Origin of the sequence: Acinetobacter sp. MYb10 (assembly GCF_002980175.2) — a bacterium.
Lineage (GTDB): Bacteria > Pseudomonadota > Gammaproteobacteria > Pseudomonadales > Moraxellaceae > Acinetobacter > Acinetobacter guillouiae.
In genome coordinates, this window is the sequence record NZ_CP058272.1 from 2,421,229 (window position 1) to 2,478,899 (window position 57,671).

Here is a 57,671-nt window from a genome sequence, read left to right on the forward strand (position 1 = left end):
AGACGAGCAAAATAAAGTTTTTGATTGGTACGGTCTGCATGAAAGCGAGCTACACGTGACATGGAAGTTCCCTAAGATTTTGGCATTCTTTACAGTCTTAGCTTAATCTTTATTGAACAAAAATCACAATGAATTTTATCCATGTTGTATGTCAATAAAATAGATAGCGCTCGTTTTTGCAAGAATATCAATTTAAGTTTTTATTTTTATCATGGTTTGACGAGATTATTTAAATACTAAAATAAAAAAAAGGAGCAATAAATGCTCCTTAGACTATCTGCCAATTATGCTTCTGGCTTATCTTCCGCTGCTTTTACACGAATTCCATGACCATGTAAGCGCAAGGTATTTAAACCTTTAATCGCTTTAACTGCTTCTCTACCATGTGGCATTTCAACAAAAGCAAAACCTTTCGATTTACCTGTTGCCGCATCAAGTACTAGAGTACAAGTATCTACTGTACCGTATTGCTTAAATAACTCTAACAATTCAGCTTCAGTTACAGTACGTTCTAAATTACGAACTAAAATTTTCATCTCACAACCTTAAAATATAAACGAGGCAAAAAACATCAAAAAGCACTCGCCTACCTACTTTTTGAATGAAAAACGATTGCTATAGTTTAATCTAGATCTATACCAAAATCTAAATTAATCGCCCGACGCTCGATTAGGGCACTTTTTACAGTTTGCTCTCGCTGTCTATAGTGGGTTTCTGTGCTACATAAATTTCGAGTTAAATCATTGAGAAAATAACTTTCAATCTTACGACCTTGTTCATCTGTTTGCGTATGTGCCCAAAAACTTAAATTTTGTTTGGTTAGAATAAGTTCATTTTGAGCACGTGTTAAAGCCACATAAAGTACACGGCGCTCTTCTTCAACTTCATCGAAATTCCCTTGCGCACGTGCATTTGGGTACTGTCCAGCAGAGACATTTGCCACATAGCAAACCTTTTGTTCTGTACCTTTAGCAGAATGGATGGTAATTAAAGTCACCACATCATCTTGCGACTGACGCTCAATTTCACTGATTGAAACAGGGTCAAGTACATATTCTTCTAAAAACTCGCTCAGTTGGGTATGTTTAGACGCCAGTTGCTTGACCAGATCAAAATCACCCACTCGTTTATGCCAATCTTTTTTGGCATAGTTTTCTTCAAGTTGGTTGAGAATAGCCTCTACACCGAGTTTTACACAGGCTTCAACTTCGGTTTTTAATACACTCATTTGCTTCATGATCAGCAATGTATTGTCAGGAATGCGCCCAAACTTCTCTAATTTTTCTGTAATTTTCTCAATATCTGCATCCAGTAAGAGCTGTTGCGCCAGCTTACTCGCACCGACGTCGCCCACGCCATTCCATAAGGTTAAAAACCGCATCCACGCAATATCATCCAATGGATTGGCAATAACACGCAATAAACTCAATAAGTCTTTGACATGCGCTGTTTCAAGCAACTTCATCCCTCCAATAAATCGGTAGGGAACATTAGCTTGGATAAAAGCAGCCTCGATATGCCTTGCAGCAAAGGCTGAACGCACCAACACCATGTGGTCATGCCAAGCTGAACCTTCCAATAAATGCCGTTCTTTGATGTCGATCGCGATCCATTTAGCTTCATCAAACTCATTTGGAAAAACATGCATTCGCGGTTTAATGCCATCACCACGATAAGCTTCAAGTTTTTTATCGTAATGAATCGAACTTTGATCGAGTAACCAGTTTGAAAAATCTAAAATTTCTTGAGTAGAACGATAATTTTTTTCTAATTTGAAAATCTCTGCATCTGGCACACGCTCTTTAAAATGGTGGATATTTTCAAAATCCGCACCACGAAAACCATAAATCGACTGTGCATCGTCCCCCACGCAGAACAGTGATGTTTTATCTTTTAATGGTTCAAGAATTGCCCACTGCAAAGGATTGGTATCTTGCATTTCATCAACTAGCATGTACTGGCATAAGCCCGCAACATAATCCGCTAAACCATCGGACTGTGCCAAAGCAGAAGCAACCACGGCGAGAATATCATCGTAATCTAGAAAACTACGTGCCCGCTTACGGGTTTCGTACTCTTTCATGATTTCAGCAATTTGCTCTTTATCGTCTAAAAACTCAGGCAGTTGCTTTTCTAAAGCCAAACTTAGTTTTTGCCGGGTATTGCGTGCAAAGGAATATAAATCACAAAGCTGTTGTGGTTTGGGTAAGGCGTTGGGATTCTTTTTATCATCCTTTCCACGAATCAAACGGAACAACATCAATTGATCATCACGATCTATGATCGAAAATTGATCCAATCCAAAAGCTTTTGGCACACGTCTAAGTAAATACATGCAAAAGGTATGAAATGTAGATGCGCGTAACCCTTTGGCCTGATCACCTAAAGCAAGCTCTACCCGCGCCACAATCTCGCTGGCAGAACGGCGGGTAAATGTCAAAATTTGGATTTGATTGGCAGGAATGCCTTGATCAATGAGATATGCAGCTCGTGCCACAATGGTTTTGGTTTTGCCACAACCTGCCCCAGCAAGAACTAGACTATGTTTTGTTTCAGTCGTAGCAGCTTGTTTTTGTTGAGGGTTTAATTCATTAATCAGGTTGGCTAAACTCATTTTCACTCATCATTTTATGGATGGCTGCTAGTTTAGCAGAGCTATAGTGAAATTATGCATTTTAACCCAAGAATCAAGTCGTGAATTGACGCTTAAATCAGGACATACCAATGAAGAAAAATTCAAGACAATAAAATTTATTGTCCCTAGCAGAGATTAAAGGAGGACTTTTACAATAAAAACCGCCTTATAGTCTTAACAACCGTGCCACACTCTCACAACAGCGTTCTAAATTTTGCTCACCATGCTTTAATGCTGTTGCTAAATCACATGCACCATCAACAATACCAAAAATTGCACTAAAGCCTTCTGCATAAAGCTCATCGACGCCTTCACCGATATGCCCTGCAAAAGCAATCACAGGTTTATTCAACTGCTTGGCAACTTGCGCCACCCCAAAAGGCGTTTTGCCAAACTTAGTTTGAAAATCAATACCGCCCTCACCAGTAAACACATAATCCGCTTGTGCAATTTTTTCCTCAAGTTGGGTTTCTTTAATCACAATTTCTACACCAGAGCGTATTTTTGCTCCTGTAAAAGCCATAAGTCCGAAACCCAAACCGCCTGCAGCACCAGCACCCTGTACATTTGCAACATCAACATTCAACTGTTGTTTCACCAACGCAGCAAAATGATCAAGATTTTGATCTAAGATCCCAACCATCTCAGCAGTTGCTCCTTTCTGTGGCGCAAAAATAAAAGAAGCACCATTTGGACCACATAATGGATTGTTTACATCACTGGCAATAATAATTTCAGTTGCTTTTAAACGCGCATCGAGTTGTGAAAGATCAATGCTTTTGATCTGCTGAAGCTGCCCACCACCCACGTCTACAGAATGGTTATTCTCATCTAAAAATTTTGCCCCTAAAGCCTGTGCCATCCCGGCACCAGCATCATTGGTGACACTACCACCCAGGCCAATAATGATTTTACCAACACCCAAATCCAAAGCGGCTTTGATCATTTCGCCTGTACCCAGAGTTGACGTCACTAAAGGATTGCGTTGAGACTTTTCGATCAGGTGAATACCATTTGCCAGCGCCATTTCTATAACAGCCGTCTGACCACCATCAATTAATCCCCAATAGGTCGATATTCGTTGCTGAGCCAATGGACCAGTGACCTCAACATATACTTTACGACCACTTCGTGCAGCGACCAAAGCATCGACTGTTCCCTCACCACCATCTGCCATAGGTACATGAATAAACTGTGCATCAGCAATGACTTTTTCAATACCACGTTGCATTGCAAAACAAGCTTGTTCGGCTGTCATGCTTTCTTTAAATGAGTCAGGCGCGAGAACAAAAACTTTAGACATGAGCAAATGCATTTCGATGAGATTCAAAAAATAACATAACGATTTTTCGAGTATAGATAAACTAATAAATTCATAATTAAGACTAAAGAAATGACAACTATGCAACGTGTAAACCTTGGTAAAACCGCCCCAGAACTATATAAAACGGTCATCGAACTTGAAAATTTATCTATGCAAAAAGTTCAGCAAGCTGGGCTTGATGTTGGATTCTCTCATTTGCTCAAATTAAGAGCCTCGCAAATTAACCAATGTGCTTTCTGTGTTCGTATGCATACCCAAGATGCAATTAAAGCGGGCGAGTCAACTGATCGTATTGCGTTGATTAGTGCTTGGCGTGAAAGTGAATACTTTACTGAAAAAGAACGTGCGGCTTTAATTTTAATTGAAGAGATTACTTTAATTGCCAATCAACATTTTCCAGATAGCGCTTATGAACAAGCTGCACAGCATTTATCCAGTGATGAAATCACGGCGATTGAATGGGTTGCGATTGTGATCAACACATGGAACCGTATCGCCATTTCCAGCCAGTATAAAGTCGCGAAATAAGCTGAGTTTCAACACTTAAATCATTTATCTAGGTAACACCTCGCTTTTCAGAAATGTTAATTGAGATAAGATTTAACTGAATACTGCTCTAGTTGCATAAATATTTACGCCAAAATGCAAAACGCCTGATCTCATTGATCAGGCGTTTTGTTAAATGCACATATGATTTCAAACATTAAGTAAAACCTTAATGGCTCGCGGGTGGGATTTGTTTAATTGCTACAGCAAAGGTGAGATAGTTGACCCCTTGGAATAAAATATCCACACCTAAAAATAATCCGAGTACCCAAAAAGGAGAATCTGGTGATGCCAGAATAATTGCACCTGTTGCCAAGGTTAAAAGCCCTGAAAATAATGTCCACCCCCATCCAGACATTGGTTTCAACATAAATGCATTAAAAATACGAATAAAACCGCCAATCAATAAAGCAATTGCCAGTAAATTGGTTAATACCACTGCAGTGGTAATCGGAGATTTAAATGCATAATAACCCGCTGCGATATACAACACACCAAACAACGCCCAAAGCCAGCGGAAGCCACCATCAAAAATTTTAAATGCTGCAATCAGGTGTAAAACCCCACCGATCATCATTAAAGCACCAAACAATGCAACAACCGTCAATGTTGCCATACCCAGTGAAGCCAATAGCACTAATCCAAAGATCACCAATAAAGCTCCAAGCAGAAGATACCATTTACGGTTTTCATGGAGTTGATGACGAACTAAATCATTTCCTACAGTACGCATAATTCTTCTCTTGGTTGTTATTCATTCATTTTATTGTTGATCTAATTCAGGTATTTGTCTGTATAAAATCTGCATCTATACCAGAATAAAGCTTTGTTTGAGCAGAATCTAAGCGATAAAACAGCACAGCTCTATATGCTACTTCACCCAACCCATTTCTTGTGCAGTGAGTCGACTGATCATGGTATCCTCTAGATTTTCAGGTGTTTTGCTTTTACTTTCTGAAAGCGCAATATAGCCGCCCATAATTTCTGCACGCTGCTGCGGATAACGTGGTTGTTGCTCAGGATTGGCATAGCCCATCGGATAGAGTGGCTGCCCTGTTGTAAAATCATATTTGTCTTTTGCACCAAAGGTATGCAATAACTCATGTACAAGAACGACTTTATTGCTCGAACTTTGCTTCCGTGATGCAAATAGATTTACAGAGCCAATACGCCCACGCTCCAATGCAGTGGAGTGCTTCAATATTTTCTGCAACTTGGGATCATAATAATTTAAATACAGGGTCACCGATGGTGAGCCATCTTCGCCTTGATGCTGTTTCCATGCATAAAATCTAAATTTTAAACTCCACAAAACTGTATCCAAGATACGGCCTGATTCTGGAAACTTAGGTGGCAAGGTATTTAACTCACGTCCAAGCTGAAAATGAAATGAAATCGGTTGCCCACGAAATACTTGAGACTGTAAACCTAAATAATGTTCAATTTCCTCAAGATCATCTGTTGAAATTTGCTGAATATAGGCTGCTGTGGAGCGTTGACCATCTGCATTGATAGGATGTAATAAAACAACGATTGGCTTGCTCCAATCTTGGTTCATATCACGCCATGCGTTCACTGCAACAATCAGCAGAATGACCAGTAAAATACCAACTCGAATCTTTTTCCACATTGAATATATTCTCAATTTTTAATCGCAATAAAAATGCTGACCTAGGCCAGCATTTTTAAATATTTATGGATTAAGCTTCTACCCATTTCCCATCTTGGTAGACCAAAGACCATTTGGTTTGTTTACCTTCTGGGGTTTCTGAACCAATATATTGCGCTTGGTTTTTACGGCTAAACTTAACCAATGTTGGATTACCATCTGGATCTTGATCAGGTGCTTGCAAGATAAACTGATACTTAGGATCAAGTTGATCTGCAACTGAACGTAACTCCGCAACCTTCGGTGCACGTGTTTCGCGTACTTTAGGGAATTTGCTTGCCGCCAAGAATAAACCCGCTGCTCCATCACGTAGAACAAAGTAATCATCATGTTTGACTGAACGTAAATGTTCCATTTTGATTGGGTCGACACGAGGTGGCGCTGGCTGACCATTTTTCAAAACTTTACGGGTATTGTCACAACTCATACAAGCGAAATATGGACCAAAACGACCCGTTTTCAACTGCATCTCGCCATCACATTTATCACATGGAATGGTTGGACCATCATAACCCTTGATTTTGAACTCGCCTTCTTCCAGCTCGTAACCATCACAATCCGGGTTATTTCCACAAATATGTAACTTGCGACCACCATCAATCACATAGCTGTCCATTGCAGTACCACATACTGGACAACGTTTTTTCGACATTAAGTCAGCAGTTTCAGCACTGTCATCATCAGAAAGTATAGCCAACGACTCAACTGGTGTTAAATTCAATGTCCCTTTACAGCGTTCTTTTGGTGGCAAATTATAACCAGAACAACCAAGGAAGACACCCGTCGTCCCTGTACGAATCTGCATCGGGCGTTCACATTCTTTACAGTGAACAGCTTCAACTTCTACAGGTTGATTACGACGCATGCCGTTTTCGCCCTGTGCTGTGGTTAAACGCTTTTTAAAATCACCGTAGAAACTATCTAACAGCTCTTTCCAATTACGTTCACCATCTGCAACTTTATCCAATTGACCTTCCAAATCTGCAGTAAATGCATAATTCATCAGGTTATTAAAATTCTCGTCTAGACGATCGGTAACAATTTCACCCATCTTCTCTGCAAAAAGACGGCGATTGTCGAGTTTGACATAACCACGATCTTGAATCGTCGAAATAATCGCTGCATAAGTCGATGGACGACCGATTCCACGTTTTTCCAATTCTTTTACTAAAGATGCTTCAGTAAAACGTGCAGGTGGTTTAGTAAAGTGTTGAGAAGGATCAAGTTTCTCAAGTTTGAGAATTTCACCCACTTTGACTGCAGGTAATAAAACATCATCATCAGACTTGTTCTGACCACGCACTTTGGTAAAACCATCAAAAACTAAAGTACGACCTTTGGCTTTGAGTTCTACACCATTCGCATCAACCAAAATCGTTGAGGATAAATACTCTGCTGGAGTCATTTGACATGCAACAAATTGACGCCAGATCAAATCATATAAACGTTGTGCATCACGCTCAACACCCGCCAAACTATCGCCTTTTAAGGCAACATTGGAAGGACGAATCGCTTCATGGGCTTCTTGCGCATTGGCTTTATTCCCATAACGATTTGCTTTAGCAGGTAAGTAATTTGCACCAAATTCAGTTTCAATATGATTACGCACCATACTGACAGCATCATCACTCAAGAATGTTGAGTCAGTACGCATATAAGTAATAAAACCAGCTTCATATAAACGCTGTGCAAGCATCATGGTTTTCTTTACAGAGAAACCTAAACGAGTACTTGCAGCTTGTTGCAAGGTTGAAGTGATATAAGGCGCACTTGGATTGACCTTCGTTGGCTTATCTTCACGTGTTGCAACTTTATATTCAGCATCTTTTAAAATGTTCAATAAAGCATCTGTTTGCGCTTTATTTTGTAATTTTAATGTTTTGCCGCCTTGTTTGACTGCTTCTAAACGGATTTCATCTTTTGCAGAATGAGTGTCTGCAAAAACTTGCCAGTATTCTTCAGGAATAAAGGCACGAATCTCACGCTCACGCTCGACCACCAATTTTACTGCAACCGACTGTACACGCCCTGCAGAGAGGCCACGCGCAATCTTTTCCCACAGCAGTGGTGAAACCATGAAGCCCACCACGCGGTCGAGAAAACGACGAGCCTGTTGCGCATTCACACGGTTTAAATCTAGACGTGTAGGTTGTTTAAATGCTTCTTGAATGGCATTTTTGGTAATCTCGTTAAAGACCACACGATGGTAACGGCTATCATCACCACCAATCACTTCTCTTAAATGCCACGCAATCGCTTCTCCTTCTCTATCCAAATCCGTTGCGAGATAGATTTCATCTGCATCTTTGGCTAGTTTTTTGAGTTCAGCGACCACATGTTCTTTGCCTGGAAGCACTTCATACTTGGCTTTCCAGCCATGCTCAGGATCGACACCCATACGATTGACTAAAGCGGATTGTGCTTTTTCAGCCTTCTGTTCATCCGTCAACTTGGTACGCGTTGCAGGCTTTTTTTCTGTCGATTTACTTGAACCACCTGTAGGTAAATCACGAACATGACCTACCGAAGACTTCACAATGTAATTTGAGCCTAAATATTTATTAATCGTTTTCGCTTTTGCAGGCGACTCCACAATCACTAATGCACGTTTTTTCCCAGCATCAGGAGAATTTGCTGTTGTGCTTTTGGATGTGGACCGAGGAGCGTTCGCCATAATAAACCACTGTTCCTATTATTAAGTTAAATTTCAGCCAATTTAAGTAAATATGCCTTCATATCATCAAGCTGTGTTGCTCTGAGGTCAGATTCTTCATCCCAATAAAGCCCTACACAGTTGGCCTGCATATCAATAGCATAAATCCCTTTTAATGCAATGGGAAAATCTTTAAATTTCTCATCACCGAGGACCACTTGAAGCTTTTGCTCTTCTACACGGGCGCGCATCAAAGCTAAGCGTGCATCTGGAATCAGTACACTATAATAAGCCACCATACTCGCACGAGACTCTGTTGCCATCGGGATTTTCGTCCACTCTGGTGCAGCCACTAAACGCGGGTGTAAGCCCATCTTGCGTGCTTTCTCTCGCATTAAACCTAATGCTTTTTCTCTAGGGCTTACGCGTAAGCCAAAAATTGAGCCCAATACAAAAACAATAATAACGAGCGCAACCCAAAGACCAGTGTGTTCCATAGTTCACCTTTTAATTCCTATATTAGAGTTGCATAAGCTGAATATAAAACGCAAGTTTAAAATTAAAATTACCGCCAATTACTGATTTTGAGGTCAGTTTAATTTCTTATTTTTCATTTATATTTTTTTCATAAAGCTCCATCCAGCTTCCCAATGACTGAATAGCGCTTTGCAGCGTTTGTCCTAATTCGGTAATTTGATATTCCACTCTAGGCGGTACTTCTGGGTAAATCTGCTTGGTTATAAGTTGGTGTTGCTCCAGCAGTTTTAAATGTTTCGACAACTCTTTTTGTGGAATCGGCGCTAAAGCCTTTTGTAATTGGCTAAATCGAACAGGATGTTTTGCTTCAATAAGATGATAGACAATTGGCAATACCCATTTTCCCGAAAATAATCCAACAAATCGCATAATCGAACAATTTTGCTCATATTGCAGTGTTGTCATTTTCCCACCTTACATAAAGCTACATTTTATAGCCTTTGAGTTTAGCCTATTTCAAACCAAACAACGACTAAGTCACCAATTGGTAAGTACTTACTTTGACAAATAAATTTTCACAATATAAGAGTTTGTAGACATTTTAGTGAAAAACATGCGATTAAAGAATAAAACGGTTTTAATTACTGGCGCAACCAGTGGAATCGGTTTTGCAGCAGCACAACGTGCAATAGAAGAAGGTGCTTTTGTTGTGTTTACTGGCCGAAATTCAGATCAAATTGTACAAACGCAAGTGCAATTCGGCACCCAAAGTTTGGGCATCCAATGTGATCACTCAAGCTTAGTATCACAAGATCATTTCATTGAGAAAATGCAAGAATTATCCATTAAATTCGATGTGATTTATATCAATGCAGGCAATGTTAGCCATGAAGCATTTGGACAATGGACCGTTGAACAATTCGATGCGATTTTCGATACCAATGTAAAAGGTCCATTTTTTCTGATACAAAGCTTACTTCCAATGATCAAGCCCCATGCTTCAGTGATTTTATGTGGTTCGACCAGTATTCATATTGCCTTAGAGAAAAGTAGCGTTTATGCTGCCTCAAAAATCGCCTTGCGTTCTTTGGTTAAGACCTTATCTAGAGAACTTTTAGCCCAGCAAATACGATTTAACTTACTTTCACCGGGACCAACCTTAACCCCTGCCCTCAACAAAGTTGCGAGTACACCCGCTGAAGTTGAACAGCTCAAAGCCAGTATTGAAAATCTTGTGCCAATTCAAAGGTTGGCGGATCCAGTCGAAATTGCCAATGCCTTTATTTATCTTGCATCTGATGAAGCTAAATTTATTGTCGGTAGCGAACTCTTGGTGGATGGTGGCGTAGCAAATTTATAAGCATAAGCAAAGTGATAAAAATACAATGTATGGTTTAATAAAAAAGCGCTAAATATTCAAATCTAAGCGCTTTTTTATATTGCTCTGGGCAGCTTAAAAATCGCCCTAATTTAAATACATTTCATGACTATAAACAACTTCATGACCATTCCAATAAATATAGCCTTTTTCAATCAACTCTTTAAGCAATAAACGGATATCTGATTTTGGAAACATTTGCTCCAATAAATCACGCAACTCATAAATATCTTTAGGTTTATCGGTTTTTAAATTATTCAATTTATGAATAACTTCAATTTGCACTGGATCTATTTTTGCAAAGTTTTTAAACAAAACCTGATGTACTGCACCCACAGAGTCTTGCTGATCCATTTCCTGTAACACCTGATCTGAATCGATACGTAATTTTTCTAAAATTTGATCAATTTTTTCAAGTTTGATACTGGATTGTGCTGCGGATTCAGTCTCAGTTGGAAGTGCTAAAACAGGTTTATCGATATCGAGACTTGTCCATTGTTTCAAGACTTTTTTACGATAAGCCACCTGATCATCAAAACGTTTGACAATTTTTAAATTAATTAACATGCCAACCAGATGCTGAGCTTTTTCTGGCACAACTTGCAAAATATTCACAATAGAATTCTTTAATTTTTCAATGGTATTCGGTTTGCCTGTCATCTCTCCCAAAGCATCGCAATACTTTTTAACCATTTGCAAATACGGCTTATTTTGAATGGTTTGTAGACTAGGTATCGAGTACTTGTTGCGTTGACGTTCCAACGTGGATTGGACTTGAATAAACCTACACGCTAGATCAGCGCTACGCATCAGATCTAACAATAAGGAACAACTTGGCATCGCAGAAATGACTTCAATCTGCATCTCTGGCTCTAATAATGCCAATAATTGTCCCACCACAACTGCATATTCATATTCTTTTTCAGATGCATTCGGTACTTCTAAAATCACCACCTGACCACTGCTCACCCAGCCTGAAAATTCAGTTAAATCTTCCAGTGAGTACTGGAATTTCCCCGTACAATTGAAAAGATAAAGTGTTGGGTAATGTTCAATAATCTCCCGCAGCATTTTGGCTGTAGGCATATTATTTTCAAGATCGAGAAGAACAGCTTTATTCGGCATGGTCAAAAAGTTTGCAACTGAACAGTGGCAAGCATTACAACCAGCTTTCAATAAAAGGTCAAATAAAATTGGAAATTTAATCCTAAATTCCCAATTTCACCTGACTTAAATGTATAAGTTTTAGATTTTAAAGATAAATATTATTGGATGGTTGCAATCACTTGATCAGCCTGACACGTGCTCCCGACTTCTTTCAGCAATTCAATTTGACCACTTTGATGTGCCAAAACTTGAACTTCCATTTTCATGGCTTCCATAATTGCCACAACTTGCCCTGCACGAACTTGCTCTCCGGTTTGGACTTTCCAAGCAATAATGGCCCCATTAATAGGCGCTTGTAAGTGCTCAGGTTGAAGTGCGAACTCTGTGCTTTGCGCTGGTTGTTGCTCCACCTGAACTGCACCTTGAGCAAACATTCCTGCAGGTAAGCCTAGACGGTGTAATTTCCCATCAATTTCGATATAGCTTAAAACCATCGCTTGTTGATGCTGAGGAATCGCGCGTCGAGTTGATTTTAAGTCTTGTTTAAAATCATTTTCAATCCAACGCGTATGTAGTTTAAATTCGTCGGTAAAATCAGGCTCATTCAGCACGGCACGATGAAAATCTAAAACTGAAGCCACCCCCTCAATTTTAAACTGCTTTAAAGCGCGTTTTGCGCGGCGTATTGCGATTTCACGCGTTTCCCCCGTCACAATCAGCTTTGCCATTAAAGAATCGAAATGGCTGGAAACCAGAGAGCCTGTACGCACGCCAGTATCGACACGCACACCATGACCAAAAGGTGCTTCAAATAAACTTAGTGTACCAAATGCTGGAATAAAACCACGGCTAGGGTCTTCTGCATTGATACGAAACTCAATGGCATGGCCTTGTGCTTTAGGGGTTTCTTTGATCGATAATTCTTCGCCCAAAGCCACCTGAATTTGCTCAACCACCAAATCAACTCGCGCTGTTTCTTCGGTCACGGGATGTTCAACTTGCAACCGCGTATTGACTTCTAAAAATGATAGCGTCCCGTTTTGGCTCAATAAATACTCGACTGTCCCTGCTCCAACATACTGAGCAGCCTGACAAATATTTTTTGCTGAAGTTAAAATCTCTTGGTAAATCTCATCACTGATAAATGGTGCTGGAGATTCCTCAACTAATTTTTGATTGCGGCGCTGTAAAGAACAATCGCGCGTACCTAAGACCACCACATTCCCATGCAGGTCGGCAATCACTTGCGCTTCCACATGACGAGGATTGTCTAAGTACTGCTCAACAAAGCATTCGCCACGACCAAAGGCGGCTTTTGCTTCACGGACAGCAGAGTCATAGAGTTCTTTCACTTCTTCAAGCTTCCAAACCACTTTTAAACCACGACCACCACCACCAAATGCCGCTTTAATTGCAATAGGCAAGCCATATTGTTTTGCAAAGGCTAAAGCCTCATCCGCATTATTCAATGGGTCTTGTGTGCCCTGTACCAAAGGTGCACCCACTGAAGCGGCGATTTTACGTGCTTCAATTTTATCACCCAACTTGGTAATGGCTTCAGGAGATGGGCCTACCCACTTCAAGCCTGCATCAATCACAGCTTGTGCAAATTCAGCCCGTTCCGATAAAAAACCATAACCAGGATGTACCATGGTGGCTTTTGATTTTTTAGCAATATCAATAATGGCATCAATATTTAAATAGGTTTCTTTTGCGGTTGCGCCAACCAAACCCCATGCTTCATCTGCAAGTTCGACATGTAAACTGCCGATATCGTCATCTGCATACATTGCCACAGAAGCAATGCCCATATCACGACAAGCATGGATAATACGCACAGCAATTTCACCACGATTGGCAATCAATAATTTTTCATTTACATATTTTTGCTGGTTCATCTTAGTTCTCGATATCTACAAATTCGGCGATTTTTCTAAATTTGATATGGCAATCCGCAGGTATTTGTGCCACCAAATCCCAATGATGCTTGGCAACCGAAGCAATCACAGGATAACCACCAGTTAATGGGTGATCATTCATAAACAATACAGGTTGACCATTGGGTGGAATCTGCAAAGCACCAATACATGTACCTTCACTTTCCAATTCATGATGAATATTACGTGTTAAGGGCGCTTTCCCAGATAAACGTAATCCCACTCGATTACTTTCATTGGTGACTAACCATGCTTGATTGCACAGTTTTTCAATACTGCTTTGCTCAAACCAATCCGTTCGAGGTCCCATCACAATATCAAGTTCAATCGTATCGCCAAGGGACGGGAGATTGGATTTTGGCACTTCGTTGATGCTGATATTGGATGGGACGACTTGACCTTGGTAAATGACATCACCCGTTTTTAAAGGGGCTGGACCAAGAATGGCTAAACTGTCAAAAGAACAGCTATTTAAAACGGGTTGAATATCCAAACCACCACGAACCGCAAGGTAATTGCGTAACCCTGCGCTCGGCGTTTGAATTTGAAATTCATCTCCCTCATCCAGTGCAATCGCCTGATAGCTGTCAAAATCTGCTTTTTGACCATCTGCAAATTTCACATGGATATTGGAAATTGCACCTGCCACGCTAATGACAGCTGAATTTTGCATGACTGCTTTTAAACCGCCATTTAGCACCTCAATCACAGGCGTATCCGTTGGATTCCCCACGATTCGATTGGCACAATGCATCGAAGCGATATCCATCGCCCCTGCTGTACCCACACCGATATTGCTGTGCTGAAAACGGCCTTCATCTTGAATCGAAACTTGCAAGCCAGATGCCGTGATTTTGAATAGGGGGTGTTTTAAAATTAAATCTTGTCGTGGCGTGATTTGCTTGGGCACATCCACAGATACAGGATGATGGGTTACATCCTCAAAATGCACCCGCATTCCTGGTCGTAAAAGCGCAGGATTTTGACGCTCCAAATCCCACATTTTTTCTGACGTTGTTCCAATCAATTGCCAACCACCCGGACTATCTTTTGGATAAATTCCCGAGTATTGCCCAGCAAGTCCAAGTGAGCCTGATGGAATTTTTTTACGCGGTGTTTTTAGACGAGGAACGTCTGTAAAGGGCAGATCAAGACTACTCATATAAGCAAAACCTGGAGCAAAGCCAATAAACGCAACGTCCCAAGTGCTTTGATGATGTTTTAAAATCAGATCGGCTATAGAGAGGCCTTGCAGTTCCGCCACTTGTGCTAAATCTTCACCATCGTAACGAATCGGAATAATCACTTCCTGCGTATTGCGATCAAAGCCTGAATCAAGGTTTAAAGTACCAATCAAAACACTCAAGGTTTTAAAGTCAGTCTTGATTTCGTTAAAACAAATTAAAATTGTTTTTGCAGCAGGAATTAAATCTTTGATTCCATTCAAGTGTAAATTTTGCAATTTACTGTATAACGCCAAAGTTTCTTCTAAACTGGAAAGTTCAATCAAGAAACTGTCGGAATTTACCGATAAAAATCGCATTTACTGATCCTTTCTTGTCTTAACGCAGCCACGCACGATCAGGTATGTCTGTAATCAACATATGTCCTGGTGCATGGCTAATGGCAAATGGGATTTTCGAATTCATGATTGCAGCTTGAGGCGTTACACCACATGCCCAAAATACTGGAATTTCACCCTGTTCAATACGTGAGGCATCACCAAAATCTGGCTGATTGATGTCACGTATGCCCAGACTTTCAGGATGCCCAATATGTACGGGAGCACCATGAACACTCGGCATACGCGCCGTAATTTTCACAGCCTCAGCTATTTGATGGGCAGGAATGGGGCGCATAGAAACCACCATATTTCCTGAAATACGTCCAGCAGAAAGGCATTCGATATTACTCAAATACATCGGTACATTGGTCTTGTCATGGATATGACGCACTTCAATCCCCGCTTCTTGCAAAGCTGTTTCAAAGGAGAAACTACAGCCAATTAAAAAGGTCACTAAATCAGGATGCGCGTTATAAAGCTCACTCGCATCAGTGAGCTCATCAACCATTTCACCGTCTTTCCAAACACGATATCGTGGAAAGTCAGTGCGAATGTCTGAGTCAGCAGCCAATCGAGAGTGATATACGCCTTCTTCCAAAACGTCTAATACAGGACAGCTTTGCGGATTACGCTGTGCGTACAACAAGAAATCATATGCCCAGTCTTTAGGTACAGAAATCATGTTCACTTGGGTCATTCCAGCAGCCATTCCTGCAGTGGGTTGATCAAAACCCGCACGAATTTGTTGTCGCGCATCCAATGCAGCTTTGAGTTGAACTGGATCGACTTTAATCTCTTTAAACATGTGTCTTGTCCTTATTGTTTTATGCACAAAATGAACGAACTTGAATGTCGTTTTTTAACAGCTCAGCTTTAATCGCTGCGGACATTTCTAGTGCACCTGCGGTATCACCATGCAAACAAATCGTATCGGCTTGAATTGGGGTAAATACGCCATCAATTGACTCAACCCCACCATTTTTCAACATCGCAACCACACGTTTTGCCACAAACTCAGCATCATGCAAAACAGCACCTTCCAAACGGCGTGAAACCAGTGAGCCATCGCGGTTATAAGCACGATCAGCAAAGGCTTCTGAAACCACTTTTAGACCTGCCTGACGTGCTTGTGCAACCAAATTTGACCCAGCCAAAGCAACCAGTACCAATGCAGGGTTATACATTTTAATAGCTTCAATCACGGCTTCGGCTTGTACAGAATCTTTGGCAATGGTGTTATACAACGCCCCATGCGGCTTGACATATTGCACTTTTGAACCAGCAACTTTTGCCAAACCGTCAAGCGCCGAAATTTGATAGAGCACATCCGCGATCAGCTCGTCTTGAGACAAATCCATATTACGGCGACCAAAACCAACCAAATCTGGGTAGGAAACATGCGCACCAATCGTGACATCTAATTTCACTGCTTGTTGAAGCGTCTTCAATATTCCCAACGGGTCACCTGCATGAAAGCCACAGGCAATATTGGCGCTACTGACAACAGGTAAAATTTGCTCATCATTGCCCATTTTCCACGAGCCAAAACTTTCACCCAAGTCACTATTTAAATCGACATACATTGTGATCATTCCTTTTCAATTGAGTGTGAAGTTGATTAGAGCTTGGTGAGGTAATTAAATACTGTCGTAAATGACATATAACCCATCCACCATGTGAGTAAGCAGGTTAATACACCCAAAACCAGTAACCATTTTGGATAATTATAATTGCCCATCATGTCTTTACGACATGCCGCAACATAGACAAAAATCGTCAAACCAATTGGTAATACCAAACCATTAAAACCACCCACAAAGATCAGTAAGCCCGCTGGTGTTGCACCTAGAATCACGTAAAGCAACAGGGCTAAAGAAATAAAGCTAATGGTGAGGTAGTTGGTATGTTTAGTGGTTAAGTTCTGTTTAAATGCGGACATAAATGAAACAGAGGTATAGGCTGCACCAATCGTGCTACTGATTCCCGCTGCCCAAAAAATCAAGCCAAATAGTTTAAAACCAAATGTACCCGCAGCATATTGGAATGCTTGCGCAGCTGGGTTGGCATCGTGACTTGCTAAATCAATATTTGCACCACTAACCACAACCCCTAAGAATGCTAAGAACAATACATAACGCATGATCCCAACCACCACAATACCTTTGGTTGCGGCTCTGGCCACTTCATCAATATTCTCTGGTCCAACCGCACCTTTGTCCAATAAACGATGCGCGCCTGCATAGCAGATATAACCACCTACGGTACCGCCAACAATAGTTGTAATGATGGCGAAATCAATTTGATCAGGTGCAAAAGTTTGTTGAACGGCTTGCCCCACAGGTGGCATGACAATAAATGCAACGATCACGATCAAAACGATTTTGAGCAACCCCAAAATAATCATGCTCTTGTCCATCGCCAGTGTGGCTTTTCTAGAGGCAAAAATCAGAATTGCCAAAGCACCACTCAGCACGCCGCCGACCTTGGTATCCAACCCAAAGAGTGCATTTAAGCCCAGTGCAGCACCTGCAATGTTACCGATACTAAAGAAAAACCCACCTAAAATGACCAGAAATGCGAGTAAGTAACCACTCCCCGGTAAGGCTTTATTGGCAATATCAGAAGCGCGCATTTGCGTTAAGGTGACCACACGCCAAATGTTTTGCTGAACAACATAATCAATAATGATCGAAACTAGGATTGCAAAGCCAAATGCAGCACCTAATTTCACTGTAAATACAGCAGTTTGAGTTAGAAAACCTGGCCCCATCGCAGACGTTGCCATCATAAAGATAGATGCAACAATTGCCCATTGACGGTCAGATAAAAAAGAAGATTTCAATAAAGACATGTAGGCGTTCCTCATCCATTTGAGCTTAATCAACGCTATTTCAAGTGAAACAAAGAACATCTATTTTTCTAAAATACGAGATTCTTTAATCCTTTAAACTTTTAAGATTTTCTGGTTATGCTGAACCAAATCTGTATTTCAAATAAAAGCATAGGCGAAGGTCAGTCACAATAAGACTTTATCCAAAATTCATTAAACATAAGATATTGAATTTATATGTTTTTATTATTTTTAAAATCATTTAATAATGAATATTTATCAGTTTCTATAAGTTCTCATTATCAATATTTCATATTTTTGCAATTTTTAAATCAAAACCAAAGCTGCATAAAATGCCGTTTTATTGTTCATTATCTAATTTTATTATTCAGTTTTTTCATGGCATTTTCCGAAGTTAAAACCGCTAAATCCGTCAACTTTTCTTTTAATGCGGTGTTATTACCTTGTGTATAGATTGCGGTAAAGTGGAATGTCTTTAATTGGATTGGCGTATCCAAAATTTCCAATCGCCCATCTAATATTTCTTTGATTGCCGTTAGTTTAGGTACCACTGCAATCCCTAAACCTTGTTCAGCTAAACGTAATAATGTGACCAACGAATAACTTGTGATGGATAGCGGTTCATCGATCTTCTGTTCTTTCATTTTGGCTTTGAGCTCTTTATAAGGATAGGTAATTCTTGGATAGGTTAAAATGGTATGCGACATCAATGTCCGCAATGACATCTGCCCGATTCCACCTTTAAATGAAGGTGATGCCAGAAAGCTTAATTCAAAATCACACAATGAACGTTCTATACATTCAAAAGGCAAAGTTGGCCCCAGTAAAAACGCCATATCCAAATCACCGATGCGTACACCTTCTTGTAAATCTGGAGTTAAATTCACCACGATTTCGATGGAAACTTTGGGAAACTCTTGCTGGACTTGCTCCATATACTCCACTAGCCAAGTATGGACAATCGTTTCGGAAACCCCCAAACGAATCGTTCCTGTTAAATACTGACTTTCTGTAAGTTCAGCCACCAAGTCTGTTTCCAGTCGCATAAACTTTTCAGCATATTTAAATAAGGTCATGCCCTTATGCGTGGCTTTGATTTGACGAGAACTGCGATCAAGCACTTTAAAACCGAGATCATTTTCAATCGCAGTAATTTTTTGAGAAATTGCAGGCTGTGTCGTGTGAAGCTTTGTTGCGGCTTTATTAAAACTGTTTAAGGTCACCACCCAATAAAATGCTTCGAGGTTTTTTAAGTTCATAATCCATTTTAACCCACAAATTTAGCGCTTGCGTTATGCAAATCCTTTGCCAATATCACTGCTATGTGTGAATTTACACCTGATTCAGCACACCTCAGCCACTCATATTTCACATCCGTTGCATCAATAATGCGGAGGACGATTGGTCATTGGGTCAAATGCTGCAATACCTTCTGACAAATCAGCAGATTCTATACGTTGGTAAATTAACTGCATTTGTTTTTTTAAATCAGCGATTTCCAAGCTTTGTTGCGCCACTTGATCATTTAATTGTTCGACTAAATCATCTAAAAATGCAATTCGGACTTGCAAATCTTCTATGGGTGCGGAAAATGACGCCTGATCATCAATATTTTTATGTTTAGTCATTTTTAGTCCTCAGTGTGGGATGTTTAGGAAACCGTATGGCCTATATTACTATAAGGGATGTCCAACTTGCGTTTGGTGGACCTGCCCTGCTCGATGGCGCAAACTTCAATTTAGAACGAGGCGAACGAGTCTGTCTGATTGGTCGTAACGGTGAAGGTAAGTCTACTTTACTCAAACTGATTGAGGGAAGTTTATTGCCTGATCAAGGTGAAATTGCATTACAAAATGGTATTACAATTTCTATGCTTGCTCAGGATGTACCGATGGATTCGGGTAAAGTTGCAGATATTGTTGCCGAAGGTGCAGGAGAAGCCGCGCTCGTCCTAAAAGAATACCACGAAGCCAGCGATGCTTGTGTATTAGGTGATATGGAAGCTTGTGATCGTATGGGCAACCTACAACATAAGCTGGATTTGCTCGATGGTTGGGCCTTAGAAACTAAAGTAAATTCTATCTTAAGCAAAATGGGCTTAGATCCTGAAGCGGATTTAGCTGATTTATCAGGTGGGCGTAAACGCCGTGTACTTTTAGCACGTGCATTGTTGACGCAACCTGATGTTTTATTACTTGACGAACCAACCAACCATTTGGACGTAGAAAGTATTGAATGGTTAGAGAAATTCTTACTCGATCAAAACAATCTCACCCTATTATTTATTTCCCATGACCGTGCTTTTGTTGACAGTATTGCGACACGTATTGTGGAGTTAGATCGTGGTGTTTTACGTAGTTATGAAGGTAACTACTCACGCTACCTCGACCTAAAAGCACAGCAAATGGAAGCTGAAGAAAAGCAGAATGCACTGTTTGATAAACGCTTGGCTGAAGAGGAAACTTGGATTCGTCAAGGGATCAAAGCACGTCGTACCCGTAACGAAGGTCGTGTACGTGCATTAAAAGATTTACGTGAACAATCTAAAGCACGTCGCTCACAACAAGGTAAAGTGAGCATGGCGACTCAAGAGGCAAATCGTTCAGGTAAATTGGTCTTTGATATTGAACACTTAAGTGTGGCTTTTGGTGATAATGCACCAATTATTAAAGATTTCTCTGCGTTAGTACTGCGTGGCGACCGTATTGGTTTAGTCGGTGACAATGGTGTAGGTAAAACCACCTTGATTAAAGCCATTTTAGGTGAACTTGAACATGGCGGTTCGGTAAAAACAGGTACACAGCTTGAAGTGGCTTATTTTGACCAATTACGTAATGCGCTAGATCTTGAAAAATCAGTAATGGCCAATGTGTCTGAAGGCTCAGACTTTGTCGATGTTAATGGTGGTCGCCGTCATATCTACAGCTATTTACAAGACTTTTTATTCTCGCCTGAACGCGCGCGTACTCCAGTAAAAGCACTTTCAGGTGGTGAGCGTAACCGTATCCTTTTGGCAAAGTTATTGCTTAAACCGTCTAACCTTATTGTGATGGATGAGCCAACCAATGACTTAGACATGGTGACTTTAGAATTACTTGAAGAGATGTTGAGTGATTATAAAGGGACTTTGTTATTGATCTCCCATGACCGTGCATTTATGGACAATGTTGTGACATCAACTTGGGTATTTGATGGTAAAGGCAATATCGATGAGTACATTGGTGGCTATCAAGACTATCTAGAACAACGTCCAGATCAACGTGTTGTCGATCAGAAAAGTGATGTAAAAAAAGCTATTGCGAAAGCGGAAGCTGCTGCGACGCCTGCTGAACCAGCCGTTAAAAAAGTGAAGTTGAGTTATAAAGATCAACGCGCTTTAGAACAATTACCCGCAGAAATTGAAGCTTTGGAAAAAGAACAAGCTGAACTGACTGCAAAACTTGCTGATGGTTCTTGGTTTGTGACTGATGCAGATGCAGCCACCAAAGCGTCGCAACGTCTTGGTGAGATTGATGAACTGATGCTTGAAAAAATGGAGCGTTGGGATGCATTAGAAGAAATGATCAAAGGTTAATTCTTGTAAAATCTTTAAATAAAAACTCCGCAAATATGCGGAGTTTTTATTGAGCCTGCCGACATTGAAACCAACAACATAGATCAATCATCTTATAGATATACAATACATATTTTCAGCTTTATGTATTAACCAGATTCAAAGACATTGAAACATAACGCAACCCATGATTTTCAATGGTTTCATCTTTCACCACAAAGCCAAATTTTAAATCATACTTACGGAAAACAGTTGTCGCCCACTGCCATTAATTGCAAACTCATCAATAAAAGGCGCAATCAATTGGGTAATTGCAATTAAGTCCTTTATGGTTACTCTTCTGATTGTCTTATTCATGTGGGGAACATTTCAATAGTGGAGTAGCAGTAAAAGATCAAAGTGCTAAATTTAAGTCTGTAATCAGAGTTTCATCATCTAGCTAATACTTTAAATGATACATAACAGAATCTTTCATTTTTAAAAATAAACGCACTTATTTAAATGGCTTAGTTCAAGTTAAAATGACGGCAATACTTTACTGATTAAAATTAAATAAAACTTAAAAAATCAAAGCACTTACCATTCCCCACTCATCTTACCCATGATCATTTCATTTATACTGAATTTCGCTACAAGCACTTCATGATGTTTCCATACAAATCCACCAAGATATGATTATCGAATCTAGTTCAGATCTCGAATTATTTAGTGAGAATATGATCATGAAAAAAGTTACATCATTACTTGTTGCAGCATTCACCACAGCAATTTTCGCAGGTTCTGCAATGGCAGCAACTCCAGCACAGCATTCGACTCAAGCGGTTAAAACCCATCAAATGCAAAAACAACATAAAGCTGGTCATAGCCAAAAACACCATGCCGCTGCACAAAAATCAGCAACAGCAAAAAAAGTAGAGGGTAAAGCAGCAACCAAATAATCCACTTTAAAACTGTCGCTTTATAAAATTATGATCCTCATGCTTAAAAGCTACACCAACAGTGTAGCTTTTAAATTTTCAGCGAATGCTCTGGATCGCTTCAAATCCATTCGCTACTTTAAACCGAATTTTTCAACAGGTTTGATTAACCATAAAGATAATTTTCTTAATAAAATATCAAAAAATTGTTGTTGTAATATCCAGCAAGTCAATACAGATAAACCAATACAAATCCCAATTTCCACAAAAATATTAAAATCCAGTTGCCAATAACGTGCAATCAACATCACCACAAAACCATGTAGCAAATACACCGCCAAGGTGTTTTTTCCAAGTTGCACACAGCCAATATTCAATAATTTTGTCCATGCAAACATCGCGAAAATGCCCAAACTCGACATCAATAGACAGCCTATTCTGATCCACGTACCATCCCACATACTTACCTTAAGTTGCTGATAACTTAAACTGCCATATAACCAAAATGGGTTGATTTGGGTGAAATACACCAAGCTTGCAATACCCACCACGATGAATCCAGCTAAAATTTGAGTGAATTTAAATTGCTGAATTTTCTCGACAATGGTTTTGCCATAAAGTGCACCCACAATAAAAAATGGAAAGAAGCTAAAAATTCTTCCGATAGAGTATTGGTAATTGTTCCATGGGCTTAAACCGACACATAAAGCAAGAATCAGTGCAATCAGCAGTGCAAATTTTGTTTTTATCAAAAAATGGGTAAGCGTTGTCCATACCATCATGCCCAACAGATACCATAAGATCCAATAAGGTCGTTCAAACACATTCCAATTGAGCTGAAATTTACCTGACCAGATGGCATAAAATGCAGGAAATAGAATTTGAAAGGGTAAATAGAGCGCGACAAAAAATAGAATATTCTTAAACCATTTACTGTCTTTAAACAACATGCCCGAAATAAAGATAAAAGCTGGCATATGTACAAAATAAATCGTACCTAACAAGGCATGATCAATCGGATCTTTCCAACCGATCATGCGTTCTAGAAAATGCCCGAGAACCACAAGAAATATCAGTGTTGCCTTACAACTGTCTAAGTAGGTATCTCTCATCGTAAGGTTGTCTAAAATAGTCAGTGAATAATTGCGATTATATACCTAAAACATGCACTTGCTTTTGATCAATCTCGGCAAGATGCTGGCGATAAATTTTAAAATTTTCCAAATCAAAACACACGAAACTGACTTCCTCTAAATTGGTCGTCTGGGTTAAAAACTTAGTCACGCTGTTTATGGCGATAAATGCTGCTTCTGATTTGGGAAAACGATAAATCCCTGTTGAAATATTCGGAAATGCCAGTGTTTTTAGCTGATATTGCTCAGCGAGTCTTAAGCTATTGAGATAGGCTTTCTCAAGAAGTTCATTTTCAGCATGCTGTCCATCTTGCCAAGTGGGGCCCACGGTATGAATCACATAATTACAGGGCAACAACCCTGCTGTGGTAATCACCGCTTCACCAATTGCACAACCACCCTGTCGAGCTCGGATCTTTTGACAATCCTCCAAAATAGCAGAACCACCTTTTCGATGAATTGCACCATCCACACCACCACCGCCAAGTAACGAGGTATTGGCAGCATTTACAATTGCATCCACCTTTTGAACTGTAATATCACCTTGAATTAACCGAATTATTTTCACGTCATGCTTCCTTGCTTATCCTCAATGAGAGTGAATGACACCTTGAATTTTCTTCTTTAAACCGCTTCATGCTACACTCCTTTCAGTTTTAACTTCCCCAAATTTACAAAACTGCTATGAGTAAAAAGCATCAATACGAGCCTGGAAAATTTTATTGGGCATTTTTACATCCGAAATATTGGGGAATCTGGATTGCGATTGTATTTTTGATGATGCTCGCGATCTTGCCTTGGGCAATTCAGTATCGCTTAGCGACACTGTTAGGCAATATTGCCTTTGACCGACTTAAATCACGTCGTGAAACAACAACGCGTAATTTAGAAGTCTGCTTTCCAGAATGGTCGCCTGAACAAGTCATCAACAACTCAAGACAAGTCTTTGTTGATCAAATGGTCGGGGTCTTTGAAACCTTAAATGCATGGTATTCACCACAATGGTTTAAAAACCGTGTCAGCATTCAAGGGCTAGAGCATATCCAACACGCCAAACAAAATGGTCAAGGTATACTACTACTCGGCACTCATAGCACCATGCTTGATGCTGGTGGTTATTTATGTGCACAATTTTTTGAACCCGATGTCGTGTATCGCCCACAGAATAATCCTTTACTCGATATGCTGATTTATCGTTGTCGTGCAACGATTTATAAAACGCAGATTGATCATGATGATATGCGTGGATTGATTCGCCATCTGAAAGAAGGTGATGCCATTTGGTATAGTCCAGATCAGGATTTTGGATTAAAACAAGGGGTGATGGCACCCTTTTTTGGTACGCCCGCTGCAACGGTAACGGCGCATCGACGTTTATTGAAAATATCAAAAGCTGTCGCAATCCCACTGTATTTTTATCGTGATGGTGATATCAAAGATCCAAAATATCATGTGCTTATTGAACCTGCTGTTGATCCATTACCCAGTGAAGATGAAATGGATGATGCGATTCGTGTCAATAAAATCATTGAAAATCAACTGCGGATCGCACCGACACAATATATGTGGTTTCATCGTCGCTTTAAAACACGCCCAGAAGGTTATGAGAAAATCTATTAAGTGTTTTTGTTTTAACGATCAGGAGATATAAAAATATCTCCTTTTTATTTTGGTCATCTAGCGTCTAAATAGCATCGTTCATGGCGAACTGCGTCTAGTTACACATGCCCACTTTCTTGATCAAACAAAGCGAATTAAGATTTATCAATAATAAGCTGAATACATTCAAATTTAAGGAAAATAAAACAATGAATATCGCCAATAAAGTTCTTTTTTCATGTTTGATCAGTTTCAGTTTGATGTTTACCGCATGTTCAGAGCAAAAAGCAGATATCGCCCAAAACAAAACATCAGAAACTACGTCTACCGCAAAAACTCAAGGCAATTGGAAAAGCAAAGCGACTGAACTGAGTACAGCCAACGCAACAGAGATTACAACAGACTTGGCTCAACTTAATCAGATCGTCAATCATGCAAATACTCAAGCACTTCAATTAAGAGCGGAGCTTCAATCAGCTGCTCCCCAACCTGAAAAGCGCCAGCATATTTTACTCAAAGCCAATGATATACAAGCGAAAACTCAACAACAAATCATGGCATTAAATTTAAAAAGCAGTGAAGTACAAAGTCTACGCACACAAATGATTGATAATTTAATCACCAGTCAGAAAATGTATACGCTTTCAACAGCCCCAGATTTTGATGCAAATGCACCCAGCGATGAATTTGAGCAACTTGGTAAACGCTCAATGGCGCTTCAACAAAAAATTTCTGCTGAAATGGACGCCTTAAATCAACATTATGGAAAATAAAAATAATTTGGATCATAAGCGGGTTAAGTAGAAAAACTAACCTTTCCATACCCGAAAACGTGCCATCGCCCAAATCACATAAGGCCAAAAAATCATATTGACTATGCTATGGATACTTTCCCAAATACGCCAATAACCTCTACCAAAAATATCTGCGCGTGCATTAAAGATTTCTATTACAAAGGCAAGTACCACTGTGGCGATAATCGCAAGATTTGATTTAAGTTGTCTTTTATGAATTGCAGCAACAATAAAATAGACGATTAAACCTGCATAGATAAATAAAGCATCACTACTTAAACCAGTAAAATGTTTAAGACTTGAAGCGAATTCTTGAACTTTTGCGAGAAACATAGCCACTCTTTTTTATTTTCAATCTTGTCTATTCTAAATTATATACCATAAATAAAGCATAACCCGAGTTCTGCATCCTGCAAAACTCGGGTTCATGAGGTTGTGCTTTCACATCTTATTCTTATTTTCTTGGTTATCCATTCCAACATCAAATCCTTGATGATTGCTCCATCGACTTCGTCTTCCTTAGTGAGATTTTCCGTTCTCATTCCCTGTGTCGATAAGTAAAGATTAAAACGAATATGCTTTGCATGCTATCCGCTTAGGGCCTAAATCCATGTAAGTAATTGCTTACAAAAATCAGCCATTTTTTAATTTTATTGTCAGACAATCAGGTTCCAGCTTTATAACTTTGCGTAATTTCGTCAGTCACCAACTTCTCCTCTTTCTCTGCTTTTTCAATCCCTTCCTGAATTGCCTCTTGCGCTTCCCTTTCATCTGCATCAGTTTGCTCTAACTCTTCTTGAGTTTGCTCAAAAATACGCCCTGTTTGTAATACCACATAAATCGGAAAATGATCTGAACCCACATGAGGCAGTCGTTGCATATGTACTAAAGCAAAATCTGTACTGTGAAATAAATGATCCAAAGACCATCTCAAAAATTTATAGTCAGCATGGAAGGTGTTGATATATCTGCGCCCCACACGTGGGTCAAGCAAACCACTAATACGCTGAAATAAACGTGTTGTGCGTGACCAAGCAACATCGTTTAAATCCCCCATAACAATACAGCTCTCATCCAAGTCTTTGATCTGATCCCCCACAATAAGCAATTCAGCATCACGTAAAGTCGAGTCTTTGGCTTCTGTTGGACTTGGTGGTTTGGGATGTAAACAATACAGTTGCACCGCTTGCCCAGATGGTAAAATCACCGTGGTATGAATAGACGGAATTTCATCACTGAGAATGAATTTAACCTCTGTATCGACCAACTTGAGTTTGCTATACAAATGCATCCCATAGAGATTATCTAAAGGTATAGCCACACGATAAGGATAATCTTTTTCAATTTGAGCCAATTCATTTTGCCAAGTTTGATCAGTTTCAAGTGTCAAAACAATATCTGGCTGGTGCTGTTCAATTTGCTCAAGCAATAAGTGATATTGATCATTCGGTGTCAGCACGTTCGACACAATCACTGAAATTTGCTGATCAGGATTAAGCTGATCTTTGCTCACCTGTTTGACTTGTTTCTTCCAAATGAAGGTATAAGGCAAAACCATCTTTAATTGAAAAGCTAAGGCAGCAATCAATAAAAATAAAATCACTTCACGGACCAAGTCCCACGGCGCTGTCCAAAACAACATCAATCCCAAGGCAATCAGACCAACAAATAATATCTGCAAGCGTGGAAAATCAGCACCTCTAAACCACCATTCATCACGGGGAATCAGTGACCAGAAACTTAGCCAAATCACAATCAACGCAAGTACTTCTATCCAGATCATATTTTGTCACTCTTATATTCTTAATTTTTGAATGATTCATAAATTAATATCAATTTTGCATGTATCATAAACAAGATATATTGCACAATATAGTTGTGTTTTCATTGTGTATGCTATTGCAGTTACACACTCTTTTGATACACTCAAACCCCCTTTTATTTTTTAACGCACCGAGGCAAAGTGACATGAAAGTAGGTCTGGTCGGTTGGCGCGGGATGGTTGGTTCTGTCCTTATGCAACGTATGGTTGAAGAGAATGATTTTGCTCATTTTGAGCCATTCTATTTCTCTACCAGTAACGCAGGTGGTGAATCGCCTGCTTTTGGTGGTAAAACTGCTCCAGCACTTATGGAAGCGACGGACATTACCAGTCTGAAGCAAATGGATGTCATTATTACCTGTCAAGGTGGCGACTATACATCAGAAGTCTTTCCTCAGCTAAAAGCTGAAGGTTGGAAAGGCTATTGGATCGATGCAGCTTCTACATTACGTATGGATGATGAAGCAATTATTGTACTCGACCCAGTTAACTTAAATGTTATCAAAGACGGTTTGGTCAATGGTATTAAAACATTTGTTGGTGGTAACTGTACGGTTTCTTTGATGTTGATGGGCATGGGTTCACTGTTCCAACACAATTTGGTGGAATGGATGACGGCGATGACTTATCAAGCCGCTTCGGGCGCTGGTGCGCAAAACATGCGTGAGCTGATCACCGGTATGGGGTATTTATATAACAATACTCAAGACTTGTTAGATGATCCACGTTCTGCGATTTTAGACATCGACAGCAGAATTGCCGAATTACAACGTGGCGAAGCTTTCCCGAAAGCAAACTTCGGTGTGCCTTTAGCGGGTTCGTTGATCCCTTATATTGATAAGCAACTTGAAAGCGGTCAATCTAAAGAAGAGTGGAAAGGTCAAGTTGAAACCAACAAGATCTTAGGTAATGCCCAGATTGTTCCAATTGATGGTCACTGTGTACGTATTGGTGCAATGCGTTGTCACTCTCAAGCCTTAACATTGAAATTGAAAAAAGATGTTCCGCTTGATGAGATTGAAGACATGATTCGTCAGTCTAACCAATGGGCAAAAGTGATTCCAAATACACGCGATGCATCAATGACGGATCTTACTCCAGTCGCTGTAACAGGTACTCTATCTGTGCCAGTAGGTCGTTTACGTAAATTAAATATGGGTAAAGAATATTTAGGCGCATTCACTGTAGGTGACCAATTACTTTGGGGTGCTGCTGAGCCTTTACGTCGTATGTTACGTATCTTAATCGACTATAAAAATGCTTAAAGTCACAAAAAACTCATAAACAATGAAAAAGCCGATCTATCTTGATCGGCTTTTTTATGTAACTATGTTTATGTAACTCTAATGTTAATATTTTACATATAGACTACAGCTAATATTGTATTATGGGGATGCCTTGAACTTTGTCAGAGCAATGGATAGAGATGACTGTATATAACAAATTAAAAATTGCCATTTTAGCCATCATGACGTCGCAAGCGGTGAGTGCGATTACAATAGACCCGATCCAAGTTCAGTCAGGGTCTGGTGATCTGCTTTATGCTGAAATGAAGTTTAGTAATGCAAATCCAAATGAAAAAATAGAAGTCGGATTAGCCGATGCAGATGATATTCAAAATATTGGTATTTCCGCGCAAGCACCTGGGCATTTAAATTTTTATACTCGTCGTTCAGGAGATGGCACTGGGGTGATTGTGATTACCTCTTCTCGTCCGATTGTTGAATCTGAATTAAATATATTAATAAAAGTCAAAGAAGGGAGTGCGACCCATATTCAGCAAGTCAAAGCCCCATTGACTCGTGGGCGTAGCAACGTCCCTGCTCCAATGAGCAATGCCTTAGTCAAAGAAAAGCCTCTGACACCTCAAATCATCGTCAGCGAAAAAGATATTGCATTAAATTTACCAACCAGCACGCAATACCACGTGACAACGCCAGAAGTCGTAACTCCACCAGCTATGGCGACCAAAGCAACGACGACAACGGATTCAGCTGGTACTTTAGCAATTAATGTGATTGCACCACCAGCACTCAAAACAGAACAAAAAACAACTACAGTTGCGACAACCACACCACCTGCAGCTACAACCAATACTCCAAACCATCTTCAAAGCAATCATCAAAGCAGTGCTCAGAATACGCCACAAACAACGGCGGTAACTGTACAACAAGTGCCTCAGCCACCAGCCGAAAAAGCACCAGTGCAATCTGCAAAAGCTCAGACCCCACCCGCTAAATTAGACGAGCAAAAAGCAGAATCACAAAAGCCAAAAGATTCCAAAGCTGAGACCAAGCAAGCAAAATCGAATGAGTCTCGCGTAGAGAAATCGAAAGCAGAGTCACAAAAAGTGCTTAAACAGGAAAAAGCCAATAAAGCATTAGATAAACAACCTAAACATATTGTTCAGGCCAATGAATCACTGTGGAAAATTGCATCTCGGATTGCAGCAGAAACCAATCAAAGCGTTCCAGAAGTGATGAGACAAATTAAAGCAAATAATGCCAATGCGTTTATTCAAGGTGATGTAAACCGTATTCGTCGTGGCGCTGCACTCAATCTAGCAGCCAGCTATCGTCAAATACCACAAAGCAAAAATAAAGTTGCAACGGCTGTACCTGAAATTGCCAAAAAGCAATCGGGTTCTGCCAAATATCGCTTAGATCAAGCAGAAATGAGTTTAGTCGCAGACAATGAACAACCCGCTGCTCAGAGTCAAGGAAAGCAAAATACACAGTTGAATCAGACCACTACTGAATTATCTACAAAAGTTATGACATCTCGTGAAAAAACGGTTAAATTACAGAAGAATGTGAACCAACTTGCAGCAGGTTTACAACAAAAGAATCAGCGAATTCAATTATTAAATGCTCAGCTCGCTCAATTGCAACAGCAATTACAACAGCAGAATGCAAAAAAACCAAATAGTTAGGATATTCAAAATATTGATTCATTGTGCTCAATGAAGGGGAAATAAAATGTTGTTGTATGTGATTCCATTTGTTCTACTCTTGGTCGTGGCGATCGTGCTCAAAAAACGAGAGGATGCCAATAAAGAGAATGCCAGTGCCAATAACAAAAAAAGTAACAATAAAAAGACTTCAAAGAAAAATGTTGCACGCACTGCGCGTACCTCAAAAAAACAACAGACCACTGTTGTTGAAGATGAAGTTATTGTTAAACAAGCAACAAAACCATTAAGCCCTGAATTAAAAAGTAATATTGAAAAGCTGATTGCTGAGAAAAACTATTTTTCTGCTGAAGCAAAAATCAATCAAGTTTTAAACCAAGACAATGCTCAACATGAACTTTATCTTTATCTTTTAGACGTGCATCTGGCACAAAAAGATGAATTTGCAGTGAATCAGTTGATTAATCATATTCGTTCATTGGGCTTAGACGAAATCGTCATTCAAGCCGAAGAACGACGAAAAGCCAATCAAGCTGATCACCCAGTTGAATCGATTGCTTTTGAGCCCTCAAGCCCTGTCGTGCCAGAAAGCAAAAATACAGCTGCCTTTGATGCCTTGATTGGCAATACAGAAACAATTTCACAACCCGCTGTATCTAAAACCGAAACGCAAAATCTGGCACAAGTCGATGCGCTAGAATTCGATCATTCAACGCTTGTTGAACAGAAAGTTGAGACACCGCAACAACCTGTTCAGCCTTTAGAATTTAATCTAGATCCTGTACCTGAAAAAGCGCCAACAGCACCTGAGCTTTCTTTTGAAGTAGTTCCTCCTGCCCCAGAAATTAAAACTGAAACTGTTAAGCCGTTAGAGTTCACGTTTACAGCAAATGAACCTACAGCAGTTCCAGTTGAAAAAACAGCAGAAGTTGAAATCGCACCAGAATTCAAACTTGATTTTGCTGAACCGATTACGCCAGTAGCTACTGAAGAAAGCACACCAGTACGTGATTTTGAATTTAAAGTCACGCCTACTGAACCAGAGACACAGTCCACTTTTAGTTTTGATCTAGATCCGAAACCTGAAACAGTTGAGCAAGTGCATAGCACAGCAACACTTAGCCTTGAAACGCCTAGTGAAGCTGAAACCAGTCTGGCCATAGATGCAAACGACCCATTACTCCATTCATTCCCTGAGCTGGCTCAAGTGAATGAAGTTCAATTAAATTTAGACCTTGCTCAACAATATCTAAATTTGGGTGCATATGCTTCCGTTCGTGAGCTACTCTCACAAAACGAAGCAGCGTATACAGCTGAACAACGCCAACAATCACAAAATTTACTCAATCAAATAGCTTCTTAAATCTATTCGTCTTAAGATAAAGCAGTCATGAATGGCTGCTTTTTTATTATGAACAAAAAAATTGCTTTAATTTACATGGGTGGAACTTTTGGCTGTATTGGCGAGCCTTTAGCGCCGATGCCTGATGCTGACTTTATTCCACAACTCAAAAAGGTCTTAGCACCTCAATTTAAAATTGAATGCTTTAAGGCACCCAGTATCAAAGACAGTAGTGCATGTACGGCCATTGACTGGCTTATGCTGATTCAACAAATACAAAGCCTACAACTCCAAAATTTCCAACACTTCGTCATTATTCATGGCACAGATACGCTGAGTTATGCTGCTGCGACCTTATCACGCTTTTTAGCTGAGTCCTGTCATGTCGTCCTTACAGGAAGCCAATATCCACTGCTCAATATTCAAGGGGACAATACTCGAGAATTCACCGATGCGCTGGATAATTTAAATACCGCACTCGATGCCGTCACTCGACTTCCTGTAGGCGTGTATTTGGCTTTCTACCATCAAGTGATTCATGCAAGAACCACATTAAAAGCTCATAGCACTGCTTTAGATGCGTTTAAAGGACTCAAAGCCGAACAACAAATAGCGGTAGATCATTCCGTCATTCAGGTACAACTTTCACATATCGAAAAAGCCAAATCGCTCAATATCGTCAATTGGATGATGGTGCCGACTGAAATATTACAGTTTGAACGTAATCTGGAAATTTTCTCCAAACATGCTCCGCATTTCTTGATCATTCAAGCTTATGGGGTAGGTAATTTAGCCGTAAATGCGGGCATTATCCAAAAAATTAAAAGCTTGCAGGAAAATGGCTGCCAAATCATTTTATCGACTCAAGTGCCTCTAGGCGGCATGGATCAACGCTATGCGATTAGCCAATGGATCAAAGATTCAAAAATTTTAGTCAGTGATGCACTGAGCCAAGCAGATCTTTATGCCAAAATTGTTAAAATTTATTTACAATACCCCTCTTCGGAACAATGGCATGACCATTGGTATGATCATCCTGAATAGAGGTATTTATGCAACGTTTTGCAATTGGTATTGAGTTTTGTGGCATGCGATATAAAGGTTGGCAAACTCAACAGCCTGGCGTACGTAGTATTCAGGAAACCATGGAAAAGGTGCTCAGTAAAATTGCCGACGAGCCCATTATTTTACATGGCGCAGGTCGTACTGACGCGGGTGTCCATGCGACCAATATGGTGGCCCACTTCGACACCAATGCGATTCGCCCTATACGTGGTTGGTTAATGGGTTCAAATAGTCAATTGCCCAAAGACATTTCAATCCAATGGATTAAAGAAATGGATAACGATTTCCATGCACGCTTTAAGGCAAAGGCTCGTCGTTATCGTTATGTGGTCTATCAATCGGCAAACCGCCCTGCCTTGTTACATAAACAAGTGACACATGCCTATTATCCACTCGATGTGGATAAAATGATTGAAGCGGCGCAAAAATTTCAAGGTACGCATAATTTTGAAAGCTTCCGCGCTGCGGCATGTCAGTCCAATCAGCCTGTACGTCATGTCAAACATTGTCGCTTAATTCGTCATGGCAACTATCTAGTTCTCGATATCCAAGCAGATGGCTTCTTACACCACATGGTACGTAACATCATGGGTTGCTTACTTGAGATTGGTCAAGGTTTATATGAAGTTGATCATATTGATGAAATTTTTGCGGCACAAGATCGTAAAGCGGCAGGAATCACTGCACCACCAGATGGGCTTTATTTTATTCATGCAGATTACCCAGAACAATTTGAATTGCCTAAAATGCCTTTAGGGCCACATTGGTTAAATATGCCTGAATAATTTTTTGGGGCTGCATATAAAAAATCCTTCTCAATAGAAGGATTTTTTATATTAAAACTGTTCAGTTCGTTTCCCACAAGCATACGATTTAACGCTGCTTACGCTTTCTATATTCCACAGGCGTTTCATTGGTCCAGCGTTTAAATGCACGGTAAAACGTACTTGGCTCAGAGAATCCAGTCAAATAAACAATACGCTCAACACTTTCGGTGGTATTGGCCAACAGTTTCTTGGCTAAGCGACAACGATAATCAGAAAGAATTTGCTGAAAACTGGTATTGGCTTCCGAAAGCTGTGTACGTAAACGACGTGGGGTAATGCTGAGTTGTGCAGCAACAGTTTCAAGGGTTGTTTCACCACTTTCCAAAGTGGAGCCTATGGCACGGCGTACTTCACCCACCAAATCATAACGTGCAAGCTCTTGCAGTTTTTCAATTGCAAGTTGTTCATGCAATTGCAATAACTCAGGCTCTGCTTGCCACAATGGATATTCTAAAATTGAAGGATCAAAATAAAGACGTGTCTCTTTTTGCCCTAAACTGACAGGACAACCATAAACACGATAATACTCACCATCAGAAGCGCCATTGGCAAAATTAAAATCGATGTAAATCGGTTCAAATCGTCCTTCAGTGATAAATTTAAAGAAGCGTAAAATCCCTGAAATAGCACATTCTGAAAAATGACGATTGACGATGTTCTCACCCCAAGGCTGCTCACCATTGGTTAAATAACAACGCCCGTCATCATCAATGATCAATTTGGCATGAAATGCATCGCTAATTAAACGTTGATAAGCCAAAGCACGCTTTAAGCCTTCGCCAAAATTTTCACTTGAAATAAACAGGTGTTCGATCACTTGCCCACGATACAGTGGCAAGTGCTCTCCGAGGTGTAAACCAATATCTGGATCATTACTGACTTCCTCCGCAGCGACCCAAAATGCAAATTGTGCATTCAACGGTGTTCGAGCATTTTGGTCGACCTGACCCAATGCTACCCCAGCCTTTGATAATATTTCTTCTGTCGGCAATCCTGCACGACGGATCGCTTGATAGCCTAATCGTAAAACAACCGAAGCATCAGTTAGCTGACTCACGCAGTGCCCTTCCTTGTATGTTATTCATTTATACTTAAAACATTTAATTTAGATTACAGTCGATTGACCAAACTGACAATATTTATCCGCTTTTTTTTGTAGAAATTGTTTAACAATATGTTCGCTTATTTTCAAGTCATCTACCGCCTTGTAATGCCGAATATTCTTGTCTTTCTGCAAAAAATTGCCTATAATTTGCGCCTTTCCAATTTGATCATCAGGTAGGCTATGGCCAATAAAGAGGAACTTATCGAGTTCGAAGGCGTTGTCACCGAAACGCTTCCTAATACTATGTTCCGTGTGCGTTTAGAAAACGGTCACGAAGTGATTGCTCACATTTCTGGTAAAATGCGTAAACACTATATTCGTATTTTAACAGGCGATAATGTAAAAGTTGAAATGACACCATATGACTTAACAAAAGGTCGTATTACATATCGTGCACGCTAAGTTTTAGTGTAAGCAAAAGCCACTTTTAGGTGGCTTTTTCATTATCCACAAGATTTACCTTCCTGCTTACGATCTTTTATCGTCTGGCAACTATACATCTGACACATTAAAATCTGTTTCATATACCTATTTATCACTTGTAATCCATTTACTTCAAAGTTGATAGCACTAATTTGTTCTAAATTTTAATACAACTGATCTTTTCACAGCTTCACCAGTTCTGTCTGTTTGACTCTTTTTAGTAAAATCTATACCACTTGGTTTGCCCTGCAACCGATCTAGATACATATGTGTGTATATTTATTATACTAAACAGAGATCATTTCTAAACTAAGTTAACTAAGGATCAGGTGAAGCTTATGAAAATACATGTATGTATGTTTTTATTGGCATCTATTGCACTTGTTGGATGTAAAAGCTTAAACACCCGACCAGCAAATTTAGATCAATATTTACAGCAATTCATTGGTAAAACCAGTACTGAAATTCAAAGCAATTTAAATTTTAAGGCAATGGGGTATCAGGTAAGCGATAAAATCCAAACCAGTAATAGCACCTTAAGCTATACCATCCTTAGACCAATCAATATCCCCATGGCAGGAGGCAATGCGACTGTAGGCCCTAATGCAATGGGTCTGCCAGTGATTCGTTATGATACGACAGGCACGCCAAGCTATGACATTAATTTTAATTGTAAAGTCACTTTTCAATTAAAAGATGGTGTTGCTGAATCTGTTGAGTATTTAGGTCGAGCCTGTTAGCTGTTTTAAAGTGAATCTAATACCCATCACTATAATGGCGAGAATATGAATAGACTTTTATCAAAACTTATCAAAAGCTAAAATTTAACAATAAAAAACACAGCTTAAGCTGTGTTTTTTATTGCCAACCATTTAAAACAGGTATTTAAGCAATCGCTGCAACGACAGCCTCACCCATTTCAGCCGTACCAACTTTACGCATACCATCAGACATAATATCGCCAGTACGCAAACCTTGGTCTAAAACTTGCCCTACAGCATCCTCAATGGCTTTTGCAGCCACTTCTTCACGGAAGGTGTAGCGTAGCATCATTGCCACAGAAAGAATGGTGGCAAGTGGATTAGCAACGTTTTGGCCAGCAATGTCAGGAGCAGAGCCATGGCAAGGTTCATACATACCTTTGCCATTCTCATCTAAAGAGGCAGATGGAAGCATACCAATAGAGCCGGTTAGCATTGCTGCTTCATCGGAAAGAATGTCACCAAACAAGTTCCCTGTCACAATCACATCAAACTGTTTTGGCGCACGAACCAATTGCATTGCTGCATTATCGACGTACATATGTGAAAGTTGAATATTTGGGTATTGTTGTTCTTTAAGTGCAGTCACTGTCTGCTTCCAAAGCTCAGTCACTTCAAGCACGTTGGCTTTATCCACTGAACAAACTTTACCGCCACGTAAGTTTGCCATTTCAAAAGCAACTTTTGCGATACGTTTAATTTCAGACTCTGAATAAACGTCAGTGTTATAACCTTGCTTCTCACCATTTTCGAGTTCACGAATACCACGTGGTTGACCAAAGTAGATGCCACCCGTCAATTCGCGAACAATAAGGATATCTAAACCCGAAACTATCTCTGGTTTAAGACTAGATGCATCCGCCAATTGCGGATAAAGGATTGCAGGGCGTAAGTTAGCAAATAGATTTAATTCACTACGAATTTTCAATAAGCCACGTTCTGGACGAATTGAACGTTCAATATTATCCCATTTTGGACCGCCTACAGCACCCAGTAAGATTGCATCTGCTTTTTTCGCTTGTTCTGCTGTCACAGCTGGGTAAGGTTCGCCATGTGCATCAATTGCTGCACCCCCTAACAAACCCTGTTCCCATGTTAAACCTAAATTAAATTTATCATTGACACGTGTCAGTACTTTTTCAGCAGCAGCAACGATCTCAGGACCGATACCATCACCTGCCAAAATCAAAATTTGTTTAGACATTTGTAGTTCCATTTATTGTTCAGTATCTATACTGATGTGAGATTAAATCTTCTGTTCAACAAATTCGCTCACGCCAGTCACCGCATTATGCGGTCGACAAAAACGGCGAATTGTCCGTTTTTCTTGAATCATATCGACACATAACGGTGTCGGTGAAGAAACATTCAGTAAACTTCCTGAACCCTGTGACCTTAAGCGATACATCTTAAATGTGTATTTTTGATTTGCTTTAAAATCATGAATAACATGGAAAACTTCAGCATGCTGTTTAGTGATTGGATAGAATCGAATCACCATCTCATATTGCTGAGGTGGAATCGTTAAATAAACACCATTTTGATCTAAAGGCTCACCCGTTAATTTGAGATAACCCTTTTGAATGGCGCTACGATTGGCACGTTGTGCACGTTCATCCATGATAATCACATCATTTAAGCGCGCAAATTCACAATGCTCTGCACCTGAACAATAGACAGAAACCGAATTTTGGCTGACATGTTTATTTTCAGCTTGCTTGATACGCATTAAATCAACCATTTGAGTGGATTGACATGCACTAAGCATAAAGCTTGTTAAACCGATTAAAACACTGCAACTCAAAAACTTAGTCATTGCTCAACCCCAACCCTCACTTCACTGAGTCAACATTCATTTTGTTATACTCGCATGTTAGCAAGAGTTAGGCATTCACGCTATGTGTAAAATGTTCGCTGAAAATTAACCTTGAATTTCAGCAAATATCCAAGGGCGTGATTGTTTGGTTTTTTCTTCATAAGCACGAATTTCATCCGCAGCTTGTAAAGTCAAACCAATATCATCCAAGCCATTCAATAAACAGTGTTTACGAAATGGATCTACTTCAAATTTAAAAGCTTCACCACTTGGTGTACGGACTTCTTGAGCTTCTAAATCAATGGTTAATTGATAGCCTTCCTGAGCAGCACATTCTTTAAATAATTGATCCACAACAGATTCAGGCAAAATCACTGGCAACATGCCATTTTTAAAACTGTTATTGAAAAAGATGTCTGCGTAGCTTGGTGCAATCACTGTGCGAAAACCATACTCTTCCAATGCCCAAGGCGCATGTTCACGACTTGAACCGCAACCAAAATTGGCACGAGAAATTAATACAGATGCCGCTTGGTAACGTGGCTGATTCAAAATAAAATCAGGATTCTTCGGACGTTTAGAATTGTCCTGTCCCGGATAACCTTCATCTAAATAACGTAATTCATCAAATAAGTTATCACCAAAACCGGTGCGTTTAATTGACTTTAAAAACTGCTTTGGAATGATTAAGTCGGTATCTACATTGGCACGGTCTAAAGGTGCAACAATACCCTGTTCAACGGTATAAGCTTTCATCTCTTTGCTCCTTAAGCCTGATTAGAATGAACGTACATCAACAAAGTGACCTGCAATTGCTGCCGCAGCGGCCATTGCTGGACTGACAAGGTGAGTACGTCCACCATTGCCCTGACGGCCTTCAAAGTTACGATTTGAAGTCGATGCACAATGTTCACCCGGTTGTAACTTATCAGCATTCATCGCCAAACACATTGAACAACCTGGCTCACGCCACTCAAAACCAGCTTCGATCAAGATTTTATCTAAACCTTCCGCTTCCGCTTGTTGTTTCACTAAACCAGAGCCTGGAACAACCATGGCCTGTTTAATACTAGACGCTACTTTTTTACCTTTTGCCACTTCTGCAGCAGCACGAATATCTTCAATACGTGAGTTGGTGCAAGAACCAATGAATACACGATCTAATTGAATATCAGCCAATGCCTGACCTGCGTTTAAACCCATATATTGATACGCACGGGTCCAGTCATTACGCTGTACATCATCTTTGGCCTGTTCCAAAGTTGGAACAGCTTGAGATACAGGAATCACCATCTCAGGAGAAGTGCCCCAAGATACTTGTGGTTCAATTTCTTCACCATTTAAAACTACGATCGTATCAAAATGTGCATCTTCATCAGAATGTAAAGTATTCCAATACGCGACTGCCGCATCCCACTGTTGGCCTGTTGGTGCATAAGGACGATCTTTAACATATTCAATCGTTTTATCATCGACCGCAACCATACCAACACGCGCACCGCCTTCGATTGCCATATTGCACACGGTCATACGCCCTTCAATCGACATATCACGGAATACCTGACCACCAAATTCAATCGCATGCCCTGTACCGCCAGCCGTTCCGATTTTACCAATAATTGCCAAAACCACGTCTTTTGGTGTAACGCCTTGACCTAATGTTCCGTCAACACGCACCAACATGTTTTTCATTTTCTTCTGTACTAAGCATTGTGTTGCCAATACATGTTCAACTTCTGACGTTCCGATCCCGTGTGCCAAACAACCGAATGCACCATGTGTCGCTGTATGCGAGTCACCACATACCACCGTCATACCCGGTAAAGTTAAACCTTGTTCTGGTCCAACGACATGTGCAATACCTTGACGCACATCGTTAATGTCAAACTGCACCACATTAAAGGTTTTACAGTTATCGTCTAAGGTCTGAACTTGGATACGAGAAGTATCATCTTCAATCCCAGCAATCCCTTCTGAACGCTCTTTGGTTGATGTAGGAACATTATGGTCAGGTGTTGCAACGTTAGCACTTAAACGCCAAGGTTTACGCCCAGCAAGTTGTAAGCCTTCGAATGCTTGTGGAGAAGTCACTTCATGCAATAAATGACGGTCGATATAAAGTAATGCTGAACCATCATCACGTTGTGTTACAAGATGGTCATCCCACAATTTGTCATACAAAGTTTTTACTGATTCTGTTTTTGCTTTTTGGTTTTCGCCTGCCATGTCGAAATGCTCCACTGGACTGGGTAATTCTTTCATTCACTCAATTATAACCACGTTTTTACATAAATCTAATTTATCATTTTTATTAATTTAAAAACTTTTTGGAATTAATCTTATCAAAATAAATGCTCCTTAAATCACCTTTATAAAGTATTTAAATCAATGATATATTTTCAATGACTTTAAAAGCACTTGGCTTAATCATCAAGAAAAAATAGAGCTTAGACAAATAAATGTACGTCCTAAACCAAAAATTAAGCAAATCTATTATTTAAAAAGAACTCAATACGTCCTATATCAACAATCACGATGCAATGTATAAAGAATAAAATATCGCTTTATCCAATCAACATTAATCAAAAAAACCTTTTTACATTACAATTGATAATGATTATTATTTAACTATTGAATTAAATAAGTGGTGATCCTCATGGCGAGTATCCAAAATTTCCTACAAAGCAATCAACGTGTTTTCAAAAAAACCTTAAGTTATTACATCATGCATATCACAGTAGCGATGTTAGTTGCTTATGCCGTGACTGGTAATTTTTGGATGGCCGTGACATTAAGTTTACTTGAACCAACTGTACAAGCATTTGCATTCTTTTTCCATGAAAAGGCCTGGAATAAACGAGACCAAAAGGCAGCAGAAAGTACTGAAATTAAAGTCTAAATCAGATGTATTTTCTGTGGCTGGAGGTGCTAATCACCACCGCCTCCTCCACAGCTGCTACAACTACTACAAGAAGAAGATGAATCAGAACTTGTACTATGTGAATGGCTCGAATCACTGGATGAACTTGATCCTGAACATGAGCTAGAAGAACATGATGATGTTGCAGAAGCCTGTGGAAGATCTGAAGTTGAACTCATCATTTGGCTATACATTGTCATCATAAACGGTAAGCTAAAAATTAACCCCCGCTCCCATCGAACATGGGCATCAACCTGAAAAATTCGCGGTAAGACCTGCGTGTTTTGTGGATTCAATCCATGTAAAGCACATGCCCCATGCCAAGTATTGAGCAATTGCTGTCTCTGAGCAGCTCGCTGTGATTCAGTTGCTTGTAAATCATGTGGTTTATGAATCAATTCATAGCCTAAAAAACGTTGGCTCATGGACTGATAAAAGTCATCAAATTCTTCAATCAATATATGCCATAACGCGTCCACTGAGTGTGAAGGCATTGCATAAGCTCCCCTACGCCATAAATGAATTGCTAAATAGTCTTTAAAACCTTCTTCAATCAATGGATAGGAAGATTGCCGAATGTTTGGATGTCTTTGTTTAAAAGCAAGCCAAATACGATTTGGAAATTTAAAACTCTCCAAATCTTGCATTTTTCTTAGACGATTTAACCGAAGCTTCAACCAAATTATGCTGAGAATAGCGATGATAATGATGGGGAAATAGATATTGAAAAAATATACAAAGATTAAACCTAGAGCAGAAAATATCAGTATCGTGGTAAAAAATCGAAGCCAAGTTTTAGAGAAGGTATTTCTAGTATGTTGTTGAAAATAGTGAATGGTGGTGTTTGCTGGTTGATTCAAATAGCTTTCCTTTTGTTGTTTTTATGCGCTGACTATAAATGAGCTTTACTTAAATTGTATAGTAAAAAGTTGTATTAAAATTTTTCCAAAGTGCGAATAGAACCAATCACTTTGCTAAAAATAAAAAAATTTGAAAATTACTTTGATTAATTCTTAAATTTTCTAAATAATGAATTACGCATAAAAATTCTTTATGGATGGAAATATTATGAATCTCGCTGCTTTTGAAGCTTTTGTCAAAGTTATGGAAACAGGTTCGATTTCTATGGCAGCAGAACATCTGTTTATTACTCAGCCAGCTGTCACCAAACGCATACATAGCTTAGAAGAATATTTCGGCGTCAAACTTTTTGAGTCCGCAGGTCGTGGTGTTCAAGCCACACATGCAGCACATTCATTATTACCTAAAGTAAAAAACTGGTTAAATGAATTGGGAGATATCCACCATACCCTAAGTCATGAACAAGGCGAAGTTCGAGGAAAACTCAAGATTGGAACCAGTCACCATATTGGCTTACACCATTTACCACAACATTTAAAAAAATATGTGCAACATTTTCCTGAAGTCAAACTAGATGTACATTTTGTGGACTCTGAGCAAGCGCATGAACAAGTGCTCGCTGGGGATTTAGAACTGGCATTTTTAACCCTTCCACCACAAGGTGATGAGCGTTTGCGTTATATCACAATTTGGAATGATCCTTTGGTTTTCGTGGTTGCACCCTTTCATCCTTTGGCTCAAAAAAAGAACCTTAAACTTGAAGATCTGATCGAATATCCGAGCTTATTGCCAGCAGCACAGACTTATACCAGTCAAATCACCTTGGCAGAATTTGAAAAGAAAGGTTTAAAGCCAAAAATTACCATGAGCAATAATCCGCTTGAATCTATTCGGATGTTGGTTTCCATTGGTTTAGGCTGGTCTGTTTTACCTAAAACCTTGTTAAATCAAGACTTACAACAACTTGATATTCGTTTCGAAATGAACCGCCAATTGGGTATGGTTTGGCATCCTGGACGTACCCAGTCTAGAGCTGTACAGGAATTGATTGAGATGATGAAATAATACCTACAATAAAAAACCCTTATCTTGTTACTCAAGATAAGGGTTTTACATGTTACACAGGGATGATCGTACTTATCTTTCCCTTCATTCCTTTATAAAATCTTCATTGCACAATTTTTTACTTTACCGAGTCTTCATGTAGAGACTCGTTTAACTGATCAACCACTAATGCCCATTCACCATCAGATTTAATTTTTTCAGCAAGAAACTGACGTTGTCCCTCACTCCAATAAGATGCATCTGTAATTAGAGTATCTGCATCCAACTGGTGATTTTCAATAAAACTTTGAATCGCTTCTTCGCTAGAATCCAAGCCGAGTTGTTCAAATAAATTGGTCATTCTTGGACGTGTCTGGCTCATTATATAATCTCCGTCAGTTTTAAAAATGCTCAAATCAACATAGCATTTTTACACTATAAATGAAGTACAAAATCTTCATTTATAAAAATATTTACAAAACTTCTTATTCTTGACAAACCAATCAAGCCATAAAAAAGCAGTGATCAACACTGCTTTAAATCACAATAATCAGCCCAGCTCAAATCGACCAATCTTGGATATCCCAACCCTGTTCTTTTGCCAGATGCTCAAGACGATCATCAGGATTTACCGCAATCGCATGGTCAGCATATTCCAATAAAAAACGGTCATTAATAGAATCTGAATAAGCCCATGATTCAGTGATAGTACGACCATCAAGCCATTGATCCAAACGTGCCAATTTACCTTTTTGGTAACATGGAATATTGGTCACTTTCCCGGTGTACTTCCCATCTTTTATTTCAGCATTGGTCGCAATAATTTCGCTGATACCAAATTCACGGAAAATAGGTGCAGTAATAAAATCCGAGGTTGCCGTAATACCAACCAACGCATGCCCTAAATCTTTATGTTTTTGAATCGCGGCAAAACCAGCTGGACGCATTTGTGGACGAATCACTTTTTGCATAAATAACTGATGTAACTCAGTTAAATAATCATTATCGTGTTGAGTAAGAAACTCAAAGACAAATTCATTATAAGCAATTGGATCAAGCTTGCCTGCTTTATAGTCTTCATAAAACTGATCATTCATCGCACGATGTCGGACTGGATCGACCAAGCCTTCATTGACTAAGAACTCTCCCCAAGAATGGTCAGAATCTGTATTTAATAAGGTGTGATCTAAGTCAAACAGCGCCAATTCCATGAAAATACTCGTTTAAACTGAAATTTAAGAAAAAAATTGTAAATCTATCACCGCTAGTCGATAGAAATTCGTTAAGATCATAGCAATTTTAAAACATTATTACTTTGACTTTATCGAGTTGGACAAAAGAGTGTATGTCCCCATATATAAAGTCAAATGAAATTAACAAATTTTAGGTAGCCAAATGATCGACTCAGAAGGTTTCCGACCCAACGTCGGGATCATTTTGGCAAACGATATTGGACAAGTTTTATGGGCAAAACGCATTGGACACAATGCTTGGCAATTTCCTCAAGGAGGCATCCAGTTTGGAGAGACTCCTGAGCAAGCTCTATTTAGAGAACTACGAGAAGAAGTTGGGCTCCTACCCGAACATGTCCAAATTATTGCCCAGACAGATGACTGGTTGCATTATCGTTTGCCGCTTCGATACATTCGCTCGGATTCCGATCCGATTTGTATTGGACAAAAGCAAAAATGGTTTTTACTGAAACTCACAGCTTCAACGAAACATATTCAGTTGAATCTCTCTGACCCGCCGGAGTTTGATCAATGGCAATGGGTTAGTTACTGGTACCCGCTTGGACAAGTGGTGAATTTTAAACGAGATGTTTATCGTAAAGCGATGATGGAGTTATGTATGCGAATGCCGCAATATACAGCTGAAATTTCTTCAAAATATGAATGATTTTTCAAGGTAGTACTGTTATAAATAATACTGATGAAGTCGCTTTAAAACATAGCTTAAATTAGGAGCATACATCCATGTCGAACATGCAACTGGACACATTAAGACGTATTGTACAAGAGATCAATGCGTCAGTCAGTTTGCATGATTCTTTGGAAATCATGGTCAATCAAGTTTCCGAAGCCATGCATGTTGATGTTTGCTCTATTTACCTTTTAGATGAACGTAACCAACGTTATGTACTCATGGCAACCAAAGGCTTAAACCAAGAATCTGTGGGGACAGTTTCCTTACAACTTGGCGAGGGTTTGGTTGGTTTAGTGGGGCAACGTGAAGAGATTGTCAACTTAGACAATGCGTTTAAACATGAACGGTTTGCCTACTTCCCCGAGACAGGGGAAGAGATCTATAACTCGTTCCTTGGTGTTCCAGTCATGTATCGCCGCAAAGTGATGGGCGTGATGGTGGTTCAGAACACCGAACCTCAAGATTTTAGCGAGGCAGCAGAATCATTTCTGGTAACCTTATGTGCTCAACTCTCTGGGGTAATTGCTCATGCACATGCAGTGGGTAATATTGATGTTTTCCGTAAACCCAGCAATTCATCTAACTACAAGACCTTCCAAGGTTCATCTGGTGCAGGCGGTATTGCACTTGGCCGTGCCATCATCCTTTATCCTCCTGCAGATTTAGCTTCAGTTCCAGACCGTGATGCGGATGATATCAGTGAAGAACTTAAGCTTTTAGATCAAGCTATTGCGTCTGTACGCAATGAAATTCAATCGCTTGATGACAAAATGCAAGATTCACTCATGGCGGAGGAACGTGCTTTATTTAGCGTGTTCTTACGTATGTTGGATGAAAATGCCCTACCTGCTGAAATTAAAGAAATTATTCGAGATGGAAGCTGGGCGCAAGGTGCAGTTAAAAATGTGATTGAACGCCATGTTGCGCTTTTTGCACAAATGGAAGATGACTATTTACGTGAACGTGTATCTGATTTAAAAGACCTTGGACGCCGAATCCTAGCAGCATTACAAGAAGGTGATACCAGCCATAAAGAGATCACCTCTGAAAGTATTTTAATTGGAGATGAGATCAGCACTGCTGCTTTGGTTGAGCTTCCTGTAGATAAAATCGCCGCGATTGTAACCTCTGAAGGGGCTGCCAACTCACACATGGTGATTGTCGCCCGTGCTCTCGGTATTCCAACTGTGGTGGGTGTTACTGAGCTGCCGGTAAATACGCTTGATGATGTTGAAATGATTGTCGATGCTTATCAAGGCCGGGTTTTTGTCAATCCACCACGTCGTTTACGTACACGTTATAAAGAGATCCAAAAAGAAGAAGAACAAATTGCCAAAGATTTAAAGCAATACGAAACCAAAGATGCCATTACACCTGATGGTGTTGCTGTAAAGCTGTATGTCAATACCGGTCTAATGATTGATGTGGTACGTGGAGTTCAACGTGGTGCAAAAGGTGTAGGACTTTATCGTTCTGAAATTCCATTTATGCTGCGTGAACGTTTCCCGGGCGAAGAAGAACAGCGTGCGATTTATCGTCAACAGCTGAGTCACTTTGCCAACAAACCTGTGGTGATGCGTACACTTGATATTGGTGCGGATAAAGACCTGCCATATTTCCAAATTGAAGAAGAAAACTCAGCTTTAGGATGGCGTGGCATTCGTTTTACCCTTGATCACCCTGAAATTTTTTCTTCACAAATTCGAGCAATGTTAAAAGCCAGTATCGGCTTAAACAATCTGCATATTTTATTGCCAATGGTCACCAGTGTCAGTGAAGTAGAAGAAGCACTTTACTTACTAGAACGAGACTGGATTGCGGTTCAGGAAGAAGAGCAAGTTAACTTCGCCAAACCAAAAATCGGAATTATGGTTGAAGTACCGAGTGTACTTTTACAAATTGGTGAATTTGCTGAATTGGTCGATTTCTTCTCAGTCGGTTCAAATGACTTGATTCAATATTTATTGGCAGTTGATCGTAATAATCCACGTGTATCCAGTGTTTATTCACACTTCCACCCTTCTGTACTTCGCGCTTTAACACGTTTGGTTCAAGAATGTCATAAGTATGAAAAACCGATCAGTATTTGTGGAGAAATGGCAGGCGACCCACTCTCAGCTATCTTACTTATGGCAATGGGATTCAATACATTATCGATGAGTTCAAGTAATATTCTGCGAGTGCGTAAAGCAATTTGTCATGTATCGATGACAGATGCACAAAAGCTATTAGAAGAAGTGATTGCGATGAATAACCCACTCATGGTCAAGAGCTGGATGGAGTATTACTTTAAACATCATGGTTTGGCTGATATGGTGAAATCGAATCGTCTAGTCAATATTTAATTATTTATTTTTATTAGATTTTTATAATTATTTAAGCAAAAATTGCAGTCCACAAAAAAGGCCGATAATCATCAGAATATCGACCTTTTTTGTGCTTATCATAACCACGTTTTGCATTCTTTTTACGATCTACAAACACTTGGCTTTTGTTGACTTCATGCATGTGTTTGGCCACAAAGTTGTGAATCACAACCTCTGGCATTGCTTTTTTCTTTGCCATTTTCTTTACCTATTTTGCTGTATACCACTTGATCAGTGGGAATCTGATATTACGCTTTTTTGTGTAGAATACAAGTATATAAAAACATAATTACAAAGCACAACTCACTAATGTCGAGCTAAATCAAATGACTCGAAATCTCGAAAAACTACTCTTTACTGTTTGTTCTAAAAGCATTAACTGAATTCTTAGTTGCTGAGTTTCTAACGACCGAGAGCCTGTAAATTTCAAATTATATTCAAACCGCCTAATTATTCATACAAGTGATTTGCATTAAGTCATTGATCAGAAATAAAGCTTATATTTCTGTATGAATCTTTAAAAAATATGAGTTATCAATTGGTTTTTTGCCCTTTTGAATCATACAAGGTGTAGCTATCGCATAGCGACATGGATGTCGCAGTTGAGCGGGGGTATAGGATGTACCCCTCGCTCAACGAAAGATTTTTGTCCCTTTTTATCTCTAAAAAGGGAGGCATCGCCTACGCATAGGTATTTGAACTTTGAATCTAAGGTGAGGCATTGCAAGCTTTTTTATAATCAAACACTTTTTACATCTAATTGATTTAATAAAAATATTAATTAAGAAAAATTATCTTCTTTAGTATGAGTTTTTTGACAGGTTGACTATAAATTTGGAATAAACATTTGTAAGCTACTATTTATTTCCCCTTTCACAAACAATTTTTTATTAAAAGATAAAAACTGCGATAACAACAACTTATTTACTGAAATAAAAGCTTAATTACAATAACTTTCAATAAACCACAAAAATATTAAATATTTTCAACAATATAAATTTGCCGAATTTTAAAAATGCATATATATTGTATATACATTTTTGATTATCACCTTTGGGGATAAATACGTCATGGCTGAACTACCCAAAAAGACAAAGGTGAATAAAAAAGATGGACAACTCTTAATTCGCATTAACAGTGCTGAGCGTGACCAGTTTTTACAACTCTGTGAAACGATGGATACCAGTGCAGCACGTGAGTTAAGAAAATTTATCCGTAGTTTTATCAAAAAACATCAGCCAACGGATACTCAAACTAAGGAGTAACATGATGTCTAAGCAAGTTAAATCTTTAAAGCAGAAAATCAAAGCACGTTTGGAAAAAATCTCCAAACACGAAGGTAAATTGAAAAAGCTCAAAAAAAAGCTTAAAAAACAAAAGTAATTTCTATTACACATCCCAATCTTGAACTTTGATAAAAGCGGCATTATTTATATAATGCCGCTTTTTACGTTTTTGAAGGGATTAAGCTAAAGCTCTATCTAACAAGCATTTTACATCCACAGCTTGCGCATCTAACATTCCGACCACGCGTCCATAAAACGCACTATAACGTGTTGCAATAAATGCATCTGCAACAAAATCTGGTGCATGTTGTTTCAGCAAAATAGCTTGTGCCAAGATGACCAAGCGACTGACTAAGCTACGTGCCATAAATTGCAATTCATCTGCTTGTAAGCCACTAAATAATTTAAATAAAGCTTGTAATTCACCTTGTAAAATTGAATCTTGAGCTGCAACTTGTGCAAATGATTTAAATAAGACTTCAATTGATTCACGGTCACGTTGGATTGCACGTAATACATCCAAACACATCACATTACCAGAACCTTCCCAAATAGTATTTACAGGGGCTTCTTTAAAAATACGCGCCATGATTCCTGTATCGACATAACCATTGCCACCGAAGACTTCCATCATCTCACCCGTCAACTCCACAGTACGCTTACAAACCCAGAACTTTGCTGCTGGTGTCATGATTCGTCTCCATGCCAGAGATAATTCATCATCACTCTCATAGCAATGCGCAAGATGAAAACTCAATTGCATGGCTGCTTCTGTTTCCAAAGCTAAATCCGCCAATACCGCTTGCATCAACGGTTGTTCCGTCAAATGTTTACCAAAGGCCTTACGTTGACGGGCATAGGCAATACATTGCACCAAAGCCTGACGTAACATCGCACTTGAACCGACTGAACAGGTCAAACGTGTATAGTTTGCCATTTCAATAATCGTGGGAATCCCGCGCCCAGCTTCACCGATCATAATGCCCCAAGCATTTTTAAATTCAACTTCTGAGCTTGAATTACTGCGATTACCCACTTTATCTTTGAGTCGTTGTATTTGAACCGGATTTTTTGTCCCATCTTCCAGCCAACGTGGTACAAAAAAGCAGGCCAATCCATCTTGTTCAGTTTTTGCCACGACTAAATGTGCATCACACATCGGTGCAGAAAAGAACCATTTATGCCCTGTCAGTAAATATGCTTGCCCACGTCCTGACTCAGCTACAGGAACAGCCCGTGTTTCGTTGGCGCGCACATCTGACCCGCCCTGCTTTTCTGTCATCCCCATTCCCAGCCAAATTGATTTTTTCTGAGAAATCGGAATGTCACGCTCATCATATTCAGTCGATAATAGCTTTTCACCAACTTTTGCCCACAATTCAGGTTCATTTTGAATTAAGGGAATACTGCCTAGCGTCATAGAATTAGGGCATAGATTGCCACATTCAACTTGTCCACTCAGGAAAAATCGTGCCGCCCAATCGACCCATTTTGAACTTGATTGTGGATGATTAAATGGATGTGCATGCGTATCAAATTGTCGATTTAGCTGCATCCATTTATGCCATGCAGGGTGAAACTCTAGAAAATCTTTACGGCGACCACGGGCATCAAAACTATGTAATTCAGGAGTATGTCGATTGGCCAAATCAGCATATTCATAATATTCAGTAGAACCCACAATCTTTGAAAACTCAGTTAGGCGTTGCTGATCCTGACTGCCATAACGTTGCAAAATTTCTTGTAAAACTTGATCTGTAGTCAATAAATTATAATTTTGCAGTTCGTCAAACTGATTGCTGATTTCATGTGTTTGCCAATTCTCTGCTGTGTCCATCTGAATTCCTGTCTTGTTGTTTTAACCAATTGCATTCAGTATAGAAGAAAATACCTTCAAGGATGTTCGGATTATTTTTATGACTTTACCTGCAATCAATGTGCGTCGTAAACCCCGCCAATCAAGGGCACGTATCACGCAAGAAGCGTTGATGGAAAGTTTTGTTCGGCTTTTACATGACCATCCTGCCAATAGAATTACTATTCGGGAAATTACCGATCTTGCTGGTGTGGGTCTAGGGACGTTTTATGAGTATTTTTCTAAAAAGGAAGATTTGATTGCTTTAACCATTCACCAACATGTAAAAAGCAATGCAGAAGTCTTAAAAAGTTATGCACAAAGTGTGTATGACTTATCCACAAAATCAGATTTTCAAAGCTATTTACAGCAAATCATTCATTTTCAACTTGAGCAAATTCAAGCACAACAATTTTTATGGGCCCAGTCTTTCTTGTTAGAACGACAGGTTTCCAGTATTGAAACATATCAAAAAAGTTATGCCATGATGGTAGAGATGTGGCAAAACATGTTGAAACCTTTTATTCAGGACGACGATGAACAACTTAAACAGATGAGTCTAAATGTACAACGAATTTGCTATGGTTTTGTCTCGCAGACATTGTTGATCGAACCTGAGTTTAAGGATTGGAAAGTTTTAGAGGTGGATATGGTTCAACTGCTCATCAAGCTAGTTTAATTTTACATAACGCCTAGTATGTTGGTTTTTAAATAATATCTTGCCTATGAAAGAACGCTTTCTTTAAAAATGTAATAAAATAGCTAAGCCTCATCTAAACTTCTTAAAAAAATGAAAGAGCCAGAACAAATCAACAGAGAATCATCAAAACTTAGTCGTTCATCTTACTATTGCGCAATACTCAATATTTTCATTATTGCGGCAAGCATTTTTTATTCTATTTATATAGCAAGCCAGTCTTGTAAATTTACTAATATTTGTGAAAGACCGCTATATGAACTTTTGTTTGTAAGTGCTGCTTTTCTCTGTACCTGTATTAGTTTAATCGGGCTTTCTCTCGCATACCTTAGTTCAAATACTGAGGAAAATGTAGATCTACATTACCGTAATTTAGGAATGGCCTGAAATCGTAATATTTTATTTGTATCAATGCTTTATATTGCATTTATTGTAATAATGTTACTTACATAGACCTTATTAGTTGGGCTATTTTTCAGTGGAAATTATTTAAATAAACCAGTTGGATAAACTGTTATTTTGCATATATAACTCCAACTTAAGCAAAATTAAAGTATAGGTTTTTTGGATATGACATTCTATTTAGTAAAAGCAGATGGTTGCTCTCTATCAATCCAATCTTGATAGCTTATACTGATATTATAATAATTCATCATTACGCTAAGAATTATTGATAAAATATTAGTAAATAGAGATTTCTTTCTTTTTAATATTAAAGATATTACTAATAAGAATGAAGAAAATACTAAAAAAATAGTGTCTACTGAAAAAGCATGATGATTATTTTTAGACAGGTAAGAGTTAATATAAATTAAAGATATAGCAACTAAATTTAGATATGATATTAAATCAGAATATTTTCTTATTGAATTCATATAATTATTTCCATCTTACCTCTATCAATTCAAGTATTAAATTAGCTTATTCTAAATCTTCCATTTCCTATCTTTAAGTCTTTTCAATTCTATATTCTTAAAAATATTACATCAGATTAAATAATCGTTGAAAAAATCTATCTTTCTCTTTATTTAATAATTTATTTTCACATTCAAAACCATTCACTACTTTTTTTATTACAAAAGGTTTTACAAATTTATCGAGACAGACTCGAGTAGAATATGAAGGTATCATATCCAATGATACATCGTATGGCACATTACTTTTAAAATGAGAAGCATCAATACTAATACAATCCGACTTATTTATTGGAGTTTTAATATTTTTATATAATTTATCATAACCTTCTATGTATCCCTTATCTTGGCTTACCTCTCCGATATATACATATATTCGGCCATTATAAGGCTGACTTGTTTTATCATTAGTAAATATACAAACATTACTATCCTTAATCACAACGTTCAATGGCTTTTGTGGTGAAGCTTTAGCTATGTTACAGATAGTCAATACAAAAACTATGAGATATATTTTTTTCATAAACTAAGCCTTTGGTAGTAACATTTTATCAGTAGGGTCTATAATTAAGTCCATTATTATTGCTTGTACCTCAAGAAGCATTTTCAAGCTTTTTTGATGGTGAGCTCTTTCAGGTCTCTCTTCTTTCAGATACATTCCATCAAAATAAAACTCTACGACTCTACCTTGTTGTTCAAAATTTAGATCGCTAAATTTTTTATTCTGATCCCTATTTAATATATCGGTATCGTATGCCAATAGTTCACTAGCACCTGAATCAGCAGAATTTACTGATTTAGTATAACCACCTTTACACAACTGTTTGAGTCCCAACCAACCAACTGAAGCCCCTAATTGATATTGCCAAACATGAGTCATCTCGTGCATAAACCAGTGCTTTAAATGTGGTGGAGAAACACTAAAATCGTTGTTGTTTAGATAATCTTCTTTTGGTAGATATATTTCTCCCGCTGGAGTCATGGCATTACCCGTTTTCCTATGAAGATATCCAGCTACATGAATCCATATTTTCGAATAATCGATTGAATCTTGAAAAATTAATCTGCTCATTTTGATTTCACCCGCGGTGAGCTTTCTTTTTGTTTCAACTTTAAGCTCCGTTGTGGGTGGATTTTCAGAGCTTAACATTTTACCCAACTTTAATATTGCACTGAGCCATATTTCTACTCCATTCCCACCAGAAGAATTAGAACTCATGTGTATGCTCCTCATAAATTATATTAATTTGTATTTCATCAGCCTGATCACTACTGATTATTTCGGTATAACCTTCCTTATCTGTAGTCCCATGAAAGAATTCATTATTTTTTATAATCTCATAACATATATTTGCTAATGGTTCATTTGTAGCTTCATCCGTTAGTTGAAATCTATGACCATAAGCTAGAGTGTCAATAAAGCTATTTTTCATCACATTATTTCTATTGGCTGAATAATATGGACTGCCACTATCTCCAACAACATGATCCTGCTTTGGTAAAATTTTTGCCCCACAAGTGAGTTGATCACCAACATAAGCGACGGCTTTACCATCAAAAATAATATGATCGTGACTTTTAATAATTTTCGACCAACACTTACATTTAGGACAAAAATGCCCATCATCTGCAACTAAAAACAAGCTCCCCATTTGAGAAGCGCTCATTTGAGTTGCCCTGATAATTCCACCATGATCAGTCATAGAGTGATCTATCGCAAAACCTTTAGCCATGATTTTCCCCTTTAAAAATTAATCATGATTTAAAAATCCTTCAGGAATTGCTCTATCCGCATATAAACGGAATACAAAACTTGATTGTAGACTTTCGATAATTTCATCACCATTTTCCAAACGGCTTCCAACAGGCGCTACCTCAAAACCTTCGATTTTCCCTTCCTCACCAGCACCTGAAATGATTTTAGAGCTTGAACCATCTTGATAAATGACCTCATCCCCCACTGCGGCAATAAGGTGACCTTCTGCTTTCACCCGTTGATTAATGCTTGCTTTAACTAACCCACCATTTTTAGTTTTGGAGCCATGTGTTGCTGCTAAAAAATTCTTATGAGGTTGTTTATTTATAAATTCTTGTTCAGCCAATATACGCTGTTGAATTTCGTCAGTAGACAATTTCAATATCTCGTCTTGAGAAAGTTGCGATAAAAAAATCTTATGATTCATGGTTATACTCCATAATTATCTTGTTGTTTGTTTTATAAAAAAGAAAATAGTTGAGCCATATTTCGAATGATAAAATTGAGAATATTTGGCAAATAAATTCTTGTTTTAGTAAAAAGCTTTTAACCCTTGCAACTTAGAGAGGGAGGCATTTAATTTTTAGGTACATATGTTTATATAAGTAAAAATAGTTAAATAAAATTTAACACACACTGTAGAAAATAAACACAATATAGTTTATACGAAATTTAATAAAAAACTAGATCTATCCACTCAAAACTTTCTATATAGGCTTTCAATACTGAAAAAATCACGCTCAAGCAGTTTTATATAAAATCACTTACTTCACACCACACAACGTTATGTTCCCCTATTAATCGCCAAAACAAATCAATAATAATATTTTTATCAATTTCACAAATATAAAAAATCACTCTAAAGTAAAGTTATCGCTTTAAAACATTGCTTGCTCTTCCTTAAACAACAGTATTTTAAAGCAGATAAAGACCGGTAAGTTGTTTCTAAAAATAAATGACAAATCATTTATTTTTAGATCAATTAGATTTAACAATTGTTCACTATATTGGTTTTTCAATTACGGTTAATGTCATGTAATAGCGAATATTCTTTATCTATTCCATCTATTCAAAAATGAATACATGATTAATTAAAAATGGAGAAATAGAATGAGCCAAGACTCAAAAAAATGTCCTGTAACCCACCTGACAACGGCTTTTGGTGCACCTGTTGTAGACAACCAAAATAGTTTAACGGCAGGCGCACGTGGTCCTCTACTGGCACAAGATTTATGGTTAAACGAGAAACTGGCCAACTTTGTACGCGAGGTTATTCCTGAGCGCAGAATGCATGCAAAAGGTTCAGGTGCTTTTGGTACATTTACCGTAACTCACGATATTACTCAGTACACACGCGCTAAAATATTCTCACAAATTGGCAAACAAACAGAAATGTTTGCACGCTTCACTACTGTAGCTGGTGAACGTGGTGCAGCAGATGCAGAACGTGATATTCGTGGTTTTGCACTCAAGTTCTATACCGAAGAAGGTAACTGGGATCTCGTTGGAAACAACACTCCCGTCTTTTTCATGCGTGATCCACGTAAATTCCCAGATTTAAATAAAGCCGTAAAACGCGACCCTAAAACCAATCTACGTAGTGCAACCAACAACTGGGATTTTTGGACGTTATTACCTGAAGCTTTGCATCAGGTGACGATTGTGATGTCTGATCGTGGTATTCCAAAAAGCTTCCGCCATATGCATGGTTTTGGTAGTCATACGTACAGCTTTATCAATGCAAACAATGAACGTTTTTGGGTCAAATTTCATTTCCGTACTCAACAAGGCATTGAAAATTTAACCGATGCTGAAGCGGAAGCAGTTGTTGCTAAAGACCGTGAAAGTAATCAACGTGATTTATTTGATTCGATTGAAAATGGTAACTTCCCAAAATGGAAGCTCCAAATTCAAGTCATGCCTGAAACAGATGCAGAAAAAGTCCCTTATCATCCATTTGACCTTACCAAAGTTTGGCCTCATGCAGATTATCCACTGATTGATGTGGGTGAGTTTGAGCTGAATAAAAATCCTGAAAACTTCTTCCTTGATGTAGAGCAATCGGCTTTCGCACCAAGTAATTTAGTTCCAGGTATCAGTGTTTCACCTGACCGTATGTTGCAAGCACGATTATTTAACTATGCCGATGCTCAACGCTACCGTTTGGGTGTGAATTATCAACAAATTCCTGTCAATGCTGCACGTTGCCCTGTTCATTCTAATCACCGTGATGGTCAAGGCCGTGTCGATGCAAACTATGGCGGTTTACCACACTATGAACCAAATAGTTTTAGCCAATGGCAGGAACAAGCTCAGTTTAAAGAACCACCACTAAAAATCAGTGGTGATGCAGATTATTGGGATTTCCGCCAAGATGATTCGGATTATTTCAGCCAACCACGTGCTTTATTCAATTTAATGAATGATACGCAAAAACAAGCACTGTTTGATAATACGGCGGGTGCGATGGGTGATGCACTTGATTTTATTAAGTATCGTCATATCCGTAACTGTTATGCATGTGACCCAGCGTATGGAGAAGGCGTGGCAAAAGCCTTGGGCTTAACTGTTGCAGATGCACAAGCTGCACGCGATAGCGATCCTGGCAAAGGTCATCCTGGTTTTCAATAAGCCTAGCTCAATAAAAGTCATTCAATAGAAACCGCCTTCGGGCGGTTTTTTATTTTGTATAAATGCACTATATTGAAGAAACTCCCAATCGCGAGTAAAGCCATGCAACAGAAAATTGAAGCGATAATTCAACAACATGACATCATTTTATTTGATGAAATCTGTGTGTTATGTAATGGCTGGGCAAAGTTTTTAATCAAATATGATACACAGGCACAATTTAAATTAACTTCAGTACAATCACCTTTAGGGCAAGACATCTTAAGACATTACCAAATGCCCACTGAGCAATTTGAGAGCATGTTGGTGATTAAAAATGGGCAAGCCTATAGTGAATCCACTGCGTTTTTAAAAGTGATTGAAAGCTTAGGACGACCCTTTTCATATTTAAAAATGGGTTATGGGATACCCAAATTTATCCGAGATTTTCTATACCGCCGAATCGCTTTAAATCGCTATCGTTTATTTGGTACTACTGCGCAGTGTTTACTGCCTTCATCTGAAAATAAAAAACATTTCTTGGAACATAGCATTGATACAAAATTCTAAAGCACTTCAGAATGCCCTATTGACCATTCATATTTCACTGGCTGTATTATGGTTCTATCAGGGGCTCATCCCTAAAATCATATATAAAGTCATCGAAGAGCAACAATTTTGGCAATTTACAGGGATTCAATTGTTGCCCATTCCTAGACTTATTGAACTCTCAGGATTTGGAGAAATAATATTTGGTGGCTTATTTCTTATTTTTAGACAATCAAAGCTTCTGCATTATTTAAATATCATCGCGATGCTGTTGTTTTTACTGGTTGTAGCGATTGTTTATCCACACTATTTTGCGCAGGGTTTTAATCCTTTCATCATGAATACCGCAATGGCTGCACTGTCTATTGTCGCAATTCAACTTCTCAATGCTCAAAAAGCCGAATAAACTTACATTCGCACATTTGTACCAAACTGCTCTTTCCATCCTTTGGTTTCAGTGGCAATTTGCTTGGCAAGTTTGCTTTTCACTTCTTGAATTAAGCGCGCCCGTTCCTGTCCATGCACAAATCGACCTTTATAATCACTTTGCATGGTTTGAATATATTCACTCAGTGCACGTTGTTGTTGCTTGTTTTTTGGAGCGGTATGCAAAAATTGAAGGTATTCCTCATCTGGGTTTGTGCTAAGTGGATCACCCAAAATATCTTCAACATACAG

General features: G+C 39.0%; 58 protein-coding genes and 1 pseudogene (2 of these 59 only partly in view). 22 read left to right on the top strand and 37 right to left on the bottom strand.

Going from position 1 to position 57,671, the window contains the following annotated elements; all coding sequences use genetic code 11:
• The 4 genes from CQZ96_RS11240 to CQZ96_RS11255 all read right to left on the bottom strand — a co-directional run.
• Nucleotides 1-62: the beginning of a DUF6586 family protein gene (locus CQZ96_RS11240; protein WP_004718012.1), read on the bottom strand. Its footprint begins 442 nt before the window's first position; the window shows 62 of its 504 coding nt (coding positions 1-62); the start codon lies at nt 60-62; its stop codon lies beyond the left edge, outside the window.
• A 222-nt stretch (nt 63-284) separates the two neighbouring features.
• Nucleotides 285-536, bottom strand: a complete 252-nt coding sequence (locus tag CQZ96_RS11245) for an RNA recognition motif domain-containing protein (protein ID WP_004718014.1) — start codon at nt 534-536, stop codon at nt 285-287.
• An 86-nt stretch (nt 537-622) separates the two neighbouring features.
• Nucleotides 623-2,614, bottom strand: a complete 1,992-nt coding sequence (locus tag CQZ96_RS11250; protein WP_056516924.1) for an ATP-dependent helicase — start codon at nt 2,612-2,614, stop codon at nt 623-625.
• 187 nt (nt 2,615-2,801) lie between these two features.
• A complete protein-coding gene (locus CQZ96_RS11255; protein ID WP_105713958.1) occupies nt 2,802-3,938 on the bottom strand; it encodes a glycerate kinase in 1,137 nt (378 codons plus the stop codon).
• Between the two features lie 99 nt (nt 3,939-4,037).
• On the opposite strand from CQZ96_RS11255, the gene CQZ96_RS11260 reads away from it, so the two are divergent.
• The gene (locus CQZ96_RS11260; RefSeq protein WP_034611667.1) at nt 4,038-4,487 is read left to right on the top strand and encodes a carboxymuconolactone decarboxylase family protein; all 450 of its coding nucleotides are present in this window, start codon (nt 4,038-4,040) and stop codon (nt 4,485-4,487) included.
• A 187-nt stretch (nt 4,488-4,674) separates the two neighbouring features.
• Here CQZ96_RS11260 and CQZ96_RS11265 read toward each other — a convergent pair whose 3' ends face one another.
• From CQZ96_RS11265 to CQZ96_RS11285, 5 genes are all read right to left on the bottom strand, one after another.
• The gene (locus tag CQZ96_RS11265; RefSeq protein ID WP_105713959.1) at nt 4,675-5,238 is read right to left on the bottom strand and encodes an HdeD family acid-resistance protein; all 564 of its coding nucleotides are present in this window, start codon (nt 5,236-5,238) and stop codon (nt 4,675-4,677) included.
• 138 nt (nt 5,239-5,376) lie between these two features.
• Entirely contained in the window at nt 5,377-6,135 is a 759-nt protein-coding gene (locus CQZ96_RS11270) for a hypothetical protein (RefSeq protein ID WP_105713960.1), read from the bottom strand.
• Between the two features lie 70 nt (nt 6,136-6,205).
• Nucleotides 6,206-8,848, bottom strand: a complete 2,643-nt coding sequence (topA, locus tag CQZ96_RS11275) for a type I DNA topoisomerase (protein ID WP_105713961.1) — start codon at nt 8,846-8,848, stop codon at nt 6,206-6,208.
• A 26-nt stretch (nt 8,849-8,874) separates the two neighbouring features.
• The gene (locus CQZ96_RS11280; RefSeq protein ID WP_004718027.1) at nt 8,875-9,324 is read right to left on the bottom strand and encodes an ammonium transporter; all 450 of its coding nucleotides are present in this window, start codon (nt 9,322-9,324) and stop codon (nt 8,875-8,877) included.
• A 106-nt stretch (nt 9,325-9,430) separates the two neighbouring features.
• On the bottom strand, nt 9,431-9,769 hold the full coding sequence (locus CQZ96_RS11285) for a winged helix-turn-helix transcriptional regulator (protein ID WP_105713962.1): 339 nt from the start codon (nt 9,767-9,769) through the stop codon (nt 9,431-9,433).
• A 148-nt stretch (nt 9,770-9,917) separates the two neighbouring features.
• Here CQZ96_RS11285 and CQZ96_RS11290 point away from each other — a divergent pair, with 148 nt between their 5' ends.
• On the top strand, nt 9,918-10,664 hold the full coding sequence (locus CQZ96_RS11290) for an SDR family oxidoreductase (RefSeq protein WP_105713963.1): 747 nt from the start codon (nt 9,918-9,920) through the stop codon (nt 10,662-10,664).
• Nucleotides 10,665-10,769: 105 nt separating this feature from the next.
• On the opposite strand, the gene CQZ96_RS11295 is transcribed toward CQZ96_RS11290, so the two are convergent.
• The 8 genes and pseudogenes from CQZ96_RS11295 to CQZ96_RS11330 form a co-directional block, all read right to left on the bottom strand.
• Nucleotides 10,770-11,807: a hypothetical protein gene (locus CQZ96_RS11295; RefSeq protein ID WP_105714046.1), complete on the bottom strand. Its 1,038-nt coding sequence runs from the start codon at nt 11,805-11,807 to the stop codon at nt 10,770-10,772.
• Nucleotides 11,808-11,947: 140 nt separating this feature from the next.
• Complete coding sequence (locus CQZ96_RS11300) at nt 11,948-13,687, bottom strand: acetyl/propionyl/methylcrotonyl-CoA carboxylase subunit alpha (protein ID WP_105713964.1); 1,740 nt, start codon at nt 13,685-13,687, stop codon at nt 11,948-11,950.
• Between the two features lies 1 nt (nt 13,688).
• The gene (locus CQZ96_RS11305) at nt 13,689-15,269 is read right to left on the bottom strand and encodes an urea amidolyase family protein (protein WP_105713965.1); all 1,581 of its coding nucleotides are present in this window, start codon (nt 15,267-15,269) and stop codon (nt 13,689-13,691) included.
• Nucleotides 15,270-15,288: 19 nt separating this feature from the next.
• Nucleotides 15,289-16,095 carry a putative hydro-lyase gene (locus CQZ96_RS11310; RefSeq protein WP_105713966.1) on the bottom strand — a complete coding sequence of 269 codons (807 nt, stop codon included), beginning with the start codon at nt 16,093-16,095 and terminating at the stop codon, nt 15,289-15,291.
• Nucleotides 16,096-16,114: 19 nt separating this feature from the next.
• Nucleotides 16,115-16,873 (bottom strand): LamB/YcsF family protein, encoded by a 759-nt coding sequence (locus CQZ96_RS11315; RefSeq protein WP_105713967.1) that lies wholly within the window; start codon nt 16,871-16,873, stop codon nt 16,115-16,117.
• Between the two features lie 35 nt (nt 16,874-16,908).
• Nucleotides 16,909-18,160, bottom strand: a pseudogene (locus CQZ96_RS11320) (NRAMP family divalent metal transporter).
• 331 nt (nt 18,161-18,491) lie between these two features.
• Nucleotides 18,492-19,400, bottom strand: a complete 909-nt coding sequence (mumR, locus tag CQZ96_RS11325; protein ID WP_004718045.1) for a LysR family transcriptional regulator MumR — start codon at nt 19,398-19,400, stop codon at nt 18,492-18,494.
• 123 nt (nt 19,401-19,523) lie between these two features.
• Nucleotides 19,524-19,769, bottom strand: coding sequence for a SlyX family protein (locus CQZ96_RS11330; protein ID WP_004718047.1), 246 nt, complete (start codon nt 19,767-19,769; stop codon nt 19,524-19,526).
• A 35-nt stretch (nt 19,770-19,804) separates the two neighbouring features.
• Between CQZ96_RS11330 and CQZ96_RS11335 the strand changes: the two genes are divergently transcribed.
• Entirely contained in the window at nt 19,805-21,715 is a 1,911-nt protein-coding gene (locus CQZ96_RS11335) for an ATP-binding cassette domain-containing protein (protein WP_004718049.1), read from the top strand.
• A gap of 207 nt (nt 21,716-21,922) precedes the next feature.
• Here CQZ96_RS11335 and CQZ96_RS21815 read toward each other — a convergent pair whose 3' ends face one another.
• Nucleotides 21,923-22,051: a hypothetical protein gene (locus CQZ96_RS21815; protein WP_267313590.1), complete on the bottom strand. Its 129-nt coding sequence runs from the start codon at nt 22,049-22,051 to the stop codon at nt 21,923-21,925.
• A gap of 365 nt (nt 22,052-22,416) precedes the next feature.
• On the opposite strand from CQZ96_RS21815, the gene CQZ96_RS11340 reads away from it, so the two are divergent.
• On the top strand, nt 22,417-22,632 hold the full coding sequence (locus CQZ96_RS11340) for a hypothetical protein (RefSeq protein WP_224964682.1): 216 nt from the start codon (nt 22,417-22,419) through the stop codon (nt 22,630-22,632).
• A gap of 113 nt (nt 22,633-22,745) precedes the next feature.
• Here the strand turns inward: CQZ96_RS11340 and CQZ96_RS11345 are convergent, their stop codons facing one another.
• Together CQZ96_RS11345 and CQZ96_RS11350 are read right to left on the bottom strand one after the other, a co-directional pair.
• Nucleotides 22,746-23,723 (bottom strand): acyltransferase family protein, encoded by a 978-nt coding sequence (locus tag CQZ96_RS11345; RefSeq protein WP_105713968.1) that lies wholly within the window; start codon nt 23,721-23,723, stop codon nt 22,746-22,748.
• A 37-nt stretch (nt 23,724-23,760) separates the two neighbouring features.
• The gene (locus tag CQZ96_RS11350; RefSeq protein ID WP_105713969.1) at nt 23,761-24,312 is read right to left on the bottom strand and encodes an O-acetyl-ADP-ribose deacetylase; all 552 of its coding nucleotides are present in this window, start codon (nt 24,310-24,312) and stop codon (nt 23,761-23,763) included.
• 116 nt (nt 24,313-24,428) lie between these two features.
• Between CQZ96_RS11350 and CQZ96_RS11355 the strand changes: the two genes are divergently transcribed.
• On the top strand, nt 24,429-25,364 hold the full coding sequence (locus CQZ96_RS11355; RefSeq protein WP_105713970.1) for a lauroyl acyltransferase: 936 nt from the start codon (nt 24,429-24,431) through the stop codon (nt 25,362-25,364).
• 188 nt (nt 25,365-25,552) lie between these two features.
• Nucleotides 25,553-26,116, top strand: coding sequence for a hypothetical protein (locus CQZ96_RS11360; RefSeq protein ID WP_105713971.1), 564 nt, complete (start codon nt 25,553-25,555; stop codon nt 26,114-26,116).
• A 36-nt stretch (nt 26,117-26,152) separates the two neighbouring features.
• On the opposite strand, the gene CQZ96_RS11365 is transcribed toward CQZ96_RS11360, so the two are convergent.
• Together CQZ96_RS11365 and CQZ96_RS11370 are read right to left on the bottom strand one after the other, a co-directional pair.
• Nucleotides 26,153-26,470 (bottom strand): hypothetical protein, encoded by a 318-nt coding sequence (locus tag CQZ96_RS11365; RefSeq protein ID WP_105713972.1) that lies wholly within the window; start codon nt 26,468-26,470, stop codon nt 26,153-26,155.
• Nucleotides 26,471-26,801: 331 nt separating this feature from the next.
• Nucleotides 26,802-27,920, bottom strand: coding sequence for an endonuclease/exonuclease/phosphatase family protein (locus CQZ96_RS11370; RefSeq protein WP_105713973.1), 1,119 nt, complete (start codon nt 27,918-27,920; stop codon nt 26,802-26,804).
• A 185-nt stretch (nt 27,921-28,105) separates the two neighbouring features.
• Here CQZ96_RS11370 and asd point away from each other — a divergent pair, with 185 nt between their 5' ends.
• The 5 genes from asd (at nt 28,106) to truA (ending at nt 34,062) form a co-directional block, all read left to right on the top strand.
• Nucleotides 28,106-29,224: an aspartate-semialdehyde dehydrogenase gene (asd, locus tag CQZ96_RS11375; RefSeq protein ID WP_105713974.1), complete on the top strand. Its 1,119-nt coding sequence runs from the start codon at nt 28,106-28,108 to the stop codon at nt 29,222-29,224.
• A gap of 161 nt (nt 29,225-29,385) precedes the next feature.
• Nucleotides 29,386-30,891, top strand: a complete 1,506-nt coding sequence (locus tag CQZ96_RS11380; protein WP_105713975.1) for a hypothetical protein — start codon at nt 29,386-29,388, stop codon at nt 30,889-30,891.
• A 46-nt stretch (nt 30,892-30,937) separates the two neighbouring features.
• Entirely contained in the window at nt 30,938-32,233 is a 1,296-nt protein-coding gene (locus CQZ96_RS11385) for a hypothetical protein (protein ID WP_105713976.1), read from the top strand.
• 48 nt (nt 32,234-32,281) lie between these two features.
• Nucleotides 32,282-33,256, top strand: coding sequence for an asparaginase domain-containing protein (locus tag CQZ96_RS11390; RefSeq protein ID WP_105714047.1), 975 nt, complete (start codon nt 32,282-32,284; stop codon nt 33,254-33,256).
• A gap of 8 nt (nt 33,257-33,264) precedes the next feature.
• On the top strand, nt 33,265-34,062 hold the full coding sequence (gene truA / locus CQZ96_RS11395) for a tRNA pseudouridine(38-40) synthase TruA (RefSeq protein ID WP_105713977.1): 798 nt from the start codon (nt 33,265-33,267) through the stop codon (nt 34,060-34,062).
• Nucleotides 34,063-34,150: 88 nt separating this feature from the next.
• Here truA and CQZ96_RS11400 read toward each other — a convergent pair whose 3' ends face one another.
• Nucleotides 34,151-35,161, bottom strand: coding sequence for an AraC family transcriptional regulator (locus tag CQZ96_RS11400; RefSeq protein WP_004718084.1), 1,011 nt, complete (start codon nt 35,159-35,161; stop codon nt 34,151-34,153).
• Between the two features lie 228 nt (nt 35,162-35,389).
• Between CQZ96_RS11400 and infA the strand changes: the two genes are divergently transcribed.
• Entirely contained in the window at nt 35,390-35,611 is a 222-nt protein-coding gene (infA, locus tag CQZ96_RS11405; RefSeq protein WP_004718087.1) for a translation initiation factor IF-1, read from the top strand.
• Nucleotides 35,612-35,970: 359 nt separating this feature from the next.
• Entirely contained in the window at nt 35,971-36,372 is a 402-nt protein-coding gene (locus CQZ96_RS11410; RefSeq protein WP_105713978.1) for a hypothetical protein, read from the top strand.
• Between the two features lie 145 nt (nt 36,373-36,517).
• On the opposite strand, the gene leuB is transcribed toward CQZ96_RS11410, so the two are convergent.
• The 4 genes from leuB to leuC form a co-directional block, all read right to left on the bottom strand.
• A complete protein-coding gene (gene leuB / locus CQZ96_RS11415) occupies nt 36,518-37,597 on the bottom strand; it encodes a 3-isopropylmalate dehydrogenase (protein ID WP_004718091.1) in 1,080 nt (359 codons plus the stop codon).
• A 42-nt stretch (nt 37,598-37,639) separates the two neighbouring features.
• On the bottom strand, nt 37,640-38,209 hold the full coding sequence (locus CQZ96_RS11420) for a hypothetical protein (RefSeq protein WP_004718093.1): 570 nt from the start codon (nt 38,207-38,209) through the stop codon (nt 37,640-37,642).
• Between the two features lie 105 nt (nt 38,210-38,314).
• Nucleotides 38,315-38,965 carry a 3-isopropylmalate dehydratase small subunit gene (leuD, locus tag CQZ96_RS11425; RefSeq protein ID WP_105713979.1) on the bottom strand — a complete coding sequence of 217 codons (651 nt, stop codon included), beginning with the start codon at nt 38,963-38,965 and terminating at the stop codon, nt 38,315-38,317.
• A gap of 21 nt (nt 38,966-38,986) precedes the next feature.
• Nucleotides 38,987-40,435, bottom strand: coding sequence for a 3-isopropylmalate dehydratase large subunit (gene leuC / locus CQZ96_RS11430; RefSeq protein ID WP_004818782.1), 1,449 nt, complete (start codon nt 40,433-40,435; stop codon nt 38,987-38,989).
• A gap of 424 nt (nt 40,436-40,859) precedes the next feature.
• Between leuC and CQZ96_RS11435 the strand changes: the two genes are divergently transcribed.
• Nucleotides 40,860-41,108, top strand: coding sequence for a DUF2061 domain-containing protein (locus tag CQZ96_RS11435; RefSeq protein ID WP_171287934.1), 249 nt, complete (start codon nt 40,860-40,862; stop codon nt 41,106-41,108).
• 29 nt (nt 41,109-41,137) lie between these two features.
• Here the strand turns inward: CQZ96_RS11435 and CQZ96_RS11440 are convergent, their stop codons facing one another.
• Nucleotides 41,138-41,989: a hypothetical protein gene (locus tag CQZ96_RS11440; RefSeq protein ID WP_228722717.1), complete on the bottom strand. Its 852-nt coding sequence runs from the start codon at nt 41,987-41,989 to the stop codon at nt 41,138-41,140.
• A 208-nt stretch (nt 41,990-42,197) separates the two neighbouring features.
• Here CQZ96_RS11440 and CQZ96_RS11445 point away from each other — a divergent pair, with 208 nt between their 5' ends.
• Nucleotides 42,198-43,055: a LysR family transcriptional regulator gene (locus tag CQZ96_RS11445; RefSeq protein WP_004718104.1), complete on the top strand. Its 858-nt coding sequence runs from the start codon at nt 42,198-42,200 to the stop codon at nt 43,053-43,055.
• Nucleotides 43,056-43,173: 118 nt separating this feature from the next.
• On the opposite strand, the gene CQZ96_RS11450 is transcribed toward CQZ96_RS11445, so the two are convergent.
• The gene (locus CQZ96_RS11450; protein WP_004718105.1) at nt 43,174-43,416 is read right to left on the bottom strand and encodes a DUF2789 domain-containing protein; all 243 of its coding nucleotides are present in this window, start codon (nt 43,414-43,416) and stop codon (nt 43,174-43,176) included.
• Nucleotides 43,417-43,594: 178 nt separating this feature from the next.
• A complete protein-coding gene (locus tag CQZ96_RS11455) occupies nt 43,595-44,245 on the bottom strand; it encodes an HAD family hydrolase (RefSeq protein WP_105713982.1) in 651 nt (216 codons plus the stop codon).
• Between the two features lie 184 nt (nt 44,246-44,429).
• Here CQZ96_RS11455 and CQZ96_RS11460 point away from each other — a divergent pair, with 184 nt between their 5' ends.
• Together CQZ96_RS11460 and ptsP are read left to right on the top strand one after the other, a co-directional pair.
• A complete protein-coding gene (locus tag CQZ96_RS11460; RefSeq protein ID WP_004718109.1) occupies nt 44,430-44,933 on the top strand; it encodes an RNA pyrophosphohydrolase in 504 nt (167 codons plus the stop codon).
• Nucleotides 44,934-45,010: 77 nt separating this feature from the next.
• A complete protein-coding gene (gene ptsP, locus CQZ96_RS11465) occupies nt 45,011-47,305 on the top strand; it encodes a phosphoenolpyruvate--protein phosphotransferase (protein WP_004718112.1) in 2,295 nt (764 codons plus the stop codon).
• Nucleotides 47,306-47,336: 31 nt separating this feature from the next.
• Here the strand turns inward: ptsP and CQZ96_RS11470 are convergent, their stop codons facing one another.
• Entirely contained in the window at nt 47,337-47,525 is a 189-nt protein-coding gene (locus CQZ96_RS11470; RefSeq protein WP_004718115.1) for a DUF7230 family protein, read from the bottom strand.
• Between the two features lie 871 nt (nt 47,526-48,396).
• On the opposite strand from CQZ96_RS11470, the gene CQZ96_RS11475 reads away from it, so the two are divergent.
• A complete protein-coding gene (locus CQZ96_RS11475) occupies nt 48,397-48,591 on the top strand; it encodes a hypothetical protein (protein WP_004718119.1) in 195 nt (64 codons plus the stop codon).
• A gap of 199 nt (nt 48,592-48,790) precedes the next feature.
• On the opposite strand, the gene CQZ96_RS11480 is transcribed toward CQZ96_RS11475, so the two are convergent.
• On the bottom strand, nt 48,791-50,449 hold the full coding sequence (locus CQZ96_RS11480; protein WP_105713983.1) for an acyl-CoA dehydrogenase family protein: 1,659 nt from the start codon (nt 50,447-50,449) through the stop codon (nt 48,791-48,793).
• Nucleotides 50,450-50,528: 79 nt separating this feature from the next.
• Here CQZ96_RS11480 and CQZ96_RS11485 point away from each other — a divergent pair, with 79 nt between their 5' ends.
• The gene (locus CQZ96_RS11485) at nt 50,529-51,146 is read left to right on the top strand and encodes a TetR/AcrR family transcriptional regulator (RefSeq protein ID WP_105713984.1); all 618 of its coding nucleotides are present in this window, start codon (nt 50,529-50,531) and stop codon (nt 51,144-51,146) included.
• 999 nt (nt 51,147-52,145) lie between these two features.
• On the opposite strand, the gene CQZ96_RS11490 is transcribed toward CQZ96_RS11485, so the two are convergent.
• From CQZ96_RS11490 to CQZ96_RS11505, 4 genes are read right to left on the bottom strand one after another with little or no spacing between them, the layout of a single operon-like run.
• A complete protein-coding gene (locus CQZ96_RS11490; RefSeq protein WP_105713985.1) occupies nt 52,146-52,601 on the bottom strand; it encodes an NF045616 family extracytoplasmic (lipo)protein in 456 nt (151 codons plus the stop codon).
• Between the two features lie 3 nt (nt 52,602-52,604).
• Nucleotides 52,605-53,297 carry a zinc protease gene (locus CQZ96_RS11495; protein ID WP_105713986.1) on the bottom strand — a complete coding sequence of 231 codons (693 nt, stop codon included), beginning with the start codon at nt 53,295-53,297 and terminating at the stop codon, nt 52,605-52,607.
• Nucleotides 53,287-53,811: a PAAR domain-containing protein gene (locus tag CQZ96_RS11500; RefSeq protein WP_105713987.1), complete on the bottom strand. Its 525-nt coding sequence runs from the start codon at nt 53,809-53,811 to the stop codon at nt 53,287-53,289. Before CQZ96_RS11500 ends, CQZ96_RS11495 begins: the two co-directional genes overlap by 11 nt.
• Before the next feature lie 18 nt (nt 53,812-53,829).
• Nucleotides 53,830-54,261, bottom strand: a complete 432-nt coding sequence (locus CQZ96_RS11505; protein ID WP_105713988.1) for a PAAR domain-containing protein — start codon at nt 54,259-54,261, stop codon at nt 53,830-53,832.
• Nucleotides 54,262-54,944: 683 nt separating this feature from the next.
• Here CQZ96_RS11505 and CQZ96_RS11510 point away from each other — a divergent pair.
• The 3 genes from CQZ96_RS11510 (at nt 54,945) to CQZ96_RS11520 (ending at nt 57,399) form a co-directional block, all read left to right on the top strand.
• Entirely contained in the window at nt 54,945-56,465 is a 1,521-nt protein-coding gene (locus tag CQZ96_RS11510) for a catalase (protein WP_004718136.1), read from the top strand.
• A 102-nt stretch (nt 56,466-56,567) separates the two neighbouring features.
• A complete protein-coding gene (locus CQZ96_RS11515; RefSeq protein ID WP_105713989.1) occupies nt 56,568-57,014 on the top strand; it encodes a thiol-disulfide oxidoreductase DCC family protein in 447 nt (148 codons plus the stop codon).
• Nucleotides 57,001-57,399: a DoxX-like family protein gene (locus CQZ96_RS11520; protein WP_105714048.1), complete on the top strand. Its 399-nt coding sequence runs from the start codon at nt 57,001-57,003 to the stop codon at nt 57,397-57,399. The genes CQZ96_RS11515 and CQZ96_RS11520 overlap by 14 nt, the downstream gene beginning before the upstream one ends.
• A 2-nt stretch (nt 57,400-57,401) precedes the next feature.
• On the opposite strand, the gene CQZ96_RS11525 is transcribed toward CQZ96_RS11520, so the two are convergent.
• Nucleotides 57,402-57,671, bottom strand: partial view of a hypothetical protein gene (locus tag CQZ96_RS11525; protein ID WP_105713990.1) — the final stretch only. 381 nt of this gene lie beyond the right edge of the window; the window shows 270 of its 651 coding nt (coding positions 382-651); its start codon lies beyond the right edge, outside the window — the gene reads right to left on this strand; the stop codon is at nt 57,402-57,404.

Coding starts and splice junctions, on each gene's coding strand:
- CQZ96_RS11245 (WP_004718014.1), bottom strand. CDS start 536: ATGAAAATTTTAGTTCGTAATTTAGAACGTACTGTAACTGAAGCTGAA.
- CQZ96_RS11250 (WP_056516924.1), bottom strand. CDS start 2,614: ATGAGTTTAGCCAACCTGATTAATGAATTAAACCCTCAACAAAAACAA.
- CQZ96_RS11255 (WP_105713958.1), bottom strand. CDS start 3,938: ATGTCTAAAGTTTTTGTTCTCGCGCCTGACTCATTTAAAGAAAGCATG.
- CQZ96_RS11260 (WP_034611667.1), top strand. CDS start 4,038: ATGCAACGTGTAAACCTTGGTAAAACCGCCCCAGAACTATATAAAACG.
- CQZ96_RS11265 (WP_105713959.1), bottom strand. CDS start 5,238: ATGCGTACTGTAGGAAATGATTTAGTTCGTCATCAACTCCATGAAAAC.
- CQZ96_RS11270 (WP_105713960.1), bottom strand. CDS start 6,135: ATGTGGAAAAAGATTCGAGTTGGTATTTTACTGGTCATTCTGCTGATT.
- topA (WP_105713961.1), bottom strand. CDS start 8,848: ATGGCGAACGCTCCTCGGTCCACATCCAAAAGCACAACAGCAAATTCT.
- CQZ96_RS11280 (WP_004718027.1), bottom strand. CDS start 9,324: ATGGAACACACTGGTCTTTGGGTTGCGCTCGTTATTATTGTTTTTGTA.
- CQZ96_RS11285 (WP_105713962.1), bottom strand. CDS start 9,769: ATGACAACACTGCAATATGAGCAAAATTGTTCGATTATGCGATTTGTT.
- CQZ96_RS11290 (WP_105713963.1), top strand. CDS start 9,918: ATGCGATTAAAGAATAAAACGGTTTTAATTACTGGCGCAACCAGTGGA.
- CQZ96_RS11295 (WP_105714046.1), bottom strand. CDS start 11,807: ATGCCGAATAAAGCTGTTCTTCTCGATCTTGAAAATAATATGCCTACA.
- CQZ96_RS11300 (WP_105713964.1), bottom strand. CDS start 13,687: ATGAACCAGCAAAAATATGTAAATGAAAAATTATTGATTGCCAATCGT.
- CQZ96_RS11305 (WP_105713965.1), bottom strand. CDS start 15,269: ATGCGATTTTTATCGGTAAATTCCGACAGTTTCTTGATTGAACTTTCC.
- CQZ96_RS11310 (WP_105713966.1), bottom strand. CDS start 16,095: ATGTTTAAAGAGATTAAAGTCGATCCAGTTCAACTCAAAGCTGCATTG.
- CQZ96_RS11315 (WP_105713967.1), bottom strand. CDS start 16,873: ATGTATGTCGATTTAAATAGTGACTTGGGTGAAAGTTTTGGCTCGTGG.
- mumR (WP_004718045.1), bottom strand. CDS start 19,400: ATGAACTTAAAAAACCTCGAAGCATTTTATTGGGTGGTGACCTTAAAC.
- CQZ96_RS11330 (WP_004718047.1), bottom strand. CDS start 19,769: ATGACTAAACATAAAAATATTGATGATCAGGCGTCATTTTCCGCACCC.
- CQZ96_RS11335 (WP_004718049.1), top strand. CDS start 19,805: ATGGCCTATATTACTATAAGGGATGTCCAACTTGCGTTTGGTGGACCT.
- CQZ96_RS21815 (WP_267313590.1), bottom strand. CDS start 22,051: ATGAATAAGACAATCAGAAGAGTAACCATAAAGGACTTAATTGCAATT.
- CQZ96_RS11340 (WP_224964682.1), top strand. CDS start 22,417: ATGAAAAAAGTTACATCATTACTTGTTGCAGCATTCACCACAGCAATT.
- CQZ96_RS11345 (WP_105713968.1), bottom strand. CDS start 23,723: ATGAGAGATACCTACTTAGACAGTTGTAAGGCAACACTGATATTTCTT.
- CQZ96_RS11355 (WP_105713970.1), top strand. CDS start 24,429: ATGAGTAAAAAGCATCAATACGAGCCTGGAAAATTTTATTGGGCATTT.
- CQZ96_RS11360 (WP_105713971.1), top strand. CDS start 25,553: ATGAATATCGCCAATAAAGTTCTTTTTTCATGTTTGATCAGTTTCAGT.
- CQZ96_RS11365 (WP_105713972.1), bottom strand. CDS start 26,470: ATGTTTCTCGCAAAAGTTCAAGAATTCGCTTCAAGTCTTAAACATTTT.
- CQZ96_RS11370 (WP_105713973.1), bottom strand. CDS start 27,920: ATGATCTGGATAGAAGTACTTGCGTTGATTGTGATTTGGCTAAGTTTC.
- asd (WP_105713974.1), top strand. CDS start 28,106: ATGAAAGTAGGTCTGGTCGGTTGGCGCGGGATGGTTGGTTCTGTCCTT.
- CQZ96_RS11380 (WP_105713975.1), top strand. CDS start 29,386: ATGACTGTATATAACAAATTAAAAATTGCCATTTTAGCCATCATGACG.
- CQZ96_RS11385 (WP_105713976.1), top strand. CDS start 30,938: ATGTTGTTGTATGTGATTCCATTTGTTCTACTCTTGGTCGTGGCGATC.
- CQZ96_RS11390 (WP_105714047.1), top strand. CDS start 32,282: ATGAACAAAAAAATTGCTTTAATTTACATGGGTGGAACTTTTGGCTGT.
- truA (WP_105713977.1), top strand. CDS start 33,265: ATGCAACGTTTTGCAATTGGTATTGAGTTTTGTGGCATGCGATATAAA.
- infA (WP_004718087.1), top strand. CDS start 35,390: ATGGCCAATAAAGAGGAACTTATCGAGTTCGAAGGCGTTGTCACCGAA.
- CQZ96_RS11410 (WP_105713978.1), top strand. CDS start 35,971: ATGAAAATACATGTATGTATGTTTTTATTGGCATCTATTGCACTTGTT.
- leuB (WP_004718091.1), bottom strand. CDS start 37,597: ATGTCTAAACAAATTTTGATTTTGGCAGGTGATGGTATCGGTCCTGAG.
- CQZ96_RS11420 (WP_004718093.1), bottom strand. CDS start 38,209: ATGACTAAGTTTTTGAGTTGCAGTGTTTTAATCGGTTTAACAAGCTTT.
- leuD (WP_105713979.1), bottom strand. CDS start 38,965: ATGAAAGCTTATACCGTTGAACAGGGTATTGTTGCACCTTTAGACCGT.
- leuC (WP_004818782.1), bottom strand. CDS start 40,435: ATGGCAGGCGAAAACCAAAAAGCAAAAACAGAATCAGTAAAAACTTTG.
- CQZ96_RS11445 (WP_004718104.1), top strand. CDS start 42,198: ATGAATCTCGCTGCTTTTGAAGCTTTTGTCAAAGTTATGGAAACAGGT.
- CQZ96_RS11450 (WP_004718105.1), bottom strand. CDS start 43,416: ATGAGCCAGACACGTCCAAGAATGACCAATTTATTTGAACAACTCGGC.
- CQZ96_RS11455 (WP_105713982.1), bottom strand. CDS start 44,245: ATGGAATTGGCGCTGTTTGACTTAGATCACACCTTATTAAATACAGAT.
- CQZ96_RS11460 (WP_004718109.1), top strand. CDS start 44,430: ATGATCGACTCAGAAGGTTTCCGACCCAACGTCGGGATCATTTTGGCA.
- ptsP (WP_004718112.1), top strand. CDS start 45,011: ATGTCGAACATGCAACTGGACACATTAAGACGTATTGTACAAGAGATC.
- CQZ96_RS11470 (WP_004718115.1), bottom strand. CDS start 47,525: ATGGCAAAGAAAAAAGCAATGCCAGAGGTTGTGATTCACAACTTTGTG.
- CQZ96_RS11475 (WP_004718119.1), top strand. CDS start 48,397: ATGGCTGAACTACCCAAAAAGACAAAGGTGAATAAAAAAGATGGACAA.
- CQZ96_RS11480 (WP_105713983.1), bottom strand. CDS start 50,449: ATGGACACAGCAGAGAATTGGCAAACACATGAAATCAGCAATCAGTTT.
- CQZ96_RS11485 (WP_105713984.1), top strand. CDS start 50,529: ATGACTTTACCTGCAATCAATGTGCGTCGTAAACCCCGCCAATCAAGG.
- CQZ96_RS11490 (WP_105713985.1), bottom strand. CDS start 52,601: ATGAAAAAAATATATCTCATAGTTTTTGTATTGACTATCTGTAACATA.
- CQZ96_RS11495 (WP_105713986.1), bottom strand. CDS start 53,297: ATGAGTTCTAATTCTTCTGGTGGGAATGGAGTAGAAATATGGCTCAGT.
- CQZ96_RS11500 (WP_105713987.1), bottom strand. CDS start 53,811: ATGGCTAAAGGTTTTGCGATAGATCACTCTATGACTGATCATGGTGGA.
- CQZ96_RS11505 (WP_105713988.1), bottom strand. CDS start 54,261: ATGAATCATAAGATTTTTTTATCGCAACTTTCTCAAGACGAGATATTG.
- CQZ96_RS11510 (WP_004718136.1), top strand. CDS start 54,945: ATGAGCCAAGACTCAAAAAAATGTCCTGTAACCCACCTGACAACGGCT.
- CQZ96_RS11515 (WP_105713989.1), top strand. CDS start 56,568: ATGCAACAGAAAATTGAAGCGATAATTCAACAACATGACATCATTTTA.